Origin of the sequence: Ruminococcus flavefaciens 007c, assembly GCF_000571935.1 — a bacterium.
Classification (GTDB): domain Bacteria; phylum Bacillota; class Clostridia; order Oscillospirales; family Ruminococcaceae; genus Ruminococcus; species Ruminococcus flavefaciens_F.
The window spans coordinates 114,096-171,766 of the sequence record NZ_ATAX01000026.1 but is presented as its reverse complement, the minus strand read 5'-3'; the positions used below and the strand labels follow the sequence as shown (position 1 = coordinate 171,766).

At 47.1% G+C, this 57,671-nt stretch carries 52 protein-coding genes and 1 other RNA gene (2 of these 53 cut by a window edge); 22 read left to right on the top strand and 31 right to left on the bottom strand.

Annotated elements, in window-relative coordinates:
* The 13 genes from RF007C_RS10635 to rimP form a co-directional block, all read right to left on the bottom strand.
* Window positions 1-634, bottom strand: the start of a protein-coding gene (locus RF007C_RS10635) for a Gldg family protein (RefSeq protein ID WP_037299723.1). The gene continues 1,055 nt to the left of window position 1, outside the view; 634 of the gene's 1,689 nt are visible here — the first part of the coding sequence; the start codon lies at window positions 632-634; the stop codon falls past the left edge of the window.
* Window positions 635-663: 29 nt separating this feature from the next.
* A complete protein-coding gene (locus RF007C_RS10630; RefSeq protein ID WP_037299721.1) occupies window positions 664-1,383 on the bottom strand; it encodes an ABC transporter permease subunit in 720 nt (239 codons plus the stop codon).
* The gene (locus RF007C_RS10625) at window positions 1,383-2,501 is read right to left on the bottom strand and encodes an ABC transporter ATP-binding protein (RefSeq protein ID WP_019680349.1); all 1,119 of its coding nucleotides are present in this window, start codon (window positions 2,499-2,501) and stop codon (window positions 1,383-1,385) included. The genes RF007C_RS10630 and RF007C_RS10625 overlap by 1 nt, the downstream gene beginning before the upstream one ends.
* Before the next feature lie 110 nt (window positions 2,502-2,611).
* The gene (gene ribF, locus RF007C_RS10620; protein WP_051456629.1) at window positions 2,612-3,523 is read right to left on the bottom strand and encodes a riboflavin biosynthesis protein RibF; all 912 of its coding nucleotides are present in this window, start codon (window positions 3,521-3,523) and stop codon (window positions 2,612-2,614) included.
* Entirely contained in the window at window positions 3,501-4,394 is an 894-nt protein-coding gene (truB, locus tag RF007C_RS10615) for a tRNA pseudouridine(55) synthase TruB (RefSeq protein WP_037299718.1), read from the bottom strand. The genes ribF and truB overlap by 23 nt, the downstream gene beginning before the upstream one ends.
* Window positions 4,394-5,344 (bottom strand): DHH family phosphoesterase, encoded by a 951-nt coding sequence (locus RF007C_RS10610; RefSeq protein WP_037299716.1) that lies wholly within the window; start codon window positions 5,342-5,344, stop codon window positions 4,394-4,396. The genes truB and RF007C_RS10610 overlap by 1 nt, the downstream gene beginning before the upstream one ends.
* A 12-nt stretch (window positions 5,345-5,356) precedes the next feature.
* Window positions 5,357-5,695: a 30S ribosome-binding factor RbfA gene (rbfA, locus tag RF007C_RS10605; RefSeq protein WP_019680344.1), complete on the bottom strand. Its 339-nt coding sequence runs from the start codon at window positions 5,693-5,695 to the stop codon at window positions 5,357-5,359.
* 17 nt (window positions 5,696-5,712) lie between these two features.
* Window positions 5,713-6,258, bottom strand: a complete 546-nt coding sequence (locus RF007C_RS10600; RefSeq protein WP_037299713.1) for a hypothetical protein — start codon at window positions 6,256-6,258, stop codon at window positions 5,713-5,715.
* A 42-nt stretch (window positions 6,259-6,300) separates the two neighbouring features.
* Complete coding sequence (infB, locus tag RF007C_RS17005; protein ID WP_037299779.1) at window positions 6,301-9,012, bottom strand: translation initiation factor IF-2; 2,712 nt, start codon at window positions 9,010-9,012, stop codon at window positions 6,301-6,303.
* Between the two features lie 73 nt (window positions 9,013-9,085).
* A complete protein-coding gene (locus RF007C_RS10590; protein ID WP_051456628.1) occupies window positions 9,086-9,409 on the bottom strand; it encodes a L7Ae/L30e/S12e/Gadd45 family ribosomal protein in 324 nt (107 codons plus the stop codon).
* Window positions 9,378-9,656, bottom strand: a complete 279-nt coding sequence (gene rnpM / locus RF007C_RS10585; protein ID WP_019680340.1) for an RNase P modulator RnpM — start codon at window positions 9,654-9,656, stop codon at window positions 9,378-9,380. The genes RF007C_RS10590 and rnpM overlap by 32 nt, the downstream gene beginning before the upstream one ends.
* Before the next feature lie 2 nt (window positions 9,657-9,658).
* On the bottom strand, window positions 9,659-10,879 hold the full coding sequence (gene nusA / locus RF007C_RS10580; protein ID WP_026053001.1) for a transcription termination factor NusA: 1,221 nt from the start codon (window positions 10,877-10,879) through the stop codon (window positions 9,659-9,661).
* Window positions 10,880-10,915: 36 nt separating this feature from the next.
* Window positions 10,916-11,389 (bottom strand): ribosome maturation factor RimP, encoded by a 474-nt coding sequence (gene rimP / locus RF007C_RS10575; RefSeq protein ID WP_037299710.1) that lies wholly within the window; start codon window positions 11,387-11,389, stop codon window positions 10,916-10,918.
* A 407-nt stretch (window positions 11,390-11,796) separates the two neighbouring features.
* Between rimP and RF007C_RS10570 the strand changes: the two genes are divergently transcribed.
* Window positions 11,797-12,864, top strand: a complete 1,068-nt coding sequence (locus tag RF007C_RS10570) for a C45 family autoproteolytic acyltransferase/hydolase (RefSeq protein WP_037299707.1) — start codon at window positions 11,797-11,799, stop codon at window positions 12,862-12,864.
* 114 nt (window positions 12,865-12,978) lie between these two features.
* On the opposite strand, the gene RF007C_RS16570 is transcribed toward RF007C_RS10570, so the two are convergent.
* Together RF007C_RS16570 and RF007C_RS10560 are read right to left on the bottom strand one after the other, a co-directional pair.
* Window positions 12,979-13,596, bottom strand: coding sequence for a nucleoside deaminase (locus RF007C_RS16570; RefSeq protein WP_051456627.1), 618 nt, complete (start codon window positions 13,594-13,596; stop codon window positions 12,979-12,981).
* Between the two features lie 163 nt (window positions 13,597-13,759).
* Window positions 13,760-16,066 carry an AMP-binding protein gene (locus tag RF007C_RS10560; RefSeq protein ID WP_037299704.1) on the bottom strand — a complete coding sequence of 769 codons (2,307 nt, stop codon included), beginning with the start codon at window positions 16,064-16,066 and terminating at the stop codon, window positions 13,760-13,762.
* Between the two features lie 383 nt (window positions 16,067-16,449).
* Here RF007C_RS10560 and RF007C_RS16565 point away from each other — a divergent pair, with 383 nt between their 5' ends.
* Window positions 16,450-17,589, top strand: a complete 1,140-nt coding sequence (locus tag RF007C_RS16565) for a hypothetical protein (protein ID WP_051456626.1) — start codon at window positions 16,450-16,452, stop codon at window positions 17,587-17,589.
* Window positions 17,590-17,745: 156 nt separating this feature from the next.
* Here RF007C_RS16565 and RF007C_RS10550 read toward each other — a convergent pair whose 3' ends face one another.
* From RF007C_RS10550 to RF007C_RS10535, 3 genes are all read right to left on the bottom strand, one after another.
* On the bottom strand, window positions 17,746-18,402 hold the full coding sequence (locus RF007C_RS10550; RefSeq protein WP_037299701.1) for a hypothetical protein: 657 nt from the start codon (window positions 18,400-18,402) through the stop codon (window positions 17,746-17,748).
* A 269-nt stretch (window positions 18,403-18,671) separates the two neighbouring features.
* A complete protein-coding gene (locus RF007C_RS10540; RefSeq protein WP_037299695.1) occupies window positions 18,672-19,424 on the bottom strand; it encodes a hypothetical protein in 753 nt (250 codons plus the stop codon).
* Window positions 19,425-19,436: 12 nt separating this feature from the next.
* Entirely contained in the window at window positions 19,437-19,883 is a 447-nt protein-coding gene (locus tag RF007C_RS10535; RefSeq protein ID WP_019680332.1) for a LytTR family DNA-binding domain-containing protein, read from the bottom strand.
* Between the two features lie 360 nt (window positions 19,884-20,243).
* Here RF007C_RS10535 and RF007C_RS10525 point away from each other — a divergent pair, with 360 nt between their 5' ends.
* The 6 genes from RF007C_RS10525 to RF007C_RS10500 all read left to right on the top strand — a co-directional run bounded on the left by RF007C_RS10525 (window position 20,244) and on the right by RF007C_RS10500 (window position 25,531).
* Window positions 20,244-22,661, top strand: a complete 2,418-nt coding sequence (locus RF007C_RS10525; protein ID WP_037299690.1) for a GH36-type glycosyl hydrolase domain-containing protein — start codon at window positions 20,244-20,246, stop codon at window positions 22,659-22,661.
* 434 nt (window positions 22,662-23,095) lie between these two features.
* Complete coding sequence (locus RF007C_RS10520; protein ID WP_037299688.1) at window positions 23,096-23,416, top strand: DUF6442 family protein; 321 nt, start codon at window positions 23,096-23,098, stop codon at window positions 23,414-23,416.
* A 21-nt stretch (window positions 23,417-23,437) separates the two neighbouring features.
* The gene (locus RF007C_RS10515; protein WP_037299686.1) at window positions 23,438-23,767 is read left to right on the top strand and encodes a DUF6442 family protein; all 330 of its coding nucleotides are present in this window, start codon (window positions 23,438-23,440) and stop codon (window positions 23,765-23,767) included.
* A gap of 12 nt (window positions 23,768-23,779) precedes the next feature.
* Complete coding sequence (locus tag RF007C_RS10510; RefSeq protein ID WP_430344445.1) at window positions 23,780-23,992, top strand: helix-turn-helix transcriptional regulator; 213 nt, start codon at window positions 23,780-23,782, stop codon at window positions 23,990-23,992.
* Window positions 23,993-24,132: 140 nt separating this feature from the next.
* Window positions 24,133-24,633, top strand: a complete 501-nt coding sequence (locus tag RF007C_RS10505; RefSeq protein WP_019680326.1) for an RNA polymerase sigma factor — start codon at window positions 24,133-24,135, stop codon at window positions 24,631-24,633.
* Window positions 24,623-25,531 (top strand): anti-sigma factor family protein, encoded by a 909-nt coding sequence (locus RF007C_RS10500; RefSeq protein WP_019680325.1) that lies wholly within the window; start codon window positions 24,623-24,625, stop codon window positions 25,529-25,531. The genes RF007C_RS10505 and RF007C_RS10500 overlap by 11 nt, the downstream gene beginning before the upstream one ends.
* 133 nt (window positions 25,532-25,664) lie before the next feature.
* Here the strand turns inward: RF007C_RS10500 and RF007C_RS10495 are convergent, their stop codons facing one another.
* The 11 genes from RF007C_RS10495 to RF007C_RS10450 form a co-directional block, all read right to left on the bottom strand.
* The gene (locus RF007C_RS10495) at window positions 25,665-26,696 is read right to left on the bottom strand and encodes an ATP synthase F0 subunit B (RefSeq protein WP_037299684.1); all 1,032 of its coding nucleotides are present in this window, start codon (window positions 26,694-26,696) and stop codon (window positions 25,665-25,667) included.
* A 163-nt stretch (window positions 26,697-26,859) separates the two neighbouring features.
* Window positions 26,860-30,321, bottom strand: a complete 3,462-nt coding sequence (gene mfd / locus RF007C_RS10490; protein ID WP_037299679.1) for a transcription-repair coupling factor — start codon at window positions 30,319-30,321, stop codon at window positions 26,860-26,862.
* An 18-nt stretch (window positions 30,322-30,339) separates the two neighbouring features.
* On the bottom strand, window positions 30,340-30,966 hold the full coding sequence (gene pth / locus RF007C_RS10485) for an aminoacyl-tRNA hydrolase (RefSeq protein ID WP_037299675.1): 627 nt from the start codon (window positions 30,964-30,966) through the stop codon (window positions 30,340-30,342).
* Window positions 30,967-31,077: 111 nt separating this feature from the next.
* Complete coding sequence (locus tag RF007C_RS10480; protein ID WP_037299672.1) at window positions 31,078-31,842, bottom strand: histidinol-phosphatase; 765 nt, start codon at window positions 31,840-31,842, stop codon at window positions 31,078-31,080.
* A gap of 61 nt (window positions 31,843-31,903) precedes the next feature.
* Window positions 31,904-32,581, bottom strand: coding sequence for a 2-C-methyl-D-erythritol 4-phosphate cytidylyltransferase (ispD, locus tag RF007C_RS10475; protein WP_037299669.1), 678 nt, complete (start codon window positions 32,579-32,581; stop codon window positions 31,904-31,906).
* 76 nt (window positions 32,582-32,657) lie between these two features.
* Window positions 32,658-33,260 carry a recombination mediator RecR gene (gene recR, locus RF007C_RS10470; protein WP_019680319.1) on the bottom strand — a complete coding sequence of 201 codons (603 nt, stop codon included), beginning with the start codon at window positions 33,258-33,260 and terminating at the stop codon, window positions 32,658-32,660.
* Between the two features lie 6 nt (window positions 33,261-33,266).
* A complete protein-coding gene (locus RF007C_RS10465; protein ID WP_019680318.1) occupies window positions 33,267-33,617 on the bottom strand; it encodes a YbaB/EbfC family nucleoid-associated protein in 351 nt (116 codons plus the stop codon).
* 63 nt (window positions 33,618-33,680) lie between these two features.
* A complete protein-coding gene (dnaX, locus tag RF007C_RS10460; protein ID WP_019680317.1) occupies window positions 33,681-35,294 on the bottom strand; it encodes a DNA polymerase III subunit gamma/tau in 1,614 nt (537 codons plus the stop codon).
* Window positions 35,295-35,331: 37 nt separating this feature from the next.
* Window positions 35,332-35,430, bottom strand: an RNA gene (gene ffs, locus RF007C_RS17000) — signal recognition particle sRNA small type.
* Between the two features lie 166 nt (window positions 35,431-35,596).
* A complete protein-coding gene (glmU, locus tag RF007C_RS10455) occupies window positions 35,597-36,973 on the bottom strand; it encodes a bifunctional UDP-N-acetylglucosamine diphosphorylase/glucosamine-1-phosphate N-acetyltransferase GlmU (RefSeq protein WP_037299667.1) in 1,377 nt (458 codons plus the stop codon).
* Window positions 36,974-37,029: 56 nt separating this feature from the next.
* A complete protein-coding gene (locus RF007C_RS10450; protein ID WP_037299664.1) occupies window positions 37,030-37,770 on the bottom strand; it encodes a hypothetical protein in 741 nt (246 codons plus the stop codon).
* Window positions 37,771-38,083: 313 nt separating this feature from the next.
* Between RF007C_RS10450 and ppdK the strand changes: the two genes are divergently transcribed.
* The 11 genes from ppdK (at window position 38,084) to RF007C_RS10395 (ending at window position 51,625) form a co-directional block, all read left to right on the top strand.
* Window positions 38,084-40,711, top strand: coding sequence for a pyruvate, phosphate dikinase (ppdK, locus tag RF007C_RS10445; RefSeq protein ID WP_037299662.1), 2,628 nt, complete (start codon window positions 38,084-38,086; stop codon window positions 40,709-40,711).
* A gap of 894 nt (window positions 40,712-41,605) precedes the next feature.
* Window positions 41,606-42,874 (top strand): AAA family ATPase, encoded by a 1,269-nt coding sequence (locus RF007C_RS10440; protein ID WP_037299660.1) that lies wholly within the window; start codon window positions 41,606-41,608, stop codon window positions 42,872-42,874.
* Window positions 42,875-42,877: 3 nt separating this feature from the next.
* Entirely contained in the window at window positions 42,878-43,252 is a 375-nt protein-coding gene (locus RF007C_RS10435; protein WP_242836299.1) for an RloB family protein, read from the top strand.
* Between the two features lie 34 nt (window positions 43,253-43,286).
* Window positions 43,287-43,700, top strand: coding sequence for a hypothetical protein (locus RF007C_RS10430; protein WP_037299657.1), 414 nt, complete (start codon window positions 43,287-43,289; stop codon window positions 43,698-43,700).
* A gap of 180 nt (window positions 43,701-43,880) precedes the next feature.
* Complete coding sequence (locus RF007C_RS10425) at window positions 43,881-45,221, top strand: TrkH family potassium uptake protein (protein WP_019680286.1); 1,341 nt, start codon at window positions 43,881-43,883, stop codon at window positions 45,219-45,221.
* A 164-nt stretch (window positions 45,222-45,385) separates the two neighbouring features.
* Window positions 45,386-46,024 carry a potassium channel family protein gene (locus RF007C_RS10420; RefSeq protein WP_037299654.1) on the top strand — a complete coding sequence of 213 codons (639 nt, stop codon included), beginning with the start codon at window positions 45,386-45,388 and terminating at the stop codon, window positions 46,022-46,024.
* A 180-nt stretch (window positions 46,025-46,204) separates the two neighbouring features.
* Window positions 46,205-46,777 carry an RNA polymerase sigma factor gene (locus tag RF007C_RS10415; RefSeq protein WP_019680285.1) on the top strand — a complete coding sequence of 191 codons (573 nt, stop codon included), beginning with the start codon at window positions 46,205-46,207 and terminating at the stop codon, window positions 46,775-46,777.
* Between the two features lie 2 nt (window positions 46,778-46,779).
* On the top strand, window positions 46,780-47,619 hold the full coding sequence (locus RF007C_RS10410) for a hypothetical protein (RefSeq protein ID WP_037299651.1): 840 nt from the start codon (window positions 46,780-46,782) through the stop codon (window positions 47,617-47,619).
* Between the two features lie 19 nt (window positions 47,620-47,638).
* The gene (locus tag RF007C_RS10405) at window positions 47,639-50,083 is read left to right on the top strand and encodes an ABC transporter substrate-binding protein (RefSeq protein ID WP_037299648.1); all 2,445 of its coding nucleotides are present in this window, start codon (window positions 47,639-47,641) and stop codon (window positions 50,081-50,083) included.
* A gap of 566 nt (window positions 50,084-50,649) precedes the next feature.
* A complete protein-coding gene (locus RF007C_RS10400; RefSeq protein WP_019680282.1) occupies window positions 50,650-51,000 on the top strand; it encodes a mannan-binding lectin in 351 nt (116 codons plus the stop codon).
* Window positions 51,001-51,163: 163 nt separating this feature from the next.
* Window positions 51,164-51,625, top strand: coding sequence for an NUDIX hydrolase (locus RF007C_RS10395; RefSeq protein WP_037299644.1), 462 nt, complete (start codon window positions 51,164-51,166; stop codon window positions 51,623-51,625).
* Between the two features lie 46 nt (window positions 51,626-51,671).
* Here RF007C_RS10395 and RF007C_RS10390 read toward each other — a convergent pair whose 3' ends face one another.
* Window positions 51,672-53,063: a GGDEF domain-containing protein gene (locus RF007C_RS10390; protein ID WP_037299641.1), complete on the bottom strand. Its 1,392-nt coding sequence runs from the start codon at window positions 53,061-53,063 to the stop codon at window positions 51,672-51,674.
* Between the two features lie 409 nt (window positions 53,064-53,472).
* Between RF007C_RS10390 and RF007C_RS10385 the strand changes: the two genes are divergently transcribed.
* The 3 genes from RF007C_RS10385 (at window position 53,473) to RF007C_RS16560 (ending at window position 56,556) form a co-directional block, all read left to right on the top strand.
* Complete coding sequence (locus RF007C_RS10385) at window positions 53,473-54,180, top strand: ATP-binding cassette domain-containing protein (RefSeq protein ID WP_037299639.1); 708 nt, start codon at window positions 53,473-53,475, stop codon at window positions 54,178-54,180.
* The gene (locus tag RF007C_RS18070) at window positions 54,173-55,765 is read left to right on the top strand and encodes a hypothetical protein (RefSeq protein ID WP_037299637.1); all 1,593 of its coding nucleotides are present in this window, start codon (window positions 54,173-54,175) and stop codon (window positions 55,763-55,765) included. Before RF007C_RS10385 ends, RF007C_RS18070 begins: the two co-directional genes overlap by 8 nt.
* 62 nt (window positions 55,766-55,827) lie before the next feature.
* Entirely contained in the window at window positions 55,828-56,556 is a 729-nt protein-coding gene (locus tag RF007C_RS16560) for a M48 family metallopeptidase (protein ID WP_051456625.1), read from the top strand.
* Between the two features lie 29 nt (window positions 56,557-56,585).
* Here the strand turns inward: RF007C_RS16560 and RF007C_RS10370 are convergent, their stop codons facing one another.
* Window positions 56,586-57,671 carry the 3' portion of a hypothetical protein gene (locus tag RF007C_RS10370; RefSeq protein WP_037299635.1) on the bottom strand. Its footprint extends 237 nt past the window's final position, so only the last 1,086 of its 1,323 coding nucleotides appear in the window; its start codon lies beyond the right edge, outside the window; its stop codon occupies window positions 56,586-56,588.

Sequence of the window (57,671 nt, the reverse complement as noted above, 5' to 3'; positions counted from 1 at the left end):
AGAGCATATTCATAACGTCTGTATCGGAAAGCACTCTAACACGCTCACCGGAAGCAACTATTATACTTCCGCGGTTGATGTCGCCGTTATAGTACTTCTTATACTTATTGATGATGTCGGGATCCTTGTCCATATCGACATACTTGACATTGATGCTTCCCTTGCCCTGTTCTGCGTATATGGAATACTTGTCCAGGAGCTCGGGGATCATATCAAAGGGTATCTCTGCGGGAACGCCTGTGTTTGACGAATAGTAGTTCTCCCAGTAATTGCCGAGAGATGTGAAGTAATCCTTGGTAGCGGTAACAGTGATCTCAACGTCCTTGTCCATTGCCTTTACGGCTTCGATGGACTGCTCGCTGAGCTCATATCTGTTATCGGGAGTGATGTCTATCTTTATGGGTGAGCGCTTTGCGAACATTCCCACCATAAAGTTAAGTACGACAACTATCGCTATAACCAGTGCGATAGCGATATAGAACATGGAACCGTACTTGAGTTTCTTGAAGTTTCTTACCTTGGCTGTTGTTTCCTCAACAGCCTTTTCTGCTGTATCCTTTGCCTTTTCAGCAGTTTCCTTTACTTCATCGACAGTCTTTTCGACCTTTTTCTCGTCGATCTCTTTTTTACTCATCTGTATCAAAACCTTCCTTTCCTGTCAGATTAGCTCCAGCGTCTCTTCTCGAGCACCTTAACGGTGAAGAAGTTGAAGAGGAAGGCTGCACTGATAAAGAATACTACGCTGGGAAGGCTGAATACTCCCCTTGTAAATTCAACGTATCTTGAATAGAAGGCCAGCTTTGATACTATCTTGAAGACAGCTCTCTTGAAAGTATTTCCGTTCTCAAAGCTCGATACGAGCATTTCGGAAAGGTATATCAGGAAGAGCACTACAAGAGATACTACTGCGGAAGCCATCTGGTTCTCGGTAAGGGACGAGATAAAGAGTCCCACAGCTATAAATGCTGCGCCGAGGAAGAGCATGGCAAAATAATTGCCGAGCAGCGGAGTCCATACCACATCGCCGAGATAATTGAGTATGAAAGCATATATGAATACTACAGACTCAGCAATGATGAAAAGTGTAAGTGCTGCAAAATATTTTCCAAGGACTATGTCCCAGAGACTTACGGGAGCCGTAAGGAGTCCCTGATCGGTCTTGTTCTTTTTCTCCTCGCTGAGGAGCTTCATTGTAAGCACGGGAATAAGGAACATTACGATATAGAACATGGAGCTGAACATAGCCGACGTATCTGTCGTACATCCTGCGATAACTCCGTTATAGAAGAATATTCCCGAAACGAGCCAGAACACTGCAAGGAATACATATGCCACGCCCGATGTAAAGAATGCGCCCATTTCGCGCCTGTATATAGCCAGCATTATTCCTCACCTCCGTTGTTTTCTTCGCTATCTGAGGAAAGAATACTGTTGTCTTCTTCGTCTTCCTCGTCAGCTTCCTTGACAGCTCTGAGCTTTCCGCTGGGTGCGACCTTGATGTCTATGCGGGGCTTTGATTTTGAAGCTGTCTTTTCATCCTCCTTGGCGATTCCCTCATCCATGGTTATCTTGAGGAAGATGTCTTCGAGAGTGAGGTCTGAGAGCTGGAGCATGAGTATATTCCAGCCGTTGTCATTGCAGAGCTTGTTGAGATCGCGGCGTATATCGGTCTTGCCGTCGGTCTCGACGTCATAGTCGTATATGCCCTTTTCACGCTCCATATCGGCACGGACGTACTTTACACCGTTCAATGCCCTGATAGCCTCTGTGATCACGCGCTTATCATCGGCAGTGTGGTCAGGTCCCTCGATACGGAGAGTCATCTTGTGCTTGTTGGTTATGTTCTTGGCGATTTCCTCCGCAGTACCGTCTGCGGCAACAACGCCTCTGTTTATGATGATGATCCTGTCGCATACAGCCTGTATCTCGGGGAGAATATGCGATGAAAGGATAACGGTATGTCTCTTGCCCAGCTTCTTGATAAGCGATCTTATCTCTATTATCTGGTTCGGGTCGAGACCTACCGTAGGCTCATCGAGTATGAGCACGGGAGGATTGTTTATAAGAGCCTGTGCAAGTCCGACTCTCTGTCTGTAACCTTTTGACAGGTTCTTGATAATTCTCTTTCTTACGTCCTCTATCTTGCAGAGGGAGCATATGTCCTTGATATGGGCTCTTCTCGGGAGCTTGCATTTCTTGAGATCATACATGAAGCTGAGATAAGCCTCTACGGTCATATCAACATAAAGGGGCGGTATCTCGGGGAGATAGCCTATATTCGCCTTTGCCTTCTTGGGATCGTCGAGTATATCTGTGCCGTCGATGAGCACCTGTCCCGAAGTTGATGAGATATAACCCGTAAGCATATTCATGGTAGTGGATTTTCCCGCACCGTTAGGTCCGAGGAAGCCAAGGATCTCTCCCTTTTCCACCTTGAAGCTTATGTCGTTTACGGCAAGCTTGTCGCCGTATTTTTTAGTAAGGTTCCTGACCTCTATCATTGGGTATAACCCTCCTTATTGCGTATGTTAGCGGTACTGCCGCTTATATTCACAGCTTTTACTATGGTAATCCTTTTATGTGATAACAGAGTGAAAGCAATGCGAATTTTTTACAATATATTCAGAGCGGATCCGATATCCGCGCCGATCTGCTTTTTCAGTTCGTCCAGTGAGCCGAATTTCATCTCGGGGCGAATAAATCCATGCAGCAGGACAACGGTATTCGTTCCGTAAAGATCGCCGTTATAGCCGATTATATGAGTCTCGGCAAGAGGTCTGCGCTGCCCCTCTATGGTAGGCTTTACGCCTATATTTGTGACGGAGGGGTACATCTTCCCCTGCACACAGGTATAAGAGGCATAGACGCCGTATGCCGGCACCAGCTGCCCCTTCTCAAAGCTCTGATTTATGGTAGGGAAATCTATGGTACTGCCGATATGATTGCCGTGAGCGACCTCTGCTTTTATAAAGTAGTCCGAGCCCAGCAGCTCGTTTGCATCGGTTATGTTTCCTGCCAGCAGGAGCTCTCTTATGCGGCTGGAGGATACGGGACTGCCGCCCATCTCAACGCTGCCGACCACCTCGACTTCAAAACCGAAGCTTTTCCCCAGCTCTGCAAGCTCACCGATACCGCAGGCAGCATTCTTTCCGAATCTGAAATTACTTCCGCAGCACACATGAGCTGCGCCCATGCGGCGGCAGAGTATCTCATCGGCAAATTCCTCCCCCGAAAGGCCGCAGAGGCTTTCAAAGGGCGGACTTATCACATCGTCAACGCCTATCTGTTCGCTGAGCAGCATATCCTTCCCGGCCTTCGTATAGATAAAGCCCGCCGAACCGCCTGTTTTTCTCAGTACACATTCGGGATCAAAGGTGAAGACCGCAGCCCTGAGGCCGTTTTCACGCTGCTTTAAAGCCGCGTCGATCACTGCCCTGTGTCCCAGATGGACGCCGTCGAATATTCCCAGAGCCACAGCATAATACTTCTTTTCCATGCCGTTACCCCAGATTCTTTCCCACACGGAGCACGCCGCCTTCAAAATCAGCAAAGGCAGTGCCTATGAAACAGCCATCGCTGCCATATACTCCGTAGCAGTCCTTATCCCTGCTGATACCTCTTAATCTTGCTATATCCAGCTTAACGCCGTTTCTGTACATTCTTGTCTGAGCCTCGCCCAGTCTCAGCCTGGGAAGCGTCTCAAAAACACGCTCTATGGGGAGTATGAGCTCCTCCACCCTGTTCTCGTCCCTTGCCTGCTGTATCTCCTCGAGGGTGTGACAGTCGGCAAGTCCGAAGCCTCCCGATGAAGTCCTGACCAGAGAGGTCATAATGCCTCCGCAACCCAGCCTTTCACCTATATCGCTGATTATCGTTCTTATGTAAGTGCCTTTTCCACAGGAGACAGACAACACTCCCTCACGGGACGAGCTGTCGTATTCCTCCAGGGTAAGAGCAGTTACCTCTATCTCACGTGCCTGACGCTCGACCTCTATGCCCTGCCTCGCAAGGTCATAAAGACGCTGACCGTTCACCTGAACAGCCGAATACATCGGCGGGAGCTGCATTATCTTCCCTGTAAACAAGAGCAGTACAGCCTCTACACTGTTTCGGTCAACAGTCTTGTCGGAGCATTCGCGCACCTCTCCCCAGACGTCCTGGGTATCGGACACAGCTCCCAGACGGAAGCCTGCACGGTAGCTCTTGGTATTGTCGGGCATAATATCGCAGGCCTTGGTGGCATTGCCCACAAATACGGGAAGTACACCCGTAGCCATGGGATCGAGAGTGCCGCCGTGACCGAGACGTTTTATCTGAAGTATGCCGCGGAGCTTCGCCACAACATCAAAGGATGTGAACTCCTGCGGCTTATTGACGCAAAGGATACCGTTCATCAGCTCAGCGCCCTTTCGACAGCCGCGATGAGGTGCTTTTTAGCCTCCTCGAGAGGGCCGTCAATGGTACAGCCTGCCGCCTTGGCATGGCCGCCTCCGCCGATGGACTGACATATAGCCGAAACGTTCACATCGTTGGCTGAACGGAACGAACATTTGAATACGCCGTCCTCACGCTCACGCATGAGTATTCCCACCTCGGTATTCTCCAGCTGTATAGTCAGCGGAGCGAAGCCCTCAAGCTCCTCCATGGAAACCCCCATATCCTTCATCATATCCTGCGTTACCGCAGCGATGGCGAGCCTGCCGCCGAGGCAGTACTCCATGAGCTCGTTGACCATTGCCTCGAGCTTGAGTCTGCCCAGTGACTTGACGTCGAACATATAACGGTTTATCCTTGCGAAATTAATATCATAGCTGCGCATCATCTCTGCCGCTATCTCATGGGCACGTGGAGTGGTGCAGTCGTACTTGAAGCAGCCGGAATCCGTGGATATGCCCGTATAAAGGCACATCGCACAGTGCCTTGTTATCTTTACGCCCATATACTGCGCAAGATCGTATATTATCTCGCAGGCAGCCGTAGCGTCGCTGCGGAGGAGAGTCTTCTCCGCATAGTTCTTGTTTGAGATGTGGTGATCTATGCAGAGCTGCACCTTGTCGCCGTATATATCCTTATAATCTCCCATAAGGTTCTCGTCGGCAATATCCACTGCGATAATGGTCTTGGGCTCGAATTCCTCCCCTGCTCCCTCACTTGTCAGGAAGCTGTACCTTGCGGGGAAGCCGTCGTGACAGATCACTCTGCTGCGTATACCCAGCTGTGCCAGTATATCCTTAAGACCGAAGCCTGCACCTATGCAGTCGCCGTCGGGATTACGGTGAGTGATGATGACAGCGTCCTCACAATTCCTGAGGAAGAGCTCAGCCTCACTGAAACCGATGAACATTCCTATTCCTCCTTACAGCAGATCGTGGAGCTTCTTGCTTATCTCTGCGCCTCTCTCGATGGAGTTATCAGCGATAAACGTAAGCTCAGGTGCTTTGCGCATTTTCAGTCTGTGGAAGAGCTCGCGCTTGACAAAGCCTGCGGCGCTCCTGAGTCCCTCAACGGACTCCTTTGATCTTTCCATGCCCTCAAAGCTTGAAACGTATATCTTGCAGGATGACATATCACCTGAAAGATCAGCTCTCACGATAGTGAGCATCTTGTCTATCCTGGGATCCTTGAGTTCGCGGAGGATAGCTGTCATCTCACGTTTTATATCTTCAGCCATGCGGCTGTTCTTGAAATTAGGCATTATTTTCCTTTCTGTCCTCAGAGCTTGACTGTAAAGCCGTCTTTTGTCTCTTCATGCTTATCAGCCTCGGCAGCCTTCTTTGATTTTGAAGCTGTCTTCTTTGCAGCCGGCTTCTTTGCAGCGGGCTTTTTAGCGGCTGACTTCTTTGTGCTGCTCTTTTTGGAAGCGGCTTTCTTTTCCGGCTCATGCTTTTCCTCTGCCGGTTCGGCAGGAGCTGCCTGCTCGGTATCGGCAAAGAATCCGTTTCCGAACATTGCGGCGGAGAAAGCCTCATCCTCGGGACTGCGGCTGTAGTCGGGAATATCATCGTCTCCCTCTTCGCCGTAGTATATATCGGCATAGTTGCCGTACTCGGGTTCGAGCTCAACATCGCTTACAGGGCGCTCTATGCCCATAAGGTCATCTGTATATTCCTCGGGCCCATCGAAGGCGCTGCACTGACCGAGAAGGATCTTCTTTACCGACTCGAAGAAAAAGACGTCGATAGGTCCGAAATCATCCCATGCCAATGCCTCGTTGCAGTACTGCAGCATATCCGCAGTACTCATTCTGCTGTTATCCATAAGAAATTCCCCCTTTATCATTGATTAAGATAAGTTTATTGATCAGTCTTCACGATATTCCTCGATGATATAGGTCTCGAAAATGTCGCCTTCCTTGACGTCACTGAACTTTTCAAGACTGATACCGCACTCGTAACCGTCTGCTACTTCCTTTACATCGTCCTTGAAACGCTTGAGTCCTGCGATCTCGTCATCTGCGATGATAATACCGTCACGGACTACGCGCACCTTGCTGCCTCTTGTTACCTTGCCGCTGAGTACGTAGCTTCCCGCAACCATACCGACATTGGAGATCTTGTATACCTGACGCACCTCTACGCGGCCCAGCTCGACCTCACGTGTCTTGGGAGCCAGCATGCCCTTCATTGCAGTGGTTATCTCCTCGATAGCGTCATAGATGATACGGTAAAGTCTTATATCAACGCCGTCACGCTCTGCATTCTCGGCTGCAACGGGATCAGGTCTTACGTTGAAGCCGACGATGATAGCGTTGGAAGCGCTTGCCAGCATAACGTCGCTCTCCTTGACAGCACCAACGGCGCCGTGGATAACTCTTACTCTTACCTCATTGTTGGAGAGCTTCTCGAGGGACTGCTTTACAGCCTCCACAGAACCCTGAACGTCTGCCTTGACAACGATAGGGAGCTCCTTGATCTCGCCCTCTGCGATCTGACTGAAGAGGTTGTCGAGAGTTACCTTGCGGTAAGCATTGAACTGCTCCTGCTTCTGCTCGTGCTTTCTCTGCTCGACCAGCTCACGTGCCAGTCTCTCGTCCTCAACTGCGTTGAAGGTATCGCCTGCGCTGGGAACTTCTGCCAGACCTGTTATCTCAACAGGAACCGAAGGACCTGCGGACTTTACGGTTCTGCCCTTGTCGTTGGTCATTACACGTACACGGCCTACAGCAGTTCCTGCTATGAGCACATCGCCCTGCTTCAGTGTACCGTTCTGCACGAGAAGTGTGGCGATAGGGCCTCTTCCCTTGTCAAGACGGGCTTCGATAACAGTACCTTTTGCCAGTCTGTCGGGATTTGCCTTGAGCTCCTTGACTTCGGCAACGAGAAGAACGTTCTCGAGAAGGTCGTCTATGCCCTCGCCGGTCTTTGCTGATACGGGAACGCAGATAACGTCGCCGCCCCAGTCCTCGCATACGAGGTCATACTTTGTGAGCTCTTCCTTGATGCGGTCGGGGTTTGCGCCTTCCTTATCCATCTTGTTGATGGCAACGATAATGGAAACGCCGGCAGCCTTTGCGTGGTTGATGGACTCTACTGTCTGAGGCATGATACCATCATCTGCGGCAACAACGAGGATAGCTATATCTGTGATATTGGCACCTCTTGCACGCATTGATGTGAAGGCCTCATGTCCGGGAGTATCAAGGAAGGTGATGTCCTGTCCGTTGATATTTACCTGATAAGCACCGATGTGCTGTGTGATACCGCCTGCTTCGCCTGCTGCAACGTGAGCGTTTCTGATACGGTCGAGTATCGAAGTCTTACCGTGGTCAACGTGTCCCATTACAACAACAACGGGGCAGCGGGGCTGAAGGTTTGTATCGTCATCATCAGTATCGTCGATAAGACGCTCTTCAATGGTAACGATAACTTCCTTTTCTACCTTTGCACCCAGCTCTTCTGCAACGAGAGAAGCTGTATCAAAGTCGATCTCCTGGTTGATCGTAGCCATTACGCCCAGCTTCATGAGCTGCTTGATAACGGCTGTGGCAGCTGCCTTGAGACGGGTAGCCAGCTCTCCGACTGTGATAGTATCGGGGATGAGCACCTTAAGCTGCTGCTTTCTTGCTCTCTCGAGCTCCAGTCTCTTGAGCTTCTCAGCCTCTGACTCCTTCTTGGAGAACTGCTGACGGTTTCTCTGTGCCGACTTCTGGTTTATCTTCTGCTTCTTGGAAGAGTAATTGTCGTTCTTATGCTTGTTTGAGGTAGCCATCTGGTCGTATCTCTCGTTGTACTTATCGAGGTCTACGTAGCTTCCTCTTGTATCTACTGTTCTGCGCTGGGTAGAAGTCTGAGCTGTCTCGGAGCTGAATGCGGCGTTGAACTTGGTCCTCTCGCCTCTGTCCTGAGCCTTTGCCTGCTCCTTCTTCTTATCCTTCTTCTTGTCCTGCTTCTTTTCTGACTCAGCCTTCTTTGCGGGAGCTTCCTCCTGCTTCTTTTCTGACTCAGCCTTCTTTACGGGAGCTTCCTCCTGCTTCTTCTCGGACTCAGCCTTCTTCACGGGAGCTTCCTCCTGCTTCTTCTCAGGCTCTGCCTTCTTTGCGAGAGCCTCCTCCTGCTTCTTCTCGGGCTCTGCCTTCTTTGCGGGAGCTTCTTCCTTCTTCTCGGGCTCTGCCTTCTTTGCGGGAGCCTCCTCCTGCTTCTTCTCGGGCTCGGCCTTCTTTGCGGGAGCTTCTTCCTTCTTCTCGGGCTCTGCCTTCTTTGCGGGAGCCTCCTCCTTCTTCTTTGCAGCAGGCTTCTTTTCCGCAGGCTTCTTTGCTGCGGTCTTCTTCTCCTCCTTGGGAGCCTCCTCCTTCACGGGACGGGGATCATTCTTGGAGTTGAAATATTCGTCCAGCGAGCCCACCGAATAACGGTCCTTTGTATAATGCTCGAGAACGGCATTCATCTCCTCCTCGGTGAGTGAAGAACCTGTTTTCTTCTTATTGTCACCCTTTTCCGTGAAGAAGTCGATGAGTTCCTGTGCAGGGACATTTATATCCTTTGCAGCGTCGCTTAACTTTATCTTTTTTGCCATAGGCCTGATTACCTCCATGTCTGCCGCCTGTGCGGCATTAATAATGTTTCATATAAACATCTATATCAACGCATTACTGCGATCCATCGGATATTATACGTTCAAAGCCGTCTGCGAAGCCCTTGTCGGTAACTGCGACAACACCTGTTTCCTTGCCGCATAACCTGCCGATATCGAACTTGCTCAGCTCCGTGCGGAAGTGCCTTATGCCGAATTTTCCGCAGTAGAAGCCGACCTCCTTGACGGTCTTTTCAGAAGAGTCGGAAGCTGTAAGTACACAGCAGGCAGTACCGTCCCTGACAGCCTCGACAGCACTGTCAAAGCCTCTGACTGTTTTTCCTGCCTTGATGCAGATGCTCAGCAGATTAGCTGTTCTGCGATTCTTTTCCGAGCTCATCCATCATCACCTCGTAAACGCTTTCTTCTATTTTACATGAGAACGACTTCTCGAAGCGTCTTGCTTTTCTGGCTTTTTCAAGGCATTCCGTGCTGCGGCAGATATAAGCTCCTCTGCCCGCCGCCTTGCCGCCGAAATCAAGGCTTATATCGCCCTCGGGAGATTTCACCGCGCGGATAAGATCCTTTTTGGGCTTCATCTCACCGCATCCGAGGCACATTCTCATAGGTATTTTTCTGGGCTTCATAATTATTCCTCAGCTGCGGGAGCTTCTTCTGCGGCAGGAGCCTCAGCTGTCTCTGCCTCTGTCTCCTCTGCTGCTGTCTCCTCAGCTATTTCAGCCTCAGCCTCTTCGGCAGGAGCTGTCTCAAATACGGGAGCCACAAAATCGGGGCTCAGCTCGGGAGCTTCCTCACCGGTAACAGTATCGGTCTGGGGCTTGATGTCTATCTTGAAGCCCGTGAGCTTTGCTGCAAGCTTTGCGTTCTGTCCCTTGTTGCCTATAGCGAGTGAGAGCTGATTGTTGGGAACTATTACTGTGCAGGCCTTCTCCTCCATAGAGGTGATGACTGTCTTGAGCACCTCTGCGGGAGCAAGTGCTCTTGCAATGAATTCCTCGGGGACCTCGCTCCAGGGAATAATGTCTATCTTCTCGCCGTTGAGCTCATTCACAACAGCTGTGATTCTTGAACGCTTGGGACCGATGCAGGCACCCACTGCGTCAACGTTCTCATCCTTCGACCATACTGCGATCTTGGTCCTTGAACCTGCCTCACGGGATATGGACTTGACCTCCACAGTGCCGTCGTATATCTCGGGCACCTCCTGCTCGAAGAGTCTCTTGACGAGATCCTTGTGTGTACGTGAGATCTTTACAACAGGCTTCTTGTTCTTGCCGATGATGCCTGTGATATATACCTTGACGGACTTGCCCTCTTCAAGCACTTCCCCGGGTATCTGCTCGTTGCGGAAGAGATAGAGCTCTGTTCCGTCGTAAACCACTGTGACTGTGCCTCTTCCGGGTTCTACCTGAGATACCTTGGCGGTGATGCACTCATGCTCCTTCTGCTCGAACTTGCTGAGCATCTGCTCGCGGTTAATCTCTCTCAGGTCGCCCTTGATGGACTGCTTGGCGGAAAGTGCTGCCATTCTGCCCAGCTTTGAGATGTCCAGCTCCTTGAGGATAGTACCGCCGACCATAGCATTGGGATCCATAGTCTTTGCAACGTCGATATTGACCTCGTTAACGTCGATAGGCTCGTCGTCGATGATGTCCTGTCTGATATACATCTCAAACTTCTTTGTCTTGGGATCGATCTCGACGGAGATCCTTTCCTCGCTGTGAGGATAGGCTCTTCTTGCTGCCTTGAGCATAGCCGACTTTACCTTGTCAATGAGAAGCTCGGTCTCAACACTGTTTTCCTCTCCAAGAGCCTCAAGTGCCTTGAAAAAGTCCTTATTCATGTTCATGTCTGTAAATTCCTCCAATATATTTAATTTTTACATTCAGAAATCAAGATACAGCTTTACGAAGGCAATATCCTCAAGGGGATAATGCTTTTCCTCTCCGCTGTCAAGAGCAGCTGTAACGCCCTCCTTGTCTGCACCGATAAGACGTGCAACGATCTCCTTTTCCCCGTCGACGGCTCTGATGAAGCGTATCTTCACCCTGTCGCCCTGGCAGACCTCAAAGTGTTCCTCCTTTACGAGCTCGCGTTCAAGACCTGCTGAGCCCACCTCAAGCATATAGCTCTGAGGGATGGGATCCTTCTCGTCGAGGATGTCGCTTATGGGAGCGTTGGCGCGTTCACAGTCCGCAATGGTTATCCCCTCGTCCTGATCTATGAACACCCTCAGGTACCACATGGCGCCTTCCTTTTCATAGCACACATCCCAGAGGTAGTAGCCCAGTTCATCTGTTATGGGCTTGATAAGATCGTATACCTTTTGTTCCGTACCGCCGAATTTTTTGAATTTCATAGGCAGCTTCTCCCGAAATGCCGGGACTCTCCTTTCTCTTTAAAATCACAGTTCCGATACGGCAAAACAGTATGATCTGTGTTTGCCGTCTGACAGCCCCCGCACATCGGGTGTATACGCTGAGCAGTCAGAATCATCTTTATATCCGCTGTCAGAACACTGACCTGAATATAAATACTAAAGACCGGAAGGGTTCCGGTCTTTGGGTTTACTATCATCATAAAGTATTATAACACGGTTTTTCGCAAAAATCAAGTGTTTTTCAGAATTTTTTCAAAAAATCGCCTCTTTTTTTCGCGGGGAGCATCCGGACAGTCGGCCGCTTCCGTTTTAAGCGGTCAATATTGACAAAACAAGCAGTATTATGCTATAATTCATGTATACTTTTTATGCAAAGGAGTGCGGAAATGAAAGCTCTGAAAATCATACGCAATATTTTTCTTTTTGTACTGCTGCTGCTCATAGCGGCAACCGTTGTATTCATCGTAATTTTCGGCAAGGACATAAAGACTCTGCACAGTGTTAAGGATCTTGGCAGTGGCGCTTATACCATGACCTTCTATAAGGACTATAAATTTGATGAATTTCTGAAAACAGGCGCGGAAAACGATGACGAATTCTTTGGCTTTATCAATAAAAACCTCATGCACGGATTAGGTCCAGGTAAAAACGCTCTTGACGGAGGCTGCACGGCTTTTGTATCACGGAACGAAAAAGGCGAAGTGATATTCGGACGCAATTTTGACTTTGAAGAAGCACCCTTCCTGCAATTGTACACCAATCCTGACAACGGTTATTCCTCCGTGTCCACAGTTTCGCTCATAGCAGTAGGCTACGGAAAGGACAAGTCCCCTGCAAGCGGCATATCCACAGCGAACTTCCCGATGCTTGCAGCGCCCTATCTTCCCTGTGACGGCATGAATGAAAAGGGTGTATCCGCAGCGCTTCTGGTAGTGCCTGTGGTATCCACGGTCTATGATCCCGACAAGGTGTCAATCAACCAGACCGCAGCCATAAGACTCATACTTGACAAGGCTGCCAGCACCGACGAAGCAGTGGAGCTTCTCAGGCAGTACAACGTATATTTCAGCAGCAACCTGAGAACTCATATACTCATCGGCGACGCAAGCGGAAAAGCAGTCATCGTGGAATACTACGACGGAGATTTGCAGGTAGTCAGCAGCGGCAAGGATTATCAGATAGCCGCAAATCACATTGCTTACCAGGATATGAACATATTTGAGTCTCCCGACTCACTTGAAAGATATGCAGCAGTCGAGCAGGTAATTACCGAGAGGGACAACAAGCTGGATATGAATACCTGTGAGGAGCTCCTCAACGCCATAGGCCTGTACAACAGGGACAAGTCCGACAGGCTCCAGTGGTCCGTCGTATACGACCTCACGGACAAGAGCGGAAGGATATGGCCACACCGCAAAAACGGATCCGCATGGGATTTCGACCTTAACAAGTAAAAAAGGCGGATATCTATATAGAAGTTTTTGCCCCTGAGCGTTTCAAAGCGCTCAGGGGCGCTGTGTTTTATCCGGCCGCTAAGATCAAATCGGAGGTTACGATTTGATTATGCGTTATTTCATAGACAGAATATAGTCAAAAATCACTCCGAAAGCTGTGCCTTCTTCTACAGCTCCGTCAAGCACTTTGTTTTCGTAAAGACGTCTGGAAATTTCAGAGGCTTCGGGACATTGTTCACGAAACGAATCAAATACACAGCTGCTTGCACCGTATTCCATACATCTGAGTTCATAATAGCTCTGTAACGTCAGCTGAACAAGTTCCATGTCACCGCATTCAAAGGTATAGTCAAGACCCTTGCCGATAAAATACGGCTCAGTCTCGATTAAATGTATCATTCCGCAGTGAGGATCGTGAGCTGCGGAACGAAGATGCTTGATATTCGACATGGATGCAGTACCCATACACATGGGACATGGTTCCATAGTCGTATACAATGTCAGCCTTCTCGGATCAAATCTTGCAGTATCCAGCCGCCTTAAAAGATTTGCTTCCGCATGAGCGATGCGGTGATTGACTGTTTCAGGTAACTGTGCACGGTTATGATCTTTAAGGATCAATTCACCGTTTTCGTCAAAAACAGCGGCACCTATCGGTATGCTGCCTGTACAGAAAGCATCCCACGCTTCTTCAAATGCCGTTTGCCATTGCTTAGAAATATCGATCCACATACAAATTCTCCATTTTATATAATGCTCCCAAATTTCTTATCAGGAAACATACTGCTGAAATATCAACAGAAACGCCATAGTACTTCTGACATAAAATTAGAAATACTATGGCGTAAAACTTCTGTATCAGCACTATCCTTAAAGGAACGTCTTTTTATTCTTATCAGCCTTTAAGGGCAACTCGTCTTATCTTTCCGCTGATAGTCTTGGGGAGCTCATCCCTGAACTCGACTATACGCGGATACTTGTAAGGAGCGGTATGCTTCTTTACATAGTCCTGTATCTCCTTTTTCAGCTCTTCTGTGCCCTCGGTGCCCTTTACAAGCACGATAGAAGCCTTTACCACCTGTCCTCTTACAGGGTCGGGAGCAGCGCTTACACCGCATTCAAGCACATATGGCAGCTCCATGATAACGCTTTCGATCTCGAAAGGTCCGATACGGTAGCCCGAGGACTTGATAACGTCGTCAACACGGCCGACGTACCAGAAATAGCCGTCCTCATCCTTCCATGCAGTATCGCCTGTATGATAGATCCCGTCACTCCACGCCTCCTTGGTCTTTTCCTCGTCGTTGTAGTATCCGAGGAAGAGTCCGCAGGGGGTATTCTTGTCAGTGCGTATAACGATCTCGCCTGTTTCACCGGTCTTTACGGGCTTTCCGTCGGGATCGACTATATCCACATCATAGAGTACGCTGGGCTTGCCCATAGAACCCGGGCGGCAGGTCATACCCACGAAGTTTCCGATGGAAAGGGTGGTCTCGGTCTGTCCGAAGCCCTCCATGAGCTTTACGCCCGTAGCCTTTAGGAACTGATTGTATACCTCCGGGTTGAGAGCCTCGCCTGCAACGGTGGCGTACTTTATGGAGCTCAGGTCGAATTTCGAGAGATCCTCCTTGATGAAGAAACGGTACATGGTTGGAGGTGCGCAGAATGTGGTTATATTGTACTTCTTGAACATAGGAAGGATCTTGTTTGCGTCAAAACGATCGAAGTCATATACGAATACACAGGTCTCGCTGAGCCACTGTCCGTAGAGCTTGCCCCAGAGAGCCTTGCCCCAGCCTGTATCTGATATGGTAAAGTGTATTCCGTTGGGATCCACATTATGCCAGTAACGGGCGGTGATAAAATGTCCCAGTGCATACTTATGACAGTGTGTAGCTATCTTGGGATAGCCTGTAGTACCCGATGTAAAGAACATAAGGTTCGGCTCGCTTCCGCAGGAGAGCTTCTCGGGATCTGTCGGACGCTCGAAAACATCGCTGAAGCCTGCCATTTCCCCGTCGAAATCGCACCAGCCCTCACTCTTCCCGTGTACCATCATCTTGATGAGACTGATACCCAGCTCCTCCTCGGCAAGGTCTACCTGATGAGCAACGTCTCCGTCGCCTGTACATACGATAGCCTTTACTCCTGCTGCCTTGAAGCGGTATGTAAAGTCATGCTGCACCAGCTGATTTGTTGCGGGGATAACTATCGCACCTATCTTGTGAAGGGCAAGTATAGAGAACCAGAACTGATAATGTCTTTTGAGTACGAGCATTACTCTGTCGCCCTTCTTTATGCCCTTGGACAGGAAATAATTTGCAGTCATATTGGAGTACTTCTTCATATCGGCAAAGGTGAATCTCCTCTCGGACATATCATTGCCTACGTATATGAGAGCCTCCTTGTCGGGACATTTTGCTGCAAGAGCGTCAACTACGTCAAAGCCGAAGTTGAACTTCTCCTCGTTTATGAAGCTTATGCCCGTAAGCGAACCCATGGTATCTGTCTCAAGTTTTATGAACCTGTCGGCAACAGGATCCTGTATATGAGCAAGGTCAAAATTCGTAACACCGGGAAGTATAACGGGATCAAGGTTCGAAATAGCGTGCTGAGGCTGATTTACGCCGCATACTATGGCATAGAATTTACACTCTTTGCCGCCGACGGCCCATTCATCGTGGGGCTCGGAGCTGTCATAATAAATAGAGTCTCCCTCGTTGAGTATCTCAATGTTGTCTCCGACCTGGACCTTGAGCTGTCCGCTGATAACGATATCCATCTCCTGTCCCTCATGGGTATGGGGATGGGGAACTCTGTATTCCTCATCAACATATGGTATGGTGACGAGGAAGGGCTCTGCGATCTTATTGCGGAACTTGGGAGCAAGTCTCAGATAGCTCAGTCCTTTTCTTCTTGCAATGGGAAGTCCCTCGCCTGCCCTTGTGATGTCAAAGCTCTTGATATGGGGAGATTCGCCCTCCATAAGGTCTGTGATCTCAACTCCGCAGGCATTTGCGAATTTATAGATAAAACTGAAGCTGAAATCCTTTGCTCCGCCCTCATAAGCAAGGTATTCATAGGATGAAACACCGATCTTGTCGGCCATTTCCTTTGGAGACAGGCCTACGGATTCACGGGTGAGCCTAATTCGCTCAGCAACCTCTCTCATTTTTAATTCCGGATCAAATAAACTGCTCATTTAAAGCCTGCTCCTTTCTGTATTGCTACGGGCAAAACTGCAATAAATATCTCCTGCCCGAAAGCAAAAGCCGCCCGTGCTTACGTAATTGTAATTATATCACTGTGATTCTGAGTTGTCAATATTTTTCCTGCTGTCCGTGCCGTGAAAAAACATGACCGCCCATGATGCCGCGGAACTTTTCCTTATTCATTTACTAATATGCACCGTCCGGAAAATAGTTCCACGCCTTATTCTGTTTCACTCCTTTTTTTCGCCTGTTTACTCCATGATCGTTGCCGTCAGCAGGATCTGATGATATACTATGATCATGTTGTACAGCACAGAACGCAGAGCGATCTGCAAATCAAATTTAAAAATGATATAAAAAGGGAGTATTAAAAATGAATAAGAAACTCACAGCAGGAATTGTGGCTTTATTTGTTGCCGCTACAATTTCAGGAACTACACAGCCTATTTTCAATATTGGTTTTGCAAACAGCAGCATTGTTGCTTCGGCAGCAGATTCGATACCTCAGGCATCATACATAGCACACGTACAGTCCAAGGGATGGTTGAGCTATGTAAGCGGCGGTGAAACTGCCGGCACAACAGGCGACTCATTAAGACTTGAAGCTTTAAGAATCAGATTTGACGGTGTTAGATATCAGGCACACGTACAGTCTAAAGGTTGGGGAGATTGGGTAGATTCCGATGATCCAGTAGGTACAGTAAACGAAAAGAAAGCTATTGAGGCTGTACGTATCAAGCTTACAAACGATATGGCTAAGAAGTACGATATATATTATCGACTACACGTTGCACATTATGGTTGGCTTGGCTGGGCTAAAAATGGTGAACCGGCAGGTACCACCGGCGGAAGAGTCCGTGCTGAGGCCATTCAAATAAAGGTAGTCAAGAGAAATGCGAGCTTTGACAGAGGCACTCAGAAGCCTTATATGGAACTCACGCTTCCCGAAACAAATACGATAACAAAAGCAGATATCCAGGCAGTATGCAATAAATACGGCTATGCCAACAATAAATACTGGACAACTAACGGTTCAACTTATTTTACCAGCTGCAAGACACCTGCTTACGCTTCAAACAATAGAGGTGCTGTAAATGGCTGGAACAGCTTCTCTTACAGAGGATGCAGCCAGTGCTACGGATTTGCCGATTATGTAATGGCAAATGTTGCTTCAAACAAGAAGGGTACAACAGTCGAGATCGACGGTCAGCAGAACTCCTGGGCATACGGATCGGTACATAACGGTTTCAAAAAGCTCAGCGGTTCAACAGCAGGCACTCTTAAGATAGGTGATATTGTCAGAGCAGGAAATAAAAATACAACAGGCGTAGATCAGCACAGTGCCATCGTTTATGATATAGATGCAAACGGCAATGCAACATTCCTTGAAGTATGGGGCGCTTCCGGACAGATAAGCTTCTCATCTCGCTTCGGCGGCTGGTCCTATGGCCCGCGCACTCTTTCTGAATTCAATAATTTCGGCATAAACTATATCCTTCGCTACGAAGGTTAAAAACTCAGGAACTGCGGTATATACCGCAGTTCCTTTTTTTGCACAGAAAAGCTGCCCCGGGAGTCTCGTTACGACTCCCGGGGCAGCTTTTCGCGTATATTAAATCTCTTTACCACCCTTATTAAGCTTTGCTATAAATATTCTCTGAACCTGTAATCAGAATCTGTTTATAGCTCCCTGCTCGAAAACAATTTCGTTCTTTACATTTGAAATGCGTTCTTTTTCTATACCTGAAACGGTAACTCTCTCACCGATAGCACTTGTAGCAGGAATACGCTCTGCAACTGCAATAGCATTGTTTCTGTCGATAGCATTCATCTCTCTGATGATGGTATTAGTAACTGTTCTGTTGCCTACAAACTTGTCAATCTCGCCATATGTCTTTGCATTGATAGTTTCAAATCCTCTGAAGTTCACAAGATCATAATTTCTTACGCGGGGATCTCTGGGGCCTACGATTGTCGGAACACCATCAACGATGATGATGATTATGATAACGCCGCCTCTGATGATAACGATGATCCTGCCCTTCTTGCGTATCTTGAGCGGAACACTTCCGCAGCCGTGATCGGGATCAAATGCTGTAACTCTGCCACCAAAAACCGTAGCTGCCTCTTGCGTAGCTTTAACACCGGTAACTGCCTGAACTCTTGCAAGCTCTACCACGGCTTCATTCTGTTTTGTCTGAGCAGTGAATTCTGCTATACGATTTGTCTCGCCCGCTGCACTTGCGGAAAACGAACCTGACATTGGAACTGCACACATAACTGTAGCTGCGAATGCTGTAAAAATCTTCTTAAAATTAACCTTCATAATAATTCTCCTTAATAAATAATATAGATAATAAATTTTTGATGTTGACTTTCGTTTGTTTCAGGTGTTGCGCAACCCTATGCTTTTATTATACTCGAATTTCGTACTTTGTGAAGATGACGATTGTCATTTTATCAAGGACAGCCGTCACTTCCCGAATGACATATGTAACAGCGAAAGCACCGAATGGCCAGACAACCTTGTATAATGCCCGGAAAACAGAACAGGCGGCCGATAGTGCCGCCTGTTGACTCTCTTTTATTCTTTTTTTAATCCCAGCTGTCAACTGTAAGCCCCAGCTGCGGACAGGCTATCGAGCCCGACTCATGTATCTTAAAATCAAATTTATAGCTTTCATCAGGCTCTTCATTCAGGAAATGCTCTGCATCACTGCTGTAATATAGATCATAGCTGAATGTAAACTCTCCCTTATATCCGCCGACATCTATTGCCACAAGTGAATCGGGGCATAATATATCTCCCCAGTTCTCATTGTAAAAACTGTATTTTATTCTTTCACAGGCTATTATATCGTCTTTGTTCCTGTCGCCCACATAGTCCGAAGCAACAAGGATCGTCGGAAACATTTCGTACACACCCTGTTTTGCAACATATATCTCCAGCAGTGTATCGTCGTATTTTTCTGAAAAGTGCATATATCCTTTTATATCATCGCCGAATTTATATCCCGCAAACAGCGAATCATCAAGTATTTCATCTCTTAAAAAAGCTATACTCGGATATACTGCAAGCTCTTTTTTCTGCTTGCTCACTTTTGCACTGAAAACTGATATTACTATCAGCCACACAATTATCAGTCCGATGATCGTTCCCAGAAGTGTTGTCACCACAAACTTCACAGGCGACATCATTGGTTTTATATCAGCATCTCTGCCCTCTGCAAGACGTTTGTTTATCTTGCGTTTATATGATATCTTATAAACCGCAAATGCTATTACCGTTATCATCAGCACTATCGCTATAGGGATAATGATGCTTAAAATATTTATTCCTGCTCTCATGTTCACCCCTCCTTATATTCCCATAAATTCCTTGAATATGTAGTAATATGTCCGCGTAACATCGACCTTTGCACCGTTTTTCATAGTCAGCAGGAACTTCTGCGACAATGCGGGGCGTATGCTTTTTATGTGCGACAGCGATACAATGACCGAGTTGCTCACACGTATGAACTCCTTCGGATCAAGTATCTCAACAAGACGCCTGAGCGTCTCAGACAGTCTGTATTCCTCACTGCCGCAATATGCTACTATATCATGTGCAAAACTCTCTATATGCGAGATATCTTTTGTTTCGAGCCTGTATATCTCCTCATTGCGCCGCGCTATAAGATGCGATACCGTAACATTCTGCTCGGAGAGTATGAGCTCAGCATCATCGTCGATATCTATGCCTTTTTTTATAAGTTCAGCCGCTATGGAGTCATAATGTTCATCGCTGACAAGCAATTTTATTTTCATTTCCGAATGACCGCCTCCTTTATTCCCTGTATCACCGATAAGCTTATCTGTTATTATTATAAATTGAGCAGTAAAAAAAATCAATACTCTCTGCATACCTTGCACGTACAGCACCACAATTCTCAAAATTCAGAGCAAAAAATCCTTACGGAAAGTATTCCGGACCATGTTATAAACTCTCAGCACAATTGTGATAAAATATTACAAGCTGTATCAAAAAACCTCGGTTTTCAGCCAGTTGTTTACGATATGTTCATCAATACCCCCTTGTCAAAACTGTTATTTGATGATATAATTAATGTGATATTTTCTGCCCGAGGAAAGCACTGTCCGACGGCAGCTCAGAAGGAGAAATGATATATGCAGTACGGACACTTTGATTTAGAAAACAAAGAATACGTCATCACAAACCCCGCCACTCCCGCACCATGGGCAAATTACCTTGGCGATCCCGAGTACGGCGCTATGATCTCAAACAATGCAGCAGGCTACAGCTTTGTAAAATCGGGTGCCAACGGAAGACTTTCACGCTTCCGCTTCAATTCTGAAATGGCTCTCCCGGGACGCTACATTTATATCAGAGACAATGATAATGCGGACTACTGGTCGGCTTCATGGCAGCCCGTAGGCAAGCCCCTTGACCAGTACAAGAGCGAATGCCGCCACGGCACCGCCTATACAGTTATATCTGCGGAGTATTCAGGAATAAAGTCCGAAACTACATATTACGTTCCCTACGGAAAGACCTATGAGGTATGGAGAGCAAAGCTCACAAACAGCTCCGATAAGGAGAGAAAGCTGTCTGTATTCGGCTTCATCGAGTTCACCAACGAGCCCAACTACGAGCAGGATCAGGTAAATCTCCAGTACACTCTTTTCATAACACGCACAAGCTTTGAGGGCGGAAACCGTATAATCCAGCACATGAACGAGAATACAGGCTTCGACGAGAACGGCTACAACGGTCAGGAGCGCTTCTTCGGCATGGTCGGTCAGCCGGTTACCGCAAGCTGCGGAAGTCTCAGCGACTTCATCGGTCCGTACAGAACATTCTCTAATCCTATCGCTGTTGAGAACGGCAAATGCAGCAATGTAATGAACTACAATTCCAATTCCTGCGGCGCTCTCCAGAGCGATATAACACTTGCTCCCGGCGAGACAAAGGAATTCATATTCGTACTCGGCGAGCGCAAGGATCCCGAGGCTGCTGCAATACTTGAGGAATACAAGGCAGCAGGCAAGGTGGACGCCGAGGTAAAGCAGCTGAAGGACTACTGGCACGGCCAGCTCTCCAACTTCAGGGTTGATACTCCTTCCGACGAGTTCAACAACATGATCAATGTATGGAACGCTTATCAGTGCTTCATTACATTCATCTGGTCAAGAGCAGCTTCATTCGTATACTGCGGCCTCAGAAACGGCTACGGCTACCGTGATACAGTTCAGGACATACAGGGTATCATTCACCTCGATCCCGAAATGGCAGCCGAAAAGATCCGCTTCATGCTCTCCGCTCAGGTAAGCAACGGCGGCGGACTTCCTCTTGTTAAATTCGACCACAATGCAGGCCACGAGACCTGCCCCGACGAGAACGACGAGCACAGCGTTTACGCTAAGGAAACAGGTCACCCCTCATACCGTGCAGACGACGCACTGTGGCTCTTCCCCACTATCGTGAAGTACCTCGGCGAAAGCGGAAACAAGGGCTTCCTCGATGAAGTAATCACTTACGCGGAAGAGGGCGGCGGAAAGGCTACTGTTTACGAGCACCTCAAGAACGCTATCCGCTTCTCTATGGAGCGTCTCGGCAGTCACGATATGCCCGCAGGCCTCCACGCCGACTGGAACGACTGTCTCCGCCTCGGTGCTCAGGGCGAGTCCACATTCGTGGCATTCCAGCTCTACTATGCTATGAACGTAATGCGCGACATGGCTAAGGACAAGAATGATACAGATTATATCGCATACCTCGATGGCGCTCAGAAGAAGCTTGGCGACGCCCTTGAAAAGTGCTGGGACGAGGACAGATTTATCCGCGGCATCCGCGACAACGGCGTTATCGTCGGTGCAAAGAAGGATCCAGAGGCAAATATGTGGCTCAATCCTCAGAGCTGGAGCGTAATATCACGCTTTGCATCTGACGAACAGGCTGAAAAGGCTATGAACAGCGTTCATGATATACTCAATACACCTTACGGAGCCAAGCTCCTTGAGCCTCCTTACAAGTATCACCACTTCAAGGGCGCTCTCATGCAGGTATTCAATCTCGATACAAAGGAAAACGGCGGTATCTTCTCACAGTCTCAGGGCTGGCTGATACTTGCGGAATCTCTCCTCGGACACGGCGACCGCGCATTCGAGTACTTCCTCGAAAGCTCACCTGCCGCTATGAACGACAAGGCTGAGATACGTGTTATGGAGCCCTACGTTCACGGTCAGTTCACCGAGTCGAAGGCTTCTCCTTACGAGGGACGTTCACACGTTCACTGGCTCACAGGTACAGCTTCCACAGTAATGGTAGGCTGTGTTGAAGGTATCTGCGGTATGCGTCCCGACCTGGGCGGTCTGACCATTGCTCCTTCGATCCCTGCAAAGTGGGACGGCTTCAGGATCGAGAAGAACTTCCGCGGCAAGAAGCTCAACATCGCTGTTGACAACTCCGCACACGTTCAGAGCGGAGTAAAGGAGATAACTCTCAACGGCGAGAAGCTCACAGGCAATTATGTTCCTGCGGACAAGCTCAAAGACGTAAACGAGATAAAGGTAGTTCTCGGTTAATTAAGAACTTAGAACTAAGAAAGGGCGGATAATTCCGCCCTTTTTTGCAGCGTGACGCTGCACCCTATCCACATTGATGATTGTGAGCAAGTGAAACAAGCGTCAACGTGGCAAGGCGGCGCGGTCTCCGCGCTGTAGGGGCTGCCTTTGGCAGCCCGTGCTGATATCATCGAATCTTGCGGGCGGCGGAACGCCGCCCCTACAAATGGTCATACATAATTTACGTGGGGATTGACGGGCGCACACTGTGTGCCTCTACATTATTGTGCAAACTGTTATGTTTTGACTATATCAAATTGTATATTCATACAAATCTGACAAGTTTGCTTTGCAAAGTCTTGACAAGTACACTTGGCAATGCTATAATACAATCATACCAAGTATACTTGTCAAAAACTGCCAACAAAACTTTGCATGATATGGGAGAGATTATTATGAATAAAGAAGATATACTCGCAAAAAGCAGACAGGAAAACAAGAACCGCGATGTCGCTGAAATATCTCAGACAAAGGACGCTTCACGGTTCGCTATAATACTCAGTCTTGTCTTTTATTGTATATATTCCATGCTTGCTCTGTTCGCTGACAAGCCTTTTAACAGCGGCGTTTCAGCTATAGAGACCTGTGTTATTTTTGCAGTTTACCTGCATAAGTCAATAAAGACAAGAAAAAACGAGCATATATTATGCGCTGTACTTATGGGAGCAGCATTCCTTATGTTCTCATTTGTGGCAATAATTGAACTCTTTCAATAAAAAATAAGGTGGTGTATCAATATGAATAGGGAAGAAATACTCGAAAAAAGCCGTCAGGAAAACAAGAACCGCGATTACGTCGAAATAGAACGCATGAAAAAAAGCACTTTTTTCGCTCTGATGTGCAGCATATGCTTTACCTGCTTCTGGACTGTTATCTCCATAATTGCTACATGGCGTGTGAATTTCGCTGTTATCGCAACGGAATTTTTTATGATATTTTCAATGCACCTGTATAAAGCCGTCAAAGAAAAAAAAGCTGTTGACATATTCTGTGCGGCAAGCTCGGCATTCTCATTTCTTATATTCTTTACAATAGCGATATGCGAGCTTTTCGGCTTCAAACCATAAGGCGGTGACTGCATGATAGACGATTCGCTTGTGCTCCGAAACCGCCTCAAAGAGATACGCAAGGAGCAGAGACTTTCTCAGGACGAGCTTGCACAAATGGTGGGCGTATCACGCAATACCATCAGCTCCATAGAGACAGGACAGTTCAGTCCCACAGCTAAGCTGGCACTGATACTATGTATAGCTCTTGACAAGAAATTTGAGGATATTTTTTATTTTGACTGATATTATAAAGCGCTTCCGATACTGCCGGAAGCGTATATTTGTTTCATCCTGAAAAATTTTTTTAAGCTGTCATATTCCCGCCGCAGCAGGTACTAATATACAGATACGTATCTTACAACAAAAACAGGAGGTGAATGCTGATGGATGAATTTGAGGAGATCTATAATAAATTCCGCCCGGATGTCTACCGCTTTTTGCTTTGTATGTCCTATTACGACCATGCCGCAGCCGAAGAGCTGACTCAGGAAACATTCTATCAGGCATTTCTCTCCTTCGGGAAATTCCGCGGCGAATGCAGCCTGAAAACATGGCTGTTTCAGATCGCAAAGAATATCTATGCTAAATATGTACGCAAGGAATCACGGCAGCGCGATATTGCTGCCCGTCAGTCCGATGAGTCAGTCCCGCCGCCCACCTGCGCACTGGAAAAGAAGGAGATGCTCTCGAGACTGCGTGATCTTGTGGACGAGCTGGACGAGCCTGCACGGTCGGTAATACAGTACCGCCTGTACTCGGGAACGAGCTACGCCGAGATCGCTTTTTTGCTGAAAATACGTGAAAATACAGCAGCTGTCATATACAAACGTACTGTTGTCAGACTTCGCAGGACAATGAAAGAGAGGTATGGATATGAAATATGATCATGATATAATACGCGACCTGATACCCATTTGTATCGACGGTATCGCATCGAAAAAGTCTCAGGAAGCTGTAAAAAAGCATATCGCAGAATGTCCCGACTGCAAAAAGGAGTGGGAACAAATGAAAAACGATATACAGACCTGTGAAAAGATCACTCTGCCCGAAGATACGGCAAAATACAAAAAAGCCGCCGAGCGTGTACGCAAGCACCACCGCTGGATGCTGCTGAAAACGACCTGTGCTGTGATCGCTTCCTTATTCGTAATAGGTATAATCGGAAACTTTATCGACGGCGCAAGATTTACACCCGAAGCTGCTGCAAAGCTCAGTTTCAAAGAATTTTCAGGCGATATGTATGAAACTCCGGAAGAGCGGGAAAATGCTCCGAACCCCGAGATAACCATACTCGGCACCATAAAAAGCAGCGACGGAAAAGTTGCTGATACCTATGCGCTGATATATAAGCCAGACCTCGATATATCAATGCTTGCAGAAAGCATCTCGCAAAGATGTGATATGCTGAGAATGGGTATGTGGACAGGCGGCGGCGGAAGCTGGGGCAATAATGCGGATAACGGCATAAATATGTCCGGCGGCGGCCATTCATGCAGTGACTGCAATAAGGACTATCATTTTATCGCATTTTATGTCACAGACAAACAAGTAAAAAATATAAGCTTTATAAATGAAGGGAAAACATATACATTATCCCCCGATGAAAAAGGCTTCTGCGGTATGAGCTGGGAAATGCCTGCAGACCAGTTCAAGGACTGCAATATCCATGAGGGCACGGCAACCGACGAAAACGGCAGGGTTCTCTACACCATACAGCAGGTCACCGGAAAAACAGACACTGGCTATGAATACACATTATACGACTGGGTAAAAACCGAATAGCAAGATGCGGGCGCACATTGTGCGCCCGCAAATAATATAACCAACAGAAAAGCCATAGTATTTCCGACTGCATATCAGAAATGCTATGGCTTGATATTCTATATAGGCACCTCTCTTATATCCGAAGCGCTTTTTATTTTTTCTTGCCTTCTTCGATCAGTCTGTTGGCTTCGGCGATAGCCTCCTGAGCCTGCTTGTTGATCTTGTCCAGCTCCTGCTGTGCGGTATCGATGGACTTGCCGATATCCTTTTCAGCTTCAGACTGAGCTTTTCCGACCTCTTCCTTTATCTCGTCCTTGGCCTTTCCAACTTCGTCCTTTACCTCGTCCTTGACCTTCTCAGCCTCGTCAACTACCTTTTCGGCAGCTTTCTCCAGCCTTTCCTTTACCTTGCTGCCTGCATCCTTATCTATCGGTATAGACTGACCTTCCTCATCGTAAAAGATGATATTGTCTATATACATATCCGACTCATTTGCAATGCCCCAGCGCATGATAAGGAAGTTGGGATCATCCATATCCTCCGTCCAGCACTGACCGCTGTCAGCCAGCAGGAACTTGAATACCGCATGAACAGGCCCTGAGGTCTCAAAATCGTACTCTCCGCCGCTGAACTCCTGGAAATCATACCACTTGTCGTCCTTTGCGGTAACTGTACCGCCGCCGCCGCCGATCCAGCCCGGAGCTCTTACGCCGTCGGCATCATCGGTCTTGAGATGGTCTGCTGTAGCCTTTGCGTACATATCGAACTCGATCCTGCGTACTCTTGCAGCTCCTTCATATCCCAGAAGCTTTGCTACGCTGATACCGATCTTCTGAACTTTTCCGCTGAGCGGCACTGTATTGTCATCGGCAAATTTAAGCATCTTATTGCCGAGAAGCTCCTCCACGGAAAGAGTTCCCTTTGCACAGTCGGGATCGTCGCCCTTTTCAAAGACAAAGTCGAATTTACCGTCGTCAAAGGTAATGGCATTGGGATCTGTGGGCACAGTAGGCATAGGCTGTTCTTTTCCCTTGGTCGCCTCCTCTGTGGTGACCTCCTCTGTAGTTGCTGCGGTGGTATTTTCCTTGGAATCGTTCTTTCCCGAATCCTTCTTGCCGCAGCCTGCAGCACAAGCCGCCATGACAAAAGCAAGAGCGCCTGCAATAACTCTTCTGTAGTTCATATATGTCTCTCCTTTTAACAGTATTTTCTTATTTTTACATCATCATTGTATCACAAAAAAATAGCTATGTAAAGTAAAATATCCTCCAAATCAGAATAATTTATTTTAAGCGTATTTCACAAAAATTGCTCTTTCTGAGCAAAATAGCCAAATATTGCGGAGATTATTTTTTTTCTCTGTTCCGATAGAATATCTCCACAGTCTCCTTCATCATGTCAAACGGAAGTATCTTCGGTGAGATCTTCACGGAAACGTAGGATTTTCCTACACCGTTGAAGGTTATCTTTCCCTTGTATGCCTTCTGGAGAGCGGCTATCTGCTCGGGCACGAGATATTCGGTATAGAAGTACATAGCGCCGTTTTTCTGCGAGATCTCGGTAATGCCCAGATGAGCAGCCTTGTTTCTCAGCAGTGATACGTCGATAAGTCCCACCACCGACTTCGGAGGCTCACCGTACCGGTCAATGAGCTCGTCGATGAGATCAGTCTTGTCATTGTCCTCGTTGACCAGCATTATCTTACGGTACATATCTATACGCTGATTAAGGCTGGATATGTACTTCTCGGGGATATGAGCGTCTATCTGTATATCCACAAGGCACTCGGGTATCTTCTCGGGCTGTATGCCCTTTTCCTCGGCTATGGCTTCGGATAAAAGCTGTAAGTACATATCGTATCCCACGGCTTCCATGTGTCCGTGCTGCCTGCCGCCCAGTATACTTCCGGCGCCTCTTATCTCCAGATCGCGGAGTGCTATGCGGAAGCCGCTGCCGAACTGAGTGAACTCGCGCATTGCGTTCAGCCGCTTTGTGGCTATCTCCGTAAGCACCTTGTCCCGCTGATAGGTGAAGTATGCATATCCCCTGCGGTTTGAACGCCCCACTCGTCCGCGGAGCTGATAGAGCTGTGACAGCCCGAAGCGGTCTGAATCCTCAATGATGAGGGTATTGACGTTAGGAACGTCAACGCCGGTTTCAATGATAGTGGTACATACAAGTATATCCACCTCATGCTCCACCAGCTGCTCCCAGATGTCGGACATCTCGTCCTCACTCATCTGTCCGTGGGCAACGGCTATACGCGCCTCGGGAAGGAACTCCTTCAGCCTTGAAGCACAGGCCTGTATGGTCTCAACACGGTTGTGTATATAGTATACCTGACCGCCCCTGCGGAGCTCTCTGACGATAGCCTGAACTACCGTGCCTGTATTGTACTCGATGACATAGGTCTGGACAGGGTATCTGTCCTGGGGCGGCTCCTCAATTACCGACATATCGCGTATGCCGCTCATTGCCATATTAAGTGTGCGCGGTATGGGCGTTGCGGAGAGCATGAGCACGTCCACTCCTGTAAAGCTCTCCTTGAACTTCTCCTTGTGAGCCACGCCGAAGCGCTGCTCCTCGTCGATTATGGCGAGTCCCAGATCCTTGAATACCACGGACTTCTGGATTATCTTATGGGTTCCGATTATAAGGTCTATGCGTCCCTGTTTCAGCTTCTTTATTATCTCCTCCTGCTGTCTGGGAGTGCGGTAACGGCTGAGGAGCTCAATATTCACGGGGAAGTGCTCGAAACGGCGCAGCGCCGTCTGATAGTGCTGATAAGCAAGAACTGTGGTAGGTGCGAGGATAGCGCACTGCTTGCCCGAGAGCACGCATTTCATGGCAGCTCTCAGAGCCACCTCCGTCTTGCCGAAGCCCACGTCACCGCAGAGCAGACGCTCCATAGGGCGCGGACGCTCCATGTCAGCCTTTATCTCGGCTATGGACTGAAGCTGGTCATCGGTCTCCACATAGGGGAAGCGCTCCTCGAAATCACGCTGTATCTCGTCATCGGGATAGAAGGCAAAGCCCACACTTTTTTCACGCTTGGCATACAGAGCGATAAGCTCCTGAGCCATATCCTTTACGGCGCGTTTTACGTTGCTTCTGGTTTTCTGCCATTCTCCCGAGCTGAGCTTATTGAGCTTTACTCCGCTGTCATCGCGGGGACCGATGTATTTCGACACCATATCCAGCTGGGTAACGGGTATATAGAGCTTATCCGTACCTGCGTACTGTATGGTGATATAATCCTTGATAACGCCGTCCATCTCCAGCTTGCGTATACCGATGAAACGTCCGATACCGTGTCCCGAATGTACAACAAGATCGCCCTCGGTAATGTCAGCAAGGGAGCGTATCTCCTCGGCCTTGTTCTTCTTTTTGCGGCGTTTTCTGCGGACAGAGTCCATCGACCTGCCCTGAGTGATGAGCACTGTCCTGTTCTCGGGATATTCAAAGCCTCCGCCGAAGCTTCCCGACATGAGCAGCACCCTGCCTTCGGCGGGCTGGATATTATCCGATGCCAGATCACAGGGTATGCCCTTTTCGATAAGATCCTGCTGTATAATAGGCAGTGTCTTGTCGCTGCCTGCTGCCAGAAGCATACGGAAGCCGCGGCGCCTGTACTCCTCAAGATCCTCTATGAGCTGCTTCATCTCGCCGCTCCACGGTGCGGTCTGCATGGCCTCGAAGCTGACAAGTCTGCGAAAATCTATACGCTCCCCACCCTGCATGAAGCTGCTCATATACAGGCATACACGCTTTTCGGCACGGTGCTGCACCTCAGCCAGCTCCAGTATATAGCCGTCCAGTCCCTTGCAGAGCTGACCGTCCTCCATGAGTATCTTCACGTCCTCGTTATGACGGCTGAAAACACCTGTGGCATTGTCCATAATGTCGGAATAATCGCTGAACAGCACTGCTCCGTCGATATAATCGAATACTGTGGAGGGCTCGCCGTAAACAAGGGGATAGTACTTCACGCTGTGAGCTAGTATCTCCCCTGCCCTGAGCCTGTTGACATCCGCCCCCAGATGCTCGCGTATAAGATCCATTCGCTTTCCGCGTACCTTTTTGCAGAGTTCTTCTATCTTGTCGGCAAGCTCCTCATTGTTGTAGAGCACCTCACCGGAGGGGTATATCTCCACATAGTCAAGAGCCTCCGTGCGGCGCTGGGTATCGGTCTCGAATTCGGATACTGAATCTATCTCGTCGCCCCAGAGCTCTATACGGACGGGCTTGTCAGCCTGCACGGGGAATATATCGAGGATAGAGCCGCGTATGGAGAACTGTGAAGCGCCCTCCACCTTTTCGCAGCGCTGATAGCCACATTTCGCAAGTGTTACGGCTATATCCTTCAGGTCTATCTCCTGTCCCTGCCTGAGCTCCAGACCTGCTGCGATAAGGACTCCCACGGGGATAACGGGCTGCATTACCGCCTCAATACTTGCGCAGATCACGCTGCAACGACTTTTAGCCGCCTTTATAAGGGCGGCTATACGCATATGCTCGTATTCATGGTTGGTACTGTCAACAGGAGTGAATACCAGCTCCTTTGAAGGGAAGAGGACAGCCTCCTCCGTGCCTGCCATCATATTTATATCGTCGCAGAGCTTCTTCGCCTCTGCCTCCGAGCCTGTGATGACCAGGTTAATTTTCTTCCCGCCGAGAGCGTATATGAGCTGAGCCCTGTGTATATGGGAAAGTCCCGTCACAGAGACAGGCGAGATGTTTTTACTGACGGCTTCGCTGAGGCTTTTAAAGCCTGCCAGCTCACCGAAGAGCTTTTTAAAAAATTCCATTCAGATCACCGTAAGGATTTACGAATTGTACTTGTTCATAGCTTCGTCTGTCTTCTCCTGCACCATGAGCTTTATACACTCGCAGGCATTTTTTACGGACTCGGTCATTTTCTCCGAGTCCTCCTTGCCGAACTTGCCGAGCACCCACTTTGCCAGATCGTAGTCGGGGTGGGGCTTCTTGCCTACGCCCATTTTTATGCGGGGATAATCGTCCCTTCCTGTAAGCTCGCAGATGCTGCGGAGACCGTTGTGGCCGCCATGGCTGCCCTTGCGGCGTATGCGGAGCTTTCCGCAGTCAAGGGAGATGTCATCGCATACCACTATGAGGTTCTGCACGTCTATCTTGTAGAATTCCAGCGCCTGAACTATGGCTTCGCCGCTGTTGTTCATAAAGGTAGTGGGCTTCAGCAGCAGGCAGCGCTTGCCCTCTATGGTCACCTCGGCAGTCTTGCCCTTGAAGCGCAGGCAGCTTATATCCTCGCCGAGCTGCTTTGCAAGCTCGTCCAGCACCATAAAGCCTGCGTTGTGGCGTGTATTCTCATACTCAAGCCCCGGGTTGCCAAGACCTGCTATGACATATTCTATTTTACCTCTTGCCGCAGAAGAATTTGCGGCGATCCTGTCGAACACATCAAAAATACTCATGTTTTCTCTCCTGTTTACAATACTCTCTCTTTGTAGGGGCGGCGTTTCGCCGCCCGTTAAGGGACGCACTCACGGCTCTGCCCCTGTTCATACGCTCAGCAAGTTAGCCCGTTAATCCAGACCGTCAAGCGTCTCCACTATCTCAAGTCCGAATTTTTCCGCAAAACATTTGCCCTTTTCAATTGAATCCCTGTCACACAGCGACTGCGGCAGATGCGCGTCACAGCCGATTATGGCTTTATTGCCGACCTTCTGTGCTATGCGGAAAAAGCGCTCCGAGGGATAGTGCCTGCCGCCTGTCATGCCAAGCAGATTTATCTCCACGGGGATATCCCTGCTTTTAAGATAGCGGCACAGCCTTGTAAAATGCTCCTCATAAAGCTCACTGCTGCCTGTGAAATCCAGCAGGTCGGGATGTGCGAGATAGCGATATCTTCCCGACTCCATGCCCTCGATTATGCAGTCCACGTACTGCTTCAGTATGCCCTCGTCAGCGGTGGGGACGCCCATGTAAGCGCCCTTGTACTCAACTTCATTGAAGTGCTGTCCCATTATCATATAATCAAGGGGATAGTCCGCCAGGAACCTGTCCTGAGTCTCTATAAGCTCTGGGATATATTCCGCTTCAAAACCTATGTATATCTTTATATCATCCGCATACTCCTTTTTCAGGTCGGTAAGGGATCTGAAGTAACCCTCAACCTCCGCAGGAGTCATCCTTATCTCCGAAACGTATCCGTCATCAAACACCCACGGACAATGATCCGCAAAGCCGAGCACCCTGAAGCCGCTCTCAACAGCGCTTTCAACGAATTCCCTGTCCTTTCCCCGCGCATGGCCGCAGCGGAAGGTATGGGTATGGTAATTTGCCAGCATCACAACTGCTCCTTTCAATGAATGATTATACCACTTACGGCGGTATAATTCAAGCTCCCTTTCATCTCTGCCTCAGGAGCACCTCCGCTATATCTATATCCTCGGGAGTTGTGATCTTGATATTGGTATAATCTCCCACGGTCATTGCCACCTTGCCGCCGATAGCCTCTACCAGCTGACAGTCGTCGGTGAAGTCCAGACCGTGCTCGAGAGCGAAGTCTATACCCTCGAAATAAAGATTTCTTTTGAATATCTGGGGAGTCTGTGTGATATAAAGTGAGCTTCTCGGAGGAGTATCTGTGATAAGGCCGCCGTCAACGGTCTTTATAGTATCCTTTACGGGAACTCCCAGAGTAGCACCGCCGAATACGGAAGCGTCCTTTATGACCTTTTCGATATGCTCGGGCTTGACAAGAGGACGGGCGCCGTCATGGACAGCCACAAGCCCAGTCTCCTTTGAGATCTTCTTTATACCGTTGATAACGCTTTCCTGACGGGTAGCACCTCCCACTGCGCAGTCAGCCAGCTTTGTTATGCCTGCGGCCTCTGCTTCAGCCTTTATGGCAGGAATATCGTTCTCACGTGCAACTATTATTATCTCCGCAACGCTTTCACAGGCCTGAAAAGCCTGCATGGTAACGCCTATCACCTTTCTGTCTCCCAGAGGGAGGAGTATCTTGTTCACGCCGCCCATTCTTGTGGAATTGCCTGCGCATACTATAACGACCGATGTTTTCATAATGACCTCTGTTCCGCCGCACTGCGGCAATAATAATGGTTATGCTCTTATCAAAAAACGGGCATAAAGCCCGTTTTTACATATCGTTTCTGTTTTCAAGCGCCTTGAAAAGAGTCACTTCGTCGGCATATTCCAGTATACCTCCCACAGGGAGACCGAATGCAAGACGGGTGACCTTTATTCCCATGGGCTTAAGCAAACCTGCTATGTACATAGCGGTAGCGTCGCCCTCTACGGTAGGATTTGTGGCCATGATAACCTCCTCCACACCGCCTTCGGCTATCCTGGCAAGGAGCTCCTTTACGCGGAGCTTGTCGGGAGTAATGCCGTCCATAGGCGAAAGAAGTCCGTGGAGAACATGGTATACGCCTCCGTACTCTCTTGTACGCTCGAAGGCTGTAACGTCCTTTGGATTTTCCACCACGCAGATAACGCTCCTGTCGCGCTCGGGATCGTCGCAGATAGGGCATACTTCCCTTTCCGTGAGATTCTGGCAGCATTTACAGCAGTGAACGTTCTTTTTTGCGTCGGTAAGCGCCTTTGCGAAGTCCTCAACCTCCTCGGAGCTCATAGACATCACGTGATACGCAAGTCTCTGCGCAGACTTCATGCCTATACCGGGAAGGGACGCGAACTTCTCCGCCAGTATCACCAGCGGGAGCGCGTTATGGTCAGCCATTATCTATCAGAAAAGGCCGGGGAGAGATACTCCGCCTGTGATCTTGCTCATTTCCGACTCTGTAGTATTCTCAACATTGCTGATAGCCTCGTTTACAGCGCTGATGATAAGATCCTGGAGCATATCGATATCCTCGGGATCAACGACCTCGGGCTTGAGTGTGAGAGCCTTGATAGTCTTCTTGCCTGTGATAGTTACCTCAACAGCTCCGCCGCCTGCTGTAGCAGAGAACTCTCTTGCCTCAATGTCCTCCTGGAGCTCTGTGATCTGATCCTGCATCTTCTGAGCCTGCTTGATCATCTGGTTCATATTCTGAGCGCCGCCGCCGTTTACGTTCTTGGGTATTCTTGCTTTCATTTTAAAATTCTCCTTTGAAAATATGGTTTCTTAATTTATAAATCAAGCAAAATTAATTTGCTTTTAAGCGTTTTCCTTTTCCACAGATGTCTCTATCTTGTTTTCAATGGCCTTTTTAACCAGCTGCTCCGCAAGATTTTTCTGCTCATTGACAGTTGTGGCACATTTCGCCTTTATTATAAAGCGCTGTCCCAGTATGCTCCTGATGGCAGTTTCAAGGGAATTTGCGTTCTCCTTGACCTTGAAGAGCTCCATAAAGAAGCGGTTCTGAGCGGTTATGAAGATATAGTTGCCTGCCGTACCCGCAAAGGAGCCCTCAAGGCTTCCTGCCACCGCAGGATTGATCTTCCTGAACTCTTCAAGCACATCGTTCCACTGTTCGCAGGGAACGATATCCTCAGCTCTGAGCTTCTTTATATCTATGCTGGGGATGATCTTCTCGTCCGCGGGAGAAGCGCTCGCCTCCATGATCTCGGGCTGTGCGGGAGCCTGTCCCGCAGCTGCCGCCGTTCTCGGTACGGAGCTGATCTTATCCTCCAACTGTTTTATTTTATCATATATTTCCGAATTGTCAATACTTTCAGAGGTTTTCTTTACATTTCCGCAGAGTTTTATAAGGGACATCTCGAATTCAACGCGCTTGTTCATAGCTCTGTTCATGCGCTCTCTGCACTCCTGAAGTGCCGATAATCTGTCCATAACGGTGGAAAGATCGCTCTTTTCCGCAATCGCTCTCAGCCTTGCCAGCTCGTCGGGCATACATACTATCAGCTTTTCCGCAGTCTCGGGAGAGGCCTTCAGCAGCATGATGTTCCTCAGCTGTATTATAAGCTCCTCACAGAGCCTTGTGAGATCCTTGGACATATCGTAAAGGCCTGCTGTTACTGCCAGAGCCTTTGGCGTATCCGAGTCAGATACTGCGTCCAGCATATCATATAGGTAGTCCCTGCCGGCGATACCTGCGGCATTTGACACCGCTTCCGCGTCGATGACCTGTGCGCATACGGAGCACTGATCCAGAAGAGATACCGCGTCACGCATACCGCCGTCAGCAAGCCTTGCTATCATAGCAGCTCCGTCCTCAGTCAGGTCTATATCCTCCTGACCTGCGATATAGCTTATTCGCTTTGCAATGTCCTCAGCCTTTATCCTGCGGAAATCGTAGCGCTGACAGCGTGATACGATAGTGGCGGGCACCTTGTGTATCTCGGTGGTGGCAAGGATGAACTTCACATAAGCGGGAGGCTCCTCCATTATTTTAAGGAGGGCATTGAAGGCTCCCTGAGAGAGCATATGCACCTCATCTATAATGTATATCTTATAGGCTCCGCGCTCGGGAGTATACACGGCGGCGTCGCGGAGATCTCGGATATTGTCCACGCCGTTGTTGGAAGCTGCGTCTATCTCGACTATATCCGTCAGTGCGCCGCTGTCTGCGTCGCGGCAGATGTCACATTCAAGGCAGGGATTGCCGTCCTTCATATTGCGGCAGTTTACAGCCTTTGCAAGGATACGCGCACAGGTAGTCTTACCTGTACCGCGGGAGCCTGTGAAAAGGTAGGCATGGGCAGTCTTACCGCTGATTATCTGGTTTTTCAGAGCTTCCGTAGTATATTCCTGCGATATTACGTCGTCAAAGGTCATGGGACGCCATTTACGGTACAGAGCCTTATACACAGCCTTTTCTCCTTTCAAAGAAAAATTCCGGAACATAGATGTGCAGGCTTGCTGCGGCACACAACACGCACCGCTTAATGCTGCTCGGTCTCCCGCCTGACATGGTTCACGGGGTCTTGTTGCACAGGGCCCACACATCTATATTTCGGAATTTCTCACCCGTTTATACGAGCAGACGATGCTCTTTTAATATGATACCATAAACGGAGGTTTTTGTCAAGAAGAAATTTTGCCGCTGCGGCACTTCCCTATTTCAAGGCATAAAAAGGCTCCGTGCCGAAGCAGCGGAGCCTTTGCGGATCTTATTTGCCAAGTTTGCTCTTGAGCTTTCTGAGGGTATAGCCCTCGTTTATCTTCATAACGCCTCTGTCGATAGCAAGGGCATAGTCGGGAACGTCCCTGGTAACGGTGGTTCCTGCGGCTGTATATACAGCCTTGCCCAGCTTTACGGGAGCTATGAGGTTGGTATTGCAGCCCACGAAGCAGTTGTCTCCTATGACACAGCGGCTCTTTGCGATACCGTCGTAGTTTACGGTAACGGTTCCGCAGCCGATATTAACGCGCTTTCCGATGTCGGAGTCGCCCACATAGGCAAGATGCGCAATGGCTGTCTTTTCGCCGATAGTGGAGTTCTTGATCTCAACGAAGTCGCCTATCTTGGCTCCTGTCTTGACCACGCTGTCGGGACGGATATGAACGTAAGGTCCTATCTTTACTCCCGCCTCTATCTCGGATTCATAAGCCTGTACCGTATGAAGGTTAACGTCGTCGCCTATTTTGCAGTTCTCGATAACGGTATTGGGACCTATCTTGCAGTTGCAGCCGATAGTGGTGTTCTTCCTGATTATGGTATTGGGAAGAATCTCTGTGCCGACGCCTATCTCAACGCCGCGTTCTATTACTACTCCGTCCGTGCAGGTGAATTCCACGCCGTTTGCAAGGTGCTTTTCAATAACTGCCATACGTGCGTATGTATTGAGTGCAAGGAGATCCTTTCTGTCGTTGGCTCCCTTGATTATATCCGCATTCTCGGACTTGTACGCGCCGGCGTTCTTGCCCTCTGCAAGAGCTATTGAAATAGTATCCGTAAGGTAATATTCATTCTGGACATTATTATTGTCAAGCTTGCCGAGAAGCTCGATGAGGTCGGCTGTCCTGAACCAGTAGGTGCCCGAGTTGACTTCCTTTATAAGGCGCTGTTCCTCTGTAGCGTCCTTCTGCTCGACAATGCCGCTGATGCCGCCTGCCGAACGGATTATCCTTCCGTAGCCGAAGGGATCGTCCAGCTCCGCAGTAATTACGGTAACTGCGTTGTTCTGCTGCTTATGTATAACAAGTGATTCTTTTATTGTCTCGGCATCGATAAAGGGAGCATCTCCGCAGAGCACAAGGGTATTGCCCTCGGTATCGTCCTCAAGGAAAGGTACAGCCTGCATAACCGCATGGCCTGTGCCCAGTCTTTCTGCCTGGAGCACTGTTCTGTACTTTCCGCCCAGATACTCGTCTATCATCTCGCCTCTGAAGCCCTTTACCACACATATATCGCTGAGCTCAGCCTCCTCACAGGCTGATATCACCCAGCGGAGCATAGGCTCTCCGAGAACCTTGAAAAGTGGCTTCGGCATATCAGCTTTCATACGCTTACCCTGTCCGCCTGCTAAAATCACTGCTTTGTTCATTGTATCTTCCTCCTGTATTTTAACTTCCGGATTTATACTCCGGCGGAAATCCCGCTTCAGCCCTCCGCAGACATATCCGCGATCTCTTCAAGCTCCTTTTCGCCGATGGGAACTATCTTCCAGCCTTCGCCGTCAACAAGCACGACACATACGGGCTCGGAAATGTCCTCCGTCTTTCCTTTATATGTCTCCTTGGCATTCATCATTATAGAATAGCCTGACTTTATATTGCATTTTACTTCCTTGTTTCCGAATACAGCGCTCATGGATTCGAAATATTTGCCTGCTCCTTCAACAGCCTTTTCGCTGAGTACGGTCTCGCCGTTAAGTTTGAGATCCTCTACCTTGCTTTCCTTGAGCTCCTCTTCCATAGCGCCTGCCATCGAGTCCATCATACCCGAACTCTTTATGGACTCTGCAACCTCTTTGGGATACATACACTCTATCATTGCCGTAGTATCAGCGCTGAGAGAGCTTTCCACATACTTCTTTACAACCTCCTTCGCAGCTTCAAGCTCGGGAGTCTGCTCGGCAGGAGTGCCGCCGTTATCCTTTCCCGCCTCTGTCTTTTCCTCTGAGTCAGTTGTCTTTTCTTCCTTGGCTTCGGTAGTCTTTTCCTCAGTGGTCTCAGCTGCGGTGGTCTTCTCGGTCTCTTCGGCAGTGGTGGTCTCGGTCTCCTTTACCTCACTGCTTTCCGCAGCAGAAAAGCTTTTAGTCGCCTTCTCGTCCTTACTGCATGAAACCGCAGAACACAGTAAAAGTGCTAATGTAATAATGACTGCATTGAATTTTTTCATGATATTAATCCTTTCTTTGGCTGTATACAGCCTTTTTCGCCGTTATGCAGCTCATACTGACGACTTTCGCCCGATAATCTGCTGCCGGCTGCGATCATGTTCTTATTTTTACATACTTTAACAATAAATGCAAGCCTTTTTCGCAGAAAACAAAACCGTTTGTTAAATTTTGTACAAACTGCAATAAAATAAAGGGGTAATTTTTGTCATCACATATATGGTATTTTTTTTTTAGATGTGTTATAATAGGTATAACTCGGATAATGTCCGCAAGGGTATCGTCCGGTAATGTTAAAAATGGAGGTATACACCAATGGCAAACAAATATTGCTACCTTTTCTCAGAGGGTAATGCCAACATGAGAGAACTTCTCGGCGGTAAGGGTGCAAACCTGGCTGAGATGACAAACATCGGTCTCCCTGTTCCTCAGGGCTTCACAATCACAACAGAGGCTTGTACTCAGTACTATGAGGACGGCGGAATCTCTGACGAGATCATGGCAGAGATCAACGAGTATATCGTTAAAATGGAAGGAATCACAGGCAAGAAGTTCGGTGATAAGGAGAATCCTCTCCTCGTTTCTGTTCGTTCAGGCGCAAGAGCTTCAATGCCCGGTATGATGGATACAATCCTTAACCTCGGTCTCAACGAGACTGTTGTTAACACAATCGCTGAAAAGTCAAACAACCCCAGATGGGCTTGGGACTGCTACAGAAGATTCATCCAGATGTATTCTGACGTAGTTATGGAAGTTGGTAAGAAGTACTTCGAAGAGCTTATCGACGAGATGAAGGCTAAGAAGGGCGTTACACAGGACGTTGAGCTCAACGCTGACGACCTCAAGGAGCTCGCTGGCCAGTTCAAGGCTGAGTATAAGGCTAAGATCGGCAAGGACTTCCCCGACGATCCCAAGGAGCAGCTCATCGGCGCTATCAAGGCTGTATTCCGTTCATGGGACAACCCCAGAGCTAACGTTTACAGAAGAGATAACGATATTCCTTTCTCATGGGGTACTGCTGTTAACGTACAGTCAATGGCATTCGGTAACATGGGTGACGACTGCGGTACAGGTGTTGCCTTCACACGTGACCCTGCTACAGGTGAGAAGAAGCTCATGGGTGAGTTCCTCACAAACGCACAGGGCGAAGACGTTGTTGCCGGTGTTCGTACTCCTATGCCTATCCAGCAGATGGCTGAGACATTCCCTGAGGCTTTCGCTCAGTTCAAGGAAGTATGCCAGACTCTCGAAAATCACTATCACGATATGCAGGATATGGAGTTCACTGTTGAGAACAAGAAGCTCTATATGCTCCAGACAAGAAACGGTAAGAGAACTGCACAGGCTGCTCTCAAGATCGCTTGCGACCTCGTTGACGAGGGCATGAAGACAGAGCAGGAAGCTGTTGCAATGATCGACCCCAGAAACCTCGATACACTTCTCCACCCCCAGTTCGATACAAAGGCTCTCAAGGCTGCTACTCCTATCGGCAAGGGGCTCGGTGCTTCACCCGGAGCTGCTTGCGGTAAGGTGGTATTCACAGCTGATGACGCTGTAGAGTGGGCTGCTAAGGGCGAGAAGGTTGTTCTCGTTCGTCTCGAGACATCTCCTGAAGATATCACAGGTATGAAGGCTGCACAGGGTATCCTTACAGTACGCGGCGGTATGACTTCTCACGCTGCTGTTGTTGCCCGTGGTATGGGTGAGTGCTGCGTTTCAGGATGCGGCGACATCAAGATGGATGAAGCTAATAAGAAGTTCGAGCTCGGCGGAAAGACTTTCGTTGAGGGAGACTACATCTCAATCGACGGTACAACAGGTAACATCTACGACGGTATCATTCCTACAGTTGATGCTCAGATCGCAGGTGAGTTCGGAAGAATCATGGCTTGGGCTGATAAGTACAGAACTCTCAAGGTTCGTACAAACGCTGATACTCCTGCTGACGCTAAGAAGGCAAGAGAGCTCGGCGCTGAGGGTATCGGTCTCTGCCGTACAGAGCACATGTTCTTCGAGGCAGACAGAATCGCTGCTTTCCGTGAGATGATCTGCTCAGATACAGTTGAAGGCAGAGAGGCTGCTCTCGCTAAGATCGAGCCCATGCAGCAGAGCGACTTCGAGGCTCTCTATGAGGCTCTCGAGGGTAACCCGGTTACTATCCGTTTCCTGGATCCTCCTCTCCACGAGTTCGTTCCTACTGAGGAAGCTGACATCGAGGCTCTCGCTAAGGCTCAGGGCAAGTCAGTTGCTGATATCAAGAATATCATCGCTTCTCTCCACGAGTTCAACCCCATGATGGGTCACCGTGGATGCCGTCTTGCTGTAACATACCCCGAGATCGCTGCTATGCAGACAAAGGCTGTTATCAAGGCTGCTATCAACGTTCAGAAGAAGCACGCTGACTGGAACGTTAAGCCTGAGATCATGATCCCGCTCGTAGGCGATGTTAAGGAGCTCAAGTACGTTAAGAAGGTAGTTGTTGAGACTGCTGACGCTGTAATCAAGGAAGCAGGCGCTAACCTTGAGTACGAAGTTGGTACAATGATCGAGATTCCCAGAGCTGCTCTTACAGCTGATGAGATCGCTGCTAATGCAGACTTCTTCTGCTTCGGTACTAACGACCTTACACAGATGACATACGGCTTCTCACGTGACGACGCTGGCAAGTTCCTCGGCGCTTACTACGACAAGAAGATCTTCGAGAACGATCCTTTCGCTAAGCTCGATCAGACAGGCGTTGGTAAGCTCATGGAAATGGCTATCAAGCTCGGTAAGCCCGTAAACGCTAAGCTCCACTGCGGTATCTGCGGCGAGCACGGCGGTGATCCTACATCTGTAGAGTTCTGCCACAAGATCGGTCTTGACTATGTATCTTGCTCACCTTTCCGTGTTCCGATCGCTCGTCTGGCTGCTGCACAGGCTGCAATCAACGAAGGAAAGTAATTCACGACTATCTCAAAATCGGCGATTTTACGCTGTTTCAGGGCGATGCGGAGATGTACTTCAAAGCTAAGTCCGAGAAGCGTGAATTCCATAATTGGCGTGACATCCGTGTAAACGTGTATGTCTGAGCCGATAGAATAGTTTCTAATAAGGCTCTCACAGTTTCGGCTGTGAGAGCTTTTTTGTGGCTTGAAATATGGGCGTTTTATGTAAATGTGCGTTTTAGTTGACGGTTTTTTACGTAAAATGCGTTTTTACTTGACACTTTTTTATCATGGTATAATCGATAAAAAGTGCGAGGTGATGCCTTATTACTGCGGTAACTGAATTTTTGATCGAGCTTTGTGATTTTGATCCGCTTGAACCTATTATTGCGAGCAAATACTATAGAGAAAAGGACCTTAATTATCGCTGGAGCGAGGCATACTATTATAAGCTACTTGAAAGAGCCTGCAAAGAAAAGAAACTGATCAGACTGTGTAATGGTTTGTATTGTCGACCGAAGTTTACTCCTTTTGATTATAAGTTGACAAATGATGATATTGTGGAGATCTTTACTGCCTCGGGACGAGGATTTTAAGTCGGTGAAAAGATGTTCCATGACACCGGAATCATGTTAGGTGATTATATAACCAGAACAGTTTATACTTCTCAGCTGCGTGACAGCAAGATGAAGATAGGAAATCTTAGGAGAAGGATAGGAGTATGATAGTAGTTATTAGTATTTATAGGTAAAACGTAATAAACCAGAATTCCCATAGGTCATTTCTATGAGGATTCTTTGATACGCATACAAAACAGCATCTAAATGAGATTTTTTCTCAATTAGATGTTGACATTTTGCTTTTTTTGAGTATAATATATAGTAAGGAGATTATAAGGAGGCATAATACTATGTTACTACAGTTCAATTATAAGAATTTTAAATCATTTAAAGATGATACAATATTAGATTTATCGGCAACAAAGATTTCTGAATTTAATAACCATGTTGTTTCTATTGCAAATGAAAAGGTATTGCCTGTCGCGGCTATATTTGGTGCGAATGCAAGCGGAAAGTCAAATGTTCAGGAAGCTTTCAGATATATGTCAACGTATGTTATCAATTCACTTGATTACGGCGATGAATCTGATTCAAAGAAAAAATCAAAGTTTTTCAAGCCAACCCCATTTTTATTTGATAGTACCAGCAAAAATGCCGAATCATCATTTGAAGTGTATTTTATAGACTCAGAAAAAAATGGTGCAAAGACTTACAATTATGGATTCACAGTCGATAGTAATGGCGTATGTGAGGAATGGCTAAACTATAAGTCTAAGTCATCGAGAGGTGATTTCAAGCGTATTTTCTACCGTAATGGAGAAGATTTCGATTTTGCAGGTATTCCTGCTAAAAGTCGAGAGAACTTGATCATCGCATTAGAAAAGGAAACCCTTGTTGTCTCTCTTGGTGCCAAGCTCAAAATAGCAAAGCTTAAGTTTATAAGGGATTGGTTTGTGCATAATGATTTTGCAGATTTTGGCAGACCAATCGAGAACTTTTTCTTATCTCAGCTTATCCCGGAAGGATTTGAAGAAGATAAAAAGGTTCAGCAGAAGGTCGTTGACTACTTTTCATCATTTGATCCGTCAATAATTGGTTTTAACGTTGAAGTTATCAAGTCTGAAGTCGATGATGCAGATAAGCAGTTCAGAATTGACGCAGTTCACAAAATGATAGATTCCGATCAGACAACATCTATCCCCCTTCAGCATGAATCGGCAGGAACGCTTAAGATGTTTGCGTTATATCCTATGTTACAGGATGTGCTGTCAACGGGTGGAGTTTTCTTTATTGACGAGCTTAATGCCAGACTTCATCCCCTTCTTGTAAGAGCATTTGTTATTACGTTCCTTGATCCAGAGATCAATACTAATCACGCTCAGTTGATTTTTACATCTCATGACTCATGGCAGCTTAACGGCAATATCCTTAGAAGAGATGAGATCTGGTTTACAGAAAAGGATTCAAACGGAATATCATATCTCTTCTCATTGGCTGATTTTGTAGATGAAGACGGAGTTAAGATTCGCAAGGATGAGAATTACGAGAAGAACTATCTTTTGGGCAAGTACGGAGCAATACCGACTCTGAAGCATTTTGATATGTTCAAGGGGGAATAAAGTATGGCTCATGTTGAAAGAAACGGAAAGCGAAAAACTCGTGATCAGATGGTCAAAAGAAGGGTCCCTGAACTTGGATATTACTTTATAGTAACCGATACAGAAGAAACAGAACAAAATTATATGTATGGGCTCAGGGATTCTATTCCTAAAGAACTGCAAGGCAAATTGGTCATCAAGGTTATAAAGACCAAATCTAATAATCTCGTTGAAGAAGCAAGAAATCTTGCCTCCATCAATCCGCAGTATGGCGAGATATGGATAATCTTTGATCGTGATAAGGTCAAGAACTTTGACGAGATAATTTGCCAAGCTGAGGATAAAGGCATTAACGTCGGCTGGACTAATCCATGTATCGAGGAATGGTTCAACGCTTGAAAAACTGGAAAAGCGTCTGAACAAACTCATCTCCATGAGAGCTGACGATGAGATCACAAAAGAGCAGTTCATGAACATGAAGTCGGAAGTCGATACGCAGATAGCTTCTTTGCAGGGGCAGATATGTGAGCTTTCGCCTACGGAGAAAGTCACAGAGACAAGTGATGTTCCCGACTACGACGAGCGTATCACTCTGCTGAGATATGCTCTTGAACGGTACACTGATTTTGACTCCGATGAGGATATTCCCGAGGCAGTTATCGAAGCATTTGTAGAAAAAATTGTGGTGAATGAGAACTCCTTCGATTGGTATCTGCACTTCACAGGCGATGACAAAACTCCGAAAACGTGCAATGTGGATGGCAATAAAAAAGCCCATAAAATCAAGCTTTTCGGGGCATCATATGCGCCTGCGTTGGTGGAGGGCTGCTCAGGCTGCTATTGCTGACAAGAAATAATTCTTGACGGAGAGATAACTCAATAAAAGCATCCAGTCCTCACAGTTTCGGCTGTGAGGACTTTTTTTCATTTGACAATTGCAAAATCTCTCTGTCTATGGTATAATATTTAAGCTGTAAAAAATACACGTCAAAAATTTTATAAACCACTTATGATTCGGAGATATTATATGAAAAAGGATAAAGTGAAAAAATCCAGCCATAATCACAATTCATTCAGGGTAATAAGCATTGGTTTCATGATACTTATTCTCACAGGAGCTCTTTTGCTCATGCTTCCGATATCATCACAAAGCCGAACGGTCACGCCCTTTAAGGATACGCTGTTCACAGCAATTTCAGCTTCCTGTGTTACAGGTCTGGTAGTTAAGGATACAGCAACACACTGGTCTTTATTTGGTCAGGCAATAATATTGACTCTGATCCAGATAGGCGGTATGGGCGTTATTACAATAGGTCTGATGATAACAAGGCTTTCAGGGAAAAAGATCGGATTGGGCTTTCGCGGTATGATGCAGGATTCTATTTCGGCCCCTCAGGTGGGAGGCATTCTCACTCTGACAAAATTCATTCTCAAAATGACAGCTTTGTTTGAACTGACAGGTGCGGCACTGTTATATCCCGTATTCTGCCATGATTTCGGAGCCGTAAAAGGTATCTGGTATTCCCTGTTCCATTCGGTATCCGCATTCTGTAATGCCGGATTCGATCTTATGGGAGTTAAAGAACCTTTTTCATCACTGACCTCCTACGGCGGCAATATATATGTAAACACTGTAATTATGCTGCTTATAATCATCGGAGGCATCGGATTCCTTACATGGGATGACGTTATCCAGCACCGTCATCATTTAAAGAAGTATCGTTTGCAGTCCAAGGTCGTGCTCTTCACAACAGCAGTATTATTGCTTCTGCCTGCCATATTCTTCTTTTTTTCGGAATACTCGGATGAACCGTTAAAAGAGCGGATACTTCATTCTTCATTCCAATCCGTGACGGCGAGAACAGCAGGCTTCAACACAGCTGACTTTTCGGTAATGCGCGAAACAAGCGCAATGCTTATGACAGTGCTTATGCTTATCGGCGGATGCTCGGGTTCAACTGCCGGAGGAATGAAAACCTCCACTGTTGCCGTACTGTTTCTCTCGGCATTGAGCGTTTTCAGGCGCAAGAACGATGTCGAATGTTTTAACCGCCGTATTTCCACTGACACTATACGTACTGCCGGTGCCATACTATTTATGTATATCTCACTTTTCCTTTCAACAGGCATTGCGGTAAGCCTTATTGAATCTCTTCCGCTTACAAGCTGCCTGTTTGAAACAGGTTCCGCTCTGGGAACTGCGGGGCTGACTCTCGGGATAACCACATCTCTTTCCTTACCCTCGCATATTATTCTTATGATACTTATGTTTGCAGGAAGAGTCGGCGGCTTGACGCTGATATATGCTGCATTCGCGTCAAATAATGATGTCTCAAGACTTCCGCAGGAAAAAGTCACTGTCGGATAATAATTATTGTCTTGCTCAACAACTAAAAATGAGCTTGACATAAAGGAATGTGACGCGCAAATTCTCTGTTTTATAAGGAATTTGCGCTCCCCGAGCACAGTTCGGGGAAATAACCGCCTTGCGGCGGTTATTGAGTATACATCAATTATAAAGGAGTAAAAATTATGAAATCAGTTTTGATAATCGGTGCAGGACAGTTCGGTATACATATAGCAAAGCGTATGTCGCAGCTCCGTTGTGAGATAATGGCAATTGACAGCAATGAAGAACGTATAAATACCATATTGCCGTTTGTAACAAACGCTCAGATAGGCGACAGCACAAACCCTGATTTTATGCGCTCTCTCGGTATACCGGATTACGATGTTTGTATTGTAACGATCAGTGACAGCTTTCAGGATTCACTTGAAACCACTGCTTTACTGAAAGATCTCGGAGCTAAAAAAGTTATTTCCCGTGCTCAGAATGATGTACAGGAGAAGTTTCTCCTCCGCAACGGAGCTGACGAAACAGTATATCCCGAGAAGCAGACTGCTATAAGACTTGCAACAAAGGAAGCCTCCGACGATATTCTTGATGTATTCCAGCTTGACCGTGATCTCAATATTTATGAGGTACGTGTGCCGAAAGCATGGTATAGCAAGACAATAGCCGAACTTGACATACGCAAAAAGCACAATCTGAATGTTATCGCAGTACGTATCAAAGATCAGCTGGTCCTGCCTACGCCCGATATGGTGCTGAATACAGATGATGCCATGCTTATTCTGGGAAGTATGAGGGATATTCAGAAGGCATTCTGAAAACAGATCTTATGATAAATCGTACTGCCATATAAAACAATAGAGTCCTCGCAGTTCCGGCTGTGAGGACTTTCAGCTTAAGGGAAAATCCGTTTAAAAATTTTTTTGGAAAATATGTCCGCCAAGGACTTTTAAGAACGATTATTAAGACGAACATGTTCAAAGGGGTGAAAAAGGAATATGACAGACAGTCAGCTCAGAGAACTTATGAAAGGTCCTTCTGAAGTATGGCAGCGCGCACTGTATGATGAATACTGTACCTATGTCTATACTATTGCAGCAAATAATCTTCGGTCGTGCGGGACAGCTGAGGACATTGAAGAATGTACGGCTGATATATTCGTTGACATATTCCGTTCACTGCAATCGGAAAAAACTTACAGCGGCGATCTGAAATGGATCATATCCACTATCGCAAAAAGAAGCTCTATCGATTTTTTCAGGCGTATTTCGCTAAAAAATAACAGGACAGTGCCTATAGACGATGTTACAGCTTTTTATGAAGCATCTGAGAATGATATTGAAAACGCTTCGGAACGAAAGGAACTGAAAAGGATACTCATAGACTGTGTAAAAAAGCTCGGGGATCCCGATTCGTCTATCATTATCCGTCATTATTATTATGGCAGATCGTCCGGAGAGATCGCTTCGGAGCTGAATATGACAGCAAGCTCTGTACAGAAAAGGATCCAGCGTGCGCGAAAAAAACTTAAAAACCTGCTGTTCAAGGCAGGTGTGGATGCGGAGTGGTGAGAATGAAAATAGAAGAATTGTTTAACGGCGATCTGACTGAACCTGACAGGAACAATGCGGATAAAACTTCCGAGCTTCCGGCTGAACTGAAAGAACGGATATTTTCACGCATACAGTGCAAGATGCTTTCTCAGCAGGACGACCGCATATACAATGACAGCGTTTCGGGCGTTGAAAGGTACAGAACGTCTGTATTCAGAAGATTTCTCGGTGTTTCTGCTTCAGTTGCCGCAGCCGCTGTTATAACTATAAGCTCACTGTATATCTGCGGGAGCAGAAGAGAAGTAAAAAACGACAAGAAAAATTCTGTTCTCAATTCACTGGAATATTCCGACCATGCCGCTATTGCAAAGCTTCTCACAGAAGAGTTCATTTCAGCCTCGGGGTATATAAACGGAGACGTAATCACCGCAGACACGTCAAGGCATTTCTACGAATACAGCTCACGCAATTCGGAATGGCAGGGAGAAGATGTGGATTATTATATGATCGACGACAAAAGCTTTGACAGCTGCTCGGAAATATATGATACGATCTGCATGACTGTTACCGATGAGTATTTCGATACCCTAAAGAACAGCGGCGGTTCATATCTCAGCAGAAGCATTGATGAAGCTGTCGAAAGCTCAGGTAATACATCTGCTCCTGTTCTGGTCGAATACAACGGTATGCTCTATACCACAGAGAAAAATACCGACGCATCACCGGCTCCTTCTGAGCCGCAGATACAGAATAATGAGAAATACGGCTTTTCGGCCTGTGTCAGCACGGACAAGGAATACGTATTCGATTTTGTATGGAACGGAAAACAGTGGAGGATAAATGATGTGAGAATGTCTTAAACACAAGAAAGGACATATTATGAAAAAAATAATATCTTTTTCGGCAGCGCTTGTGATAATGCTGTCGGGATTAAGCGCAGTATCATGCGGAAAACGGACAAAAGAGAATAATGATATAAAAACCAATAACACCTCGGACGGAGTTTCAGAGGAGAAGCTGCCAGGGTATGCAAGTCCGGGCCCAAAGGTCGATGTAAGCAGCATCACAGGATACTATACCATGGAAACAGTAAAAATGCCTGATGACGCGGAATATATATATTCGGTATCAAATGCGGAAAATGATGAGTTTCAGATATTGTATATGCCGAAGAACTCGCGCACAAAAAGAATATACCTGTCAGACAGGGATCTGAGCTCTTTTTCCTTTATTGAGAGAGAGCTCCCTGAAGAAGCAATTTCAGCCGATTATTATGAGATTATAGCAAGCGATACGGATAAATATTCCGACGCCAGCGTTATCTATCTGATAGAAGATCACGGCGGTCTTAAGATGCCCGAAGAAAATGACAGGGATTTTGACTATGAAGCATATTATAACAACTGCGCTGCTTCATTCCTTCTGGTGAATTATGCCGATAATAAAGTAGTCAGCTCTTTCCCCATTGAGTTCCCGGACAGTGATGCTGATCCAAACGGCATATTCAGCATCTTTGAATTTGATGATTATCTGCTGATCTTAAGAGACTCAAGCATAATATTCCGTATAAACAAGGCGGACGGCTCTGTAAGCGAGATCACCAGGCTCAAAGCAGATGAAAACTGTGAAGATCTTTGGCTTGCTCCGTTTCATTTTATAAAAGACAGAGACGGCGATCTGTATGTCCTTCGTACCAATACTGAAGATTGTGATCTTGAAAATCAAGAGAGACCCGGCAGACCCAGCGGTATAAAGTATGAGCTTTGCAAGCTGGAAGGCGATTCACTTTCAGAACCGTTTATAACTTTTCATGATGATGACTGTAATCCTCAAACGGGGTACGGAAAATACAAATTCATTTATCTTAACGACACTGCTTTATACGGTATATGTGACGACGGCAGTCAGGAAGAGATAATAAACTGGTATAATTCCGATCTTGAGCCAATGTCGGTTTTTCCTGTGGGAAACGATGAATTTATCGGCATTAAAGCTCCCCCTCCGGAGCGCGAGGCAACAAGTGAGCTTGTGAAGCTTAAACCGGGGGATATTTCAGCTCTTGCAGAAAAAACCGAACTTACCATCGGTGTGCTTGTTGCGCCAAATGATTCTCCTGTTGAAACACTGAGAAAGGAATTTAATGCCGCGAATGACAGGTATCATTTAAAAAACGTAGTATACGGTGATCCGAATGAATTAGTTCGGGGTGATGAGAGTAGCGGATATGCAGATAACAGCCATGAGGTATTCACTAAAGCATATTCACAGCTCTGCGAGGATATTCAGAACGGAAACGGTCCGGATATCGTTATGGGACTTTATTACGGGGATTTTTATAGATTGGCAAAAAACGGAGCACTTGCGGATATGGATCAGTTCCTTGACGGAAGAAGCGGATATACCCGCGACGACGTGTTCCCTGCTATCACTAAGGCAATGTCTGCAAAAGACGGTAAGATATACGGTCTTCCCGCTTCATTTACCTGCGATTGTCTGTTCGTAAAAAACAAATTCTGGGACAAGCCCACATGGACTATGGACGAGATGCTGAAATTCTATGATAATGCTCCCGACTCGGCTGTTAATATGTATAATTACATTGTAAGGTCAAGTATGTTTGAAGCCTTGAAAGATTCTGCATATGACGTCATAGACTACGATAAGGGCGAATGTCATTTTGACAGCGATGATTTCATAAAGAGGCTTGAATTCTCAAAACGCTTCCTCCCCTATTATGAGGACGGCTTAGGCGAGATCTATGATTATCCGGAATTCTCTCAGGAATACAGGAACGATATGTTCAAGTGGTTCGGCGCTGACAAGACTCTTGTTATAAACGGAGCGGCAGATACATGGATAAACATAATAAAGGATATCCAGGGCAACGGTGAGGAGATAAACCTTGTAGGCTATCCCACTGATAACAGTGAAAGAGGCGGTATGATAAGGCCAATGAATTGTTATTACATTACTTCCTCCTGTCAGGATAAGGACGGCGCATGGGAATTCGTTGCAAAAGCTCTCGGAAACAATCAAGGCATTTATTCGTGCTTCAAGCCCGAAACCAGGAATATAATCAACAAAGAGGTAGGTGTCGAGCATACAGCAAGCGGCATTCCTATCCCGAGCCTTACGACAGAACAGGCTGATATGCTGTATGATTATCTGTGCAAGTGCAGCAATGCCGCAGTTGAATACGATGATGATATGACAACTGCTATCTATGAGGAAGCCAATAAATATTTTACAGACCTGTGCTCGGCAAAGGACGCCGCAAATGCTATACAGAGCCGTGTATCGGAGATAATGAAGAAGTATAGATAGGTTCGGAACTATCTTTCTCGAAAGACAATTCAATAATAACATCAAGTCCTCACAGTTTTCGCGCTGTGAGGACTTTTTTGCTCAGGAAGCTGTGCTGCTTCTCATTTTCGGGACCTGAAAAAAACGGAAATTTTTCTCTTTTTTCTTCCCGCGGCAGCTTATACGCTTCATATCCCCCTATTTTAAGCCTTGTGAAGATTTTTAGAATTTTTGTACGAAAACACTTGACATTTGAATATATTTATGTTATAATGAGCATAAGAAATAAACAACCTCTATATTCCAACTTTAAAACTTTTACATTATCATCCCGGAATTCAATTTATCACCTGACTCACCACATACTTTAATGCTATTCGCTTCTGTACAATATCACATTCACCGAATGTAAGGATATTAAAAGTGTATTTCATTAGGTATGAAATACACTTTTTTATTTTTCATTATATGCGGCGGAAAGAAAGGCGTGCCACCGCCATGGTCAGTTCTTCTGCCGATAAAATATAATGACATAAAAATGAGACACGTATACATCATTATCAATATTAAAATTGGAGGTAAAAGTTATGGCAAAGTTTACAGTTGACGTCCCCGCAGGACCAATATTCAATCAGGAAGATGCAGAAAAGAAATGTCCAATCGTTTGTGCAGCACACCTTGGAAAATGGAACGGTCAGTGGACAACAGTAGTTCCCGGAGCAATGAGCGTTTGCGGATGCGAATATGATACGGATAATACGGGTACTACAGAACTGATACTGGATGTTGTGGCAGGTCCCATCTGGAATCAGGACGACGCAAAGGTAAAATGCCCGATAGTTTGTGCTTCTTATGGCGGAGAATGGACAGGCGAATGGCATACTCCCGAAGAGACCTGGGGCAAAATGAGCGTATGTCAGTGCAAATTTAAGTTCTAAGCAAAAATAAAAAAACTCCCCTGAACATTCATGTGCTCAGGGGAGCTTTTTCGGTATACAGGTTATCTTCGGAAAAAATGCAGCTTTAGCCGTGGCTTTTCCTTGTTGACTTGCAGCGGTAACTCTGATATAATAGATAAAAAACGCGCAAAGGAGCTTCATAATGGGATATATTTTAGACCTTCGCAAGACACTCGGCAGCAGACCGTTTATCATGGCAGGTGCGGGAGTGCTGCTGATAAATGAGAAAAACGAAATACTTCTCGGCAAGAGGACAGACAACGGCTGCTGGGACTATCCCGCAGGATCAATGGAGCTCGGAGAGAGCTTTGAGGAGTGCGCACGCAGGGAGGTACTTGAAGAAACGGGGCTTTTATGCGGAAAGCTCGAATTCTTTATGGATCTTTCGGGGAAGGATACCTTATATAAATACCCTAACGGCGATCAGGTATATCTTGCGGTGATACTGTATATATGCCGTGATTTTTCGGGCGATATGAAGGTACAGGAAAACGAGGTCATAACGCAGAAGTTTTTCGCTCTTGACGCTCTTCCCGAAAACTCCGATCCCCTCGGCCTCGGACTGCTGGAAAAGGTCAGGGAGCATATAAAAAACAAGCATTAAAACAGGCAGCCTTAAGGCTGCCTGTTTTAATGCTTATATCCCGTGACTACCTGTACTTGCGCTCGGGATGGCGGGTATAGTATTCGTTCTTGTCCGTATACATTCTTTCATCGGCAAGTCTCATTGCTGTGCGGATATCCTCGCCTTCTTTTACAAAGCAGGTACCAACTGCAAAATGCACATCCTTTGCGGCAGCAGCCTGCTCATGAAGGCTTTTCACCCTTTCTTCAAGAGCATTTTCGTCTATTCCCTCGGCTATCAGCATAAACTCGTCTCCGCCCGCACGGTAGACCTCGCTGTCGTAGAATACTTCCCGGAGTATAGACGCAGCATTCTTAAGGATATTGTCTCCCGCACTGTGTCCCTTCTCATCGTTTACACGTTTAAGGCCGTTAAGGTCGGCAAATACCACTGCATAGGGGTACTTTATCTTCATTTTCCCCGAGACTATATCGTCCACCACATTATTCATTATATTTCTGTTCTTTACTCTTGTCAGCATATCTATGGAGCTGAGCATCTCCAGCTTCTGCATGAGCTGATAATTGGCTATTTCCGAAGCTATAAAAAACGTGGTGAGCTCAAGAGTCTCCTTTATTTTCACCGTATTGTCCACATTGAAGTTTGTAGCCCACATATACCCCAGCGTATCGCCGTTATAATTCAGGGGGAACAGTACGATACTTTTGACCATAGCTATTTCAAGAGATCTTTGCCATACTGGATTATTAACCCGCAGCCATTCCATATCGTGCTCATTCTTTATTATAACGCAGGTACTGTCGCCGATAGTGGCGTCCCATGTATCGCATACATCAAAAAAACTGTCATCAAGATAGGTCTCCATGGGAAGCAGGCCGCAGCCCGGTTTTATAGCTTCACAGAACGAAGTGCAGGTGCGTTCCGCCTTATCTGCAAGAAGCACGCAGCAGTGATCTGAGTCGCATATCTGACGAATATCCTCTATTACTTCATTGAAGGCCTGACGGATATTGTCCGAGCCCCTCAGCTTTATGCAGGTCTTGAGCACAGCCGATGAAGTGCTTGCGGAAAGGCTGGCTCTCTGTTCCGAATCCGCATGAGGAGTGACCTCATAGGAGTACACGCAGTAGCCGGTATTCTCCTTATCCGATTCAAGGGGAAGCAGGAACATATTCAGCCACAGTCCCATCTGGGGCAGACTGACATAGGTATGCAGAGGCTGTCCGAGAAAAGCGCAGCGATAGCAGAAGTCCTCAAAATTCTTGTCCTGCGGCAGATACTCCTGATAAGGAGAATCAGGTACAAACGCCTTGTGCATCACATTGAGCATATCATCGCAGTGAGCCTTGTTGCCTGCGGCTATGCGGATATTTCCGTACTTCCCGTCGGGAAACCTTTCAACAGACATTATGCAGGTCTTGGTCTTATATCCGCTAAGCAGCTTATCGAGATCCATATTTCACTTACCTCCTCTGCAAACAGCCTGGCAGAAACGTTTTTCCCAGATCCTGTTACAAATCCGGCAGGCATTATTTTTGTTTATATTATATATTATATCACTGAATATGTGGAAAGTCAATGTTTTATATGCTCAGCATATTTCACAAAAAGTCCCCAGAAACTTCTGCATACAGCTCTCCGCGGAGCAGTTATGCAAGGAAATAGGCTGCAATAAAGCCGCCTTCACGGACGCGGAAAAGCAGACGGGAGTTATGGGGTTTTTCTTCTTGTACTTTATTGTTTTATCACGGTATAATACTTCGTGAAAATATTGACGGATAACTTGCGGAATGATATAATATATATAAGACTGAGGCAGGGGAAAATGCACAGTCTCAATGATATAAGTATTGGAGGATAAAAAAATGATATTTACCATCGAACACCTTTCAAAAAGATTTGACGCCAAGGAAGTTCTACGCGACATAAGCTTTTCCTTTGAATCGGGAAAGATCTACGGGCTTCTCGGCCGAAACGGCGCAGGAAAGACTACGCTGTTCAACTGTCTCAACGGCGACCTCAAAGCCGATTCGGGCATATACACCATCCAGGACACAGCAGGCACCCGCACGCCTGTACCCGATGATATAGGCTATGTGCTTTCAACGCCTACCGTCCCCGAATTTCTCACAGGCCGCGAATTCCTCAAATTCTTCTGTGATATACACTCCGGAAGGATAAAGGGCATACGCCCTCTTGACGATTACTTCGATTATATCGGCATCGACCGCATGGATCGCGACAAGCTGCTGAAGGACTACTCCCACGGTATGAAGAACAAGATGCAGATGCTCATAAATATTATTGCGCAGCCAAATCTGCTGCTGCTTGACGAGCCTCTCACATCCCTTGACGTAGTTGTCGCCGAGGAAATGAAGGACGTTCTCCGCAGCATCAAGTCCGACAGGATAACCATACTTTCAACCCATATAATGGACCTTGCACTGGATATGTGCGACGAGATAGTTCTCCTCAGCCACGGCGTCCTCGAAAAGGTAGACAAGAACAACCTTGACAACAACGATTTCAAGGACAAGATAATCGCAGCACTGAAGGAGGAGACAAATGTTTAAGACTTTCCGCATCTCCTTCATGCTGAAGAATACATACCGCACCAATGCCATTCTTCACGGCATAAAGCAGCTCCCCTTCATAGGAAAGCTGATACCCGATACGGTATACGGTATGCCTGCCTTCAAGATAATAGCATATGTCATCGCGATCATATACGAGATATCCACCCTTCTCATCTGGAAGCTCGCTTACTTTTTCTTCTTCATAGCTCTATGGACTATGATAGGCGACGTAAGCCGCCAGCTTCAGCCGGAATTCTTCCTGCATCTGTTAATACCGCTGACTATAACGGGAGCTTTCATACACAACTTCATGTTTGAAGCTGAAAAGCACAAATACTATGCCATGATGCAGCTGAATATGGACTCACGGCAGTTCACTCTTGTTAATTATTTCTATGAGCTGGCCAAATACTTCATCGGCTTCCTTATCTGCGGACTGCTATTCGGCCTGATACTGGGGCTCCATATCTGGGAGTGCCTGCTCATACCGGTATTCGCAGCCTCTGCCAAGACACTGGTATGTGCCTATCAGATAAACCGCTTCAAGCGCGGAAAGCCTGTGACCAATTCGTCCTCTCTGCTAAAAAACGGACTGTTGCTCATCGGACTCTGTCTGTTTATACCCGGTCTCTACATAACGGGCTTACTTGGCTTTACAATACCGAGATACGCTTCATGGGCAATAATAGCCTTTGTCATAGCAGGAACAGCACTGACCTGCCGCAGTATTTTCAGCTTCACGGAATACCGTGCAATGAATAAGGAAATACTCTCATCTCAGCTGATAAACCAGATGGACAAGAGCGCTCAGCGCAGGATGATAGTAGACAGAAACCGCAAGATAATCAGCCTTGACAAGAACATATCCAGTAATAAGAACGGCTTTGAATACCTTAACGAGCTCTTTATCAAGCGCCACAGAAAGACTCTCTGGGGGAACTCCATAATAATCACCGCAGTTATCGCAGGTCTTATAATACTCGCAAGTGTTGTCTGCATAATGGTACCGAAGGTCGGCAGCGGCCTCAACGAAACGCTTATGCGTTCACTCCCCTATTTCTGCATAATAATGTACGCCATAAACCGCGGTATGTACTTTACTCAGGCACTTTTCATGAACTGCGACCACAGTCTGCTGACTTATTCCTTCTACAAGGAGCCGAAGTCCATACTCTCTCTTTTCCGCATCAGGCTCCGCGAGATAACCAAGGTAAATCTGCTGCCTGCGGCAACAGGCGGCGCAGGACTCGCACTGCTGCTGTTCCTGTCAGGCGGCACCGACAATCCGATAAACTACGCAGTGCTTTTTGTATCCATATGCGCAATGAGCATATTCTTCTCCGTACACTATCTGACGATATACTACCTGCTACAGCCCTATAACGCAGGCACGGAGATCAAAAGCGGCACCTATCAGGTAATAAATATCGGCACATACATGGTATGCTTCTTCTTCATGAACGTAAAGCTCCCTACGCTTTACTTCGGCTTGTCCACCATAGCATTCTGTGTGCTTTACTGCATAATAGCCTGCATACTGGTATACAAATTCGCACCGAAGACATTCAGAATACGCACATAAGAAAAAACATCTCCCCGCTACGGTGGGGAGAGTCTTTTTCGCAAACATATACAGGAGTAACAATGAAAGTCATATCATCCGAAACACGGACAGTTACCGCAGTCTGCGGCAGTATAGAATATACTCTCGAACGCAAAGCCGTCAGGAATATAAACCTGCGTGTGCGCAGGGACTGCACTGTTTACGTATCTGCTCCGCGGAGAGTTCCCGTAAAGGAGATAGAGGCATTTATACGCCTTAAAAGCAGCTATATAGAGCAGGCAAAGGAATACTACAAAAAGCTTGCCGCAGCCGCAGCTGTTAAGTCTGTTTTTGCCGACGGCAGCACAGTAAAGCTCCTGGGAAAAGACATGGTGCTGAAGATAATACCCTCAGACCGCCGTGAGGTCACCTGCGACGGCAGCTGTATTTATATCCGTACAAAAAATACCGACATCAGCCATGCGGAGAAGCTTTACAGAAGCTGGCTCAGCGATGTATGCGAAAAGGAGCTCGGCAATATCCTCAAAGAGGTACACAAGGATTTCATACCTCTCGGCGTACCGCTGCCGCAGCTGAAAATACGCACCATGAAGGCAAGATGGGGCAGCTGCCATTACAACAAGGGCATGATAATGCTGAACCGCCGCCTTATAGAAGCACCGCGGCACTGTATCGCTCACGTAGCTGCACACGAGCTTTGTCATTTCTTATATCCCGACCATTCAAAGGAATTCTACCGGCTGCTGGACAAAATGTGTCCCGACTGGCGCCGGGCAAAAGCACAGCTGGAAAAGCTGGTGATACTGTAAAAAGCTCCGCATATGCGGAGCTTTTTTTATTACTTCTTCTTGATATTTGTCTCGACCTTGCATTTTGCGTAGAACTTGCCCTCAACAGCCTTATAGAGGTCGTCAAGGTTCTGATAGCCTACATAGAGAACGTCGTCGATAGCGAATGCGTCGCCTGATACTCCGAAGAACTGATAGTAAGAAGGCTCGTTATAGGTGGAAGCGTCAAAGTCCTTGTCGGCATTTCCGGGTGTGAGAACATTCTCGTAGTAAGCAAAGTAGTAGTATACGAAGCCGTCGTCCTTCTTTGCTTCCGCAGCCTTCTCGGTAACGGGCTCTGTAGTCTTTTCCTCGGTCTTTTCAGCAGTAGTTGTAGTCTCTTCATCCTTGTCCTTCTTTTCGGCAGCAGTAGTGGTAGCAGCCTCGGTCTTCTCGGCAGTAGTTGTAACTGCTTCTGTCGTAGGCTCTTCCTTCTTCTCTTCTCCGCCCTTCTTGGCAGATGTGGTAGTAACCTTGTATACATAGCAGAGAGCGTTCTTCATGCTGTACTCGTCCTTCTCGGGGATGTAGAGATTTACGCCCAGGAGCTCAATATCCTTGAGCTTCTTATTCTGCCAGTTCTCCTTTACATCATCCATGAAGCGGTCCTGAGCATACTTATCCATCTTGTCGTAGGACTTCTTCTCGATCTCGGAGATCTTCTTTACATACTGCTGAAGTCCTTCAACGGTATACTCCTTCTCAAACTTCTCGGGCATATATCCCTGACTGAAGCACTCTTCCTTTGTGCTGTCCTCGCTGTAACCGAAGGTGATCTTGACCATGTCGCCGTTGCTGAGGCCGTAGCTTGGATCGGCATAGAAGCTGATATAGTCCACGGGAAGCTTGTCGGAATCGAGAACGATGCTGCCGTTGGGACCCACGCCGTCGTAGCTTACGCTGAGGTAATCGAAGGGATCGAACTTCTTGGCTTCCTCAAGATCCTTAACTTCAATGGTCTTGTCGGACACTTTCAGCTTGATCTTGTATTTTTTCTCAAGCTTTTCAATATTGTCGTCCGTCCACTCAAAGACGATCTTGTCTCCGTTGGACAGCTCCCTCTGCTTATCGAGAGAACCGCCCAGATACTTCTTCAG

Excerpts from the sequence above, each read along its gene's own strand:
- RF007C_RS10630 (WP_037299721.1), bottom strand. The coding sequence starts at position 1,383 with ATGCTGGCTATATACAGGCGCGAAATGGGCGCATTCTTTACATCGGGC.
- RF007C_RS10625 (WP_019680349.1), bottom strand. The coding sequence starts at position 2,501 with ATGATAGAGGTCAGGAACCTTACTAAAAAATACGGCGACAAGCTTGCC.
- truB (WP_037299718.1), bottom strand. The coding sequence starts at position 4,394 with ATGAACGGTATCCTTTGCGTCAATAAGCCGCAGGAGTTCACATCCTTT.
- RF007C_RS10610 (WP_037299716.1), bottom strand. The coding sequence starts at position 5,344 with ATGTTCATCGGTTTCAGTGAGGCTGAGCTCTTCCTCAGGAATTGTGAG.
- rbfA (WP_019680344.1), bottom strand. The coding sequence starts at position 5,695 with ATGCCTAATTTCAAGAACAGCCGCATGGCTGAAGATATAAAACGTGAG.
- RF007C_RS10600 (WP_037299713.1), bottom strand. The coding sequence starts at position 6,258 with ATGGATAACAGCAGAATGAGTACTGCGGATATGCTGCAGTACTGCAAC.
- infB (WP_037299779.1), bottom strand. The coding sequence starts at position 9,012 with ATGGCAAAAAAGATAAAGTTAAGCGACGCTGCAAAGGATATAAATGTC.
- RF007C_RS10590 (WP_051456628.1), bottom strand. The coding sequence starts at position 9,409 with ATGAGCTCGGAAAAGAATCGCAGAACAGCTAATCTGCTGAGCATCTGC.
- rnpM (WP_019680340.1), bottom strand. The coding sequence starts at position 9,656 with ATGAAGCCCAGAAAAATACCTATGAGAATGTGCCTCGGATGCGGTGAG.
- nusA (WP_026053001.1), bottom strand. The coding sequence starts at position 10,879 with ATGAACATGAATAAGGACTTTTTCAAGGCACTTGAGGCTCTTGGAGAG.
- rimP (WP_037299710.1), bottom strand. The coding sequence starts at position 11,389 with ATGAAATTCAAAAAATTCGGCGGTACGGAACAAAAGGTATACGATCTT.
- RF007C_RS10570 (WP_037299707.1), top strand. The coding sequence starts at position 11,797 with ATGAAAGCTCTGAAAATCATACGCAATATTTTTCTTTTTGTACTGCTG.
- RF007C_RS16570 (WP_051456627.1), bottom strand. The coding sequence starts at position 13,596 with ATGTGGATCGATATTTCTAAGCAATGGCAAACGGCATTTGAAGAAGCG.
- RF007C_RS10560 (WP_037299704.1), bottom strand. The coding sequence starts at position 16,066 with ATGAGCAGTTTATTTGATCCGGAATTAAAAATGAGAGAGGTTGCTGAG.
- RF007C_RS16565 (WP_051456626.1), top strand. The coding sequence starts at position 16,450 with ATGAATAAGAAACTCACAGCAGGAATTGTGGCTTTATTTGTTGCCGCT.
- RF007C_RS10550 (WP_037299701.1), bottom strand. The coding sequence starts at position 18,402 with ATGAAGGTTAATTTTAAGAAGATTTTTACAGCATTCGCAGCTACAGTT.
- RF007C_RS10540 (WP_037299695.1), bottom strand. The coding sequence starts at position 19,424 with ATGAGAGCAGGAATAAATATTTTAAGCATCATTATCCCTATAGCGATA.
- RF007C_RS10535 (WP_019680332.1), bottom strand. The coding sequence starts at position 19,883 with ATGAAAATAAAATTGCTTGTCAGCGATGAACATTATGACTCCATAGCG.
- RF007C_RS10525 (WP_037299690.1), top strand. The coding sequence starts at position 20,244 with ATGCAGTACGGACACTTTGATTTAGAAAACAAAGAATACGTCATCACA.
- RF007C_RS10520 (WP_037299688.1), top strand. The coding sequence starts at position 23,096 with ATGAATAAAGAAGATATACTCGCAAAAAGCAGACAGGAAAACAAGAAC.
- RF007C_RS10515 (WP_037299686.1), top strand. The coding sequence starts at position 23,438 with ATGAATAGGGAAGAAATACTCGAAAAAAGCCGTCAGGAAAACAAGAAC.
- RF007C_RS10510 (WP_430344445.1), top strand. The coding sequence starts at position 23,780 with ATGATAGACGATTCGCTTGTGCTCCGAAACCGCCTCAAAGAGATACGC.
- RF007C_RS10505 (WP_019680326.1), top strand. The coding sequence starts at position 24,133 with ATGGATGAATTTGAGGAGATCTATAATAAATTCCGCCCGGATGTCTAC.
- RF007C_RS10500 (WP_019680325.1), top strand. The coding sequence starts at position 24,623 with ATGAAATATGATCATGATATAATACGCGACCTGATACCCATTTGTATC.
- RF007C_RS10495 (WP_037299684.1), bottom strand. The coding sequence starts at position 26,696 with ATGAACTACAGAAGAGTTATTGCAGGCGCTCTTGCTTTTGTCATGGCG.
- mfd (WP_037299679.1), bottom strand. The coding sequence starts at position 30,321 with ATGGAATTTTTTAAAAAGCTCTTCGGTGAGCTGGCAGGCTTTAAAAGC.
- pth (WP_037299675.1), bottom strand. The coding sequence starts at position 30,966 with ATGAGTATTTTTGATGTGTTCGACAGGATCGCCGCAAATTCTTCTGCG.
- RF007C_RS10480 (WP_037299672.1), bottom strand. The coding sequence starts at position 31,842 with ATGCTGGCAAATTACCATACCCATACCTTCCGCTGCGGCCATGCGCGG.
- ispD (WP_037299669.1), bottom strand. The coding sequence starts at position 32,581 with ATGAAAACATCGGTCGTTATAGTATGCGCAGGCAATTCCACAAGAATG.
- recR (WP_019680319.1), bottom strand. The coding sequence starts at position 33,260 with ATGGCTGACCATAACGCGCTCCCGCTGGTGATACTGGCGGAGAAGTTC.
- RF007C_RS10465 (WP_019680318.1), bottom strand. The coding sequence starts at position 33,617 with ATGAAAGCAAGAATACCCAAGAACGTAAACGGCGGCGGCGCTCAGAAT.
- glmU (WP_037299667.1), bottom strand. The coding sequence starts at position 36,973 with ATGAACAAAGCAGTGATTTTAGCAGGCGGACAGGGTAAGCGTATGAAA.
- RF007C_RS10450 (WP_037299664.1), bottom strand. The coding sequence starts at position 37,770 with ATGAAAAAATTCAATGCAGTCATTATTACATTAGCACTTTTACTGTGT.
- ppdK (WP_037299662.1), top strand. The coding sequence starts at position 38,084 with ATGGCAAACAAATATTGCTACCTTTTCTCAGAGGGTAATGCCAACATG.
- RF007C_RS10440 (WP_037299660.1), top strand. The coding sequence starts at position 41,606 with ATGTTACTACAGTTCAATTATAAGAATTTTAAATCATTTAAAGATGAT.
- RF007C_RS10435 (WP_242836299.1), top strand. The coding sequence starts at position 42,878 with ATGGCTCATGTTGAAAGAAACGGAAAGCGAAAAACTCGTGATCAGATG.
- RF007C_RS10430 (WP_037299657.1), top strand. The coding sequence starts at position 43,287 with ATGAGAGCTGACGATGAGATCACAAAAGAGCAGTTCATGAACATGAAG.
- RF007C_RS10425 (WP_019680286.1), top strand. The coding sequence starts at position 43,881 with ATGAAAAAGGATAAAGTGAAAAAATCCAGCCATAATCACAATTCATTC.
- RF007C_RS10420 (WP_037299654.1), top strand. The coding sequence starts at position 45,386 with ATGAAATCAGTTTTGATAATCGGTGCAGGACAGTTCGGTATACATATA.
- RF007C_RS10415 (WP_019680285.1), top strand. The coding sequence starts at position 46,205 with ATGACAGACAGTCAGCTCAGAGAACTTATGAAAGGTCCTTCTGAAGTA.
- RF007C_RS10410 (WP_037299651.1), top strand. The coding sequence starts at position 46,780 with ATGAAAATAGAAGAATTGTTTAACGGCGATCTGACTGAACCTGACAGG.
- RF007C_RS10405 (WP_037299648.1), top strand. The coding sequence starts at position 47,639 with ATGAAAAAAATAATATCTTTTTCGGCAGCGCTTGTGATAATGCTGTCG.
- RF007C_RS10400 (WP_019680282.1), top strand. The coding sequence starts at position 50,650 with ATGGCAAAGTTTACAGTTGACGTCCCCGCAGGACCAATATTCAATCAG.
- RF007C_RS10395 (WP_037299644.1), top strand. The coding sequence starts at position 51,164 with ATGGGATATATTTTAGACCTTCGCAAGACACTCGGCAGCAGACCGTTT.
- RF007C_RS10390 (WP_037299641.1), bottom strand. The coding sequence starts at position 53,063 with ATGGATCTCGATAAGCTGCTTAGCGGATATAAGACCAAGACCTGCATA.
- RF007C_RS10385 (WP_037299639.1), top strand. The coding sequence starts at position 53,473 with ATGATATTTACCATCGAACACCTTTCAAAAAGATTTGACGCCAAGGAA.
- RF007C_RS18070 (WP_037299637.1), top strand. The coding sequence starts at position 54,173 with ATGTTTAAGACTTTCCGCATCTCCTTCATGCTGAAGAATACATACCGC.
- RF007C_RS16560 (WP_051456625.1), top strand. The coding sequence starts at position 55,828 with ATGAAAGTCATATCATCCGAAACACGGACAGTTACCGCAGTCTGCGGC.